The following is a 55,375-nucleotide window of genomic DNA, read 5'->3' on the forward strand; positions in this document are numbered from 1 at the left end:
CAATCACCACCGCGGCCACACCGCACTCGGCGGCCAACCACCCGCCACCCGCGTACCTAACCTCTCAGGTCAGTACAGCTAGCCCTCCAGTTCCTTCTTCAGGTTGGCCAGCACCTCGCCCTGAACCCGCTTCAGCCCCAACGGCGCAAAGGTTTTTTCGAAGAAGCCCTTGACGCCGCCGGCGCCGGTCCAGCTGGTCTTCATGGTGACGCTGGAGCCGGGCCCGGCGGGCGCCACCGTCCAGTTGATGATCATCGACGAGTTCGCGTCCTTCTCGATGACCGAGTGGCCGGCGACGTCCACGTCGACCTGCACGTCACGGACGCGGGACTTGGTGGCCTGCAACTTCCATCTGGCGACGGTGCCCGCCCCCCGGCCCCCCTGCACCACCTGGTACTCGCTGTACTGGGCGGGCAGAATCTTCGGGCGCACGGTCTGATAGTCGGCGACGGCGGCCAGGGCGGCGGCCGGTTCCGCGTTGACCAAAATTGTGTTGGCAGCACTCACCTGTCCCAAGACGAACTCCTGAAGCTATGCCGCCCGCGCGCGGGTGCACGGGCTGTGGTCGAAGACTAGGGTATATGTGGTGCCTGTCCCTGGATCTGCACTCTCGGCGCACAAGTCGGGCGTTGACCGGTTGATGGCGAGCTATCGATCCATCCCCGCGACGTCCGTCGTCCGGCTCGCCAAACCGACGTCAAACCTGTTCCGCGCCCGCACTAAACGCGACGCGCCCGGACTGGACACCACGGGGCTGACCGGTGTGCTCAGCGTCGATCCCGAGGCCAGGACCGCCGACGTGGCCGGAATGTGCACCTACGAGGATCTGGTCGCCGCGACGTTGCCGTACGGCCTTTCGCCACTGGTGGTCCCGCAATTGAAGACCATCACCCTCGGCGGTGCGGTCAGCGGCTTGGGCATCGAATCCGCGTCGTTCCGCAATGGCCTGCCGCACGAATCGGTGCTGGAGATGGACATCCTCACCGGCGCTGGCGATTTGCTCACCACGTCGCGCACCCAACACCCCGACCTTTTCCGTGCTTTCCCCAATTCCTATGGGACACTTGGCTATTCAACCCGGCTGCGGATCGAACTGGAGCCCGTCGCACCGTTTGTGGCGTTGCGGCACGTCCGGTTCCGCTCGTTACCCGCGCTGATCGCGGCGGCCGAACGCATCATCGACACCGGCGGGCAGGGCGGCACCCCGGTCGACTATCTCGACGGGGTGGTGTTCAGCGCCGACGAAAGCTACCTGTGCGTGGGCCGGCGAACCACCACTCCGGGACCGGTCAGCGACTACACCGGCAAGGACATCTACTACCAGTCGATCCGGCACGACTCCCCCGGCGTCGAGCCCACCAAGGACGACCGGCTGACCATCCACGACTACCTGTGGCGCTGGGACACCGACTGGTTCTGGTGCTCACGCGCCTTCGGTGTGCAGAACCCCCACCTGCGGCGCTGGTGGCCGCGCCGCTACCGACGCAGCAGCGTCTACTCGAAGCTCGTCGCCATGGACCAGCGCTTCGGCGTCGCCGACCGGATCGAGAAACGTCACGGCCGTCCCCCGCGCGAGCGGGTGGTCCAGGACGTCGAGGTGCCGGTGGAACGCACCTGCGAGTTCTTGGAGTGGTTTTTGGGCAACGTGCCCATCACCCCGATCTGGCTGTGCCCGCTGCGGCTGCGCGATCACGAGGGCTGGCCGCTGTATCCGATGCGCCCGGACCACACGTATGTCAATGTCGGCTTCTGGTCCTCGGTGCCGGCGGGCCCTGCGGAAGGGGAAACCAACCGGCGGATCGAGGCGAAGGTCAGCGAGCTCGACGGGCACAAGTCGCTCTATTCCGACTCCTACTACGCCCGCGAGGAGTTCGATGAGTTGTACGGCGGCGAGGCCTACAACACGGTCAAGAAAACCTACGATCCCGATTCCCGTCTCCTCGACCTCTACGCAAAGGCGGTACAACGGCGATGACTTCAATTCGGGAGACAAAAGAACCGCACCGCGCGACGGCCGGAAAGCTCAGCATGGCCGAGATCCTGGAAGTCTTCGCCGCGACCGGGCGGCACCCGCTGAAGTTCACCGCGTACGACGGCAGCTGCGCCGGCAGCAGGGACGCCGAACTGGGCCTGGACCTGCGGAACCCGCGCGGCGCCACCTATCTGGCCACCGCCCCCGGCGAACTGGGCCTGGCCCGCGCGTACGTGGCCGGCGACCTCGACCTGTACGGCGTCCACCCCGGTGACCCCTACCGGCTGCTCGCGACGCTGACCGACCGCGTCCAGTTCAAGCGGCCGCCGGCCCGGGTGCTCGCCAACGTGGTGCGGTCGATGGGGCTGGAGCGGCTCGTGCCGGTCGCCCCGCCGCCGCAGGAGACCCCGCCGCGGTGGCGGCGCATCGCCGACGGACTGATGCACACCAAGACGCGCGACGCCGAGGCCATCCACCATCACTACGACGTCTCCAACGCCTTCTATGAACGGGTGCTCGGCCCCTCGATGACCTACACCTGCGCGGTGTATCCGGACGCGGACGCGACGCTGGAAGAGGCGCAGGAGAACAAGTACCGGCTGGTCTTCGAGAAGCTGCGGCTGCAGCAGGGCGACCGGCTGCTCGACGTGGGCTGCGGTTGGGGCGGCATGGCCCGCTACGCGGCGCGCCGCGGCGTGCGGGTGATCGGTGCCACCCTGTCGGCCGAGCAGGCGAAGTGGGCGCAACGCAGGATCGCGGACGAAGGGCTGACCGACCTCGCCGAGGTGAGGCATTCGGACTACCGCGACATCCGCGAGAGTGGGTTCGACGCCGTGTCCTCGATCGGGTTGACCGAGCACATCGGGGTCAAGAACTACCCGGCCTACTTCGGTTTCCTCAAGTCGAGGCTGCGCATCGGCGGGCTGCTGCTCAACCACTGCATCACCCGGCACGACAACAAGTCCACCTCCTTCGCGGGCGGTTTCACCGACCGGTATGTCTTCCCGGACGGGGAGCTGACCGGCTCGGGCCGCATCATCAGCGAGGTCCAGGACGTCGGGTTCGAGGTGCTGCACGAGGAGAACTTCCGGCACCACTACGCGATGACGTTGCGGGACTGGTGTTGCAACCTCGTCACGCATTGGGACGAAGCGGTCGACGAGGTCGGCCTGGCCACGGCCAAGGTGTGGGGCCTCTACATGGCGGCCTCGCGGGTGGCCTTCGAGCAGAACAACCTGCAGCTGCACCACGTGCTGGCGGCCAACGTGGACGCCCGCGGCGCCGACCACCTGCCGTTGCGACCCTGGTGGACGCCCTAACGGTTTAAGCGTTGTCGATCCGGCGCGCCCCAAGCTCGTTCTGCAGCAGCTCGAGCGCGACCTCCTCGGGATCGCGGCGCGGCCCCGACGACTCCGTGCGCCCGGCTTCGGCCAGCATGTGTTCCTCTTCGTCGCGCTGAGCCGCGTCGGGCGCGGGCTCTGACGTTCGCGGCGCCGGCGGTGCGGCCTCGACGGGCGCGGCGGCGCCCACCTCACAGCGCACCCGCCAGTTGACGCCCAGCGCGTCCTTGAGCGCTTCGGCGATCACGTCGGCGTTGCGCTGTTCACACAGCCGCTTGGCCAGCGGCGCCGACGAATGGGTCAGCACCAACGTGTTCTCCTCGAGAGCGCGGACGGTGGCACCCGCCAGCATCACCTCGGTGGTGCGGCTGCGCTGGCGCACCTTGTCGCGCACGGTCGGCCACATGGATCGCACGGCGGCCGCGTTGAGCTCGCCGGTCGCGGCGGCGGCCGGTTCGGGGGCCGGTTCGGGCACCGGCGGCGCCGGGGCCGGTTCGGGGACGGCCTCCGGCTTGGGGACGGGTGGAGCCGACCTCGGCGGGGCGGCCTCCTTCGGCGGGGTTGCCGCCCGGCTGGGCCGCACGGGCGGGGCCGCCGCCGGTCGCGGCGGGGGCCCGGCGGCCGCCTCGGAGGCGGGGATCGACATCTCCAGCCGGGTCTCGATCCGCTCGACGCGCTGCAGCAGCGCCGACTCGGTGTCGCTGGCAGAGGGCAACAGCAGCCGCGCGCAGACGACTTCGAGCAGCAGCCGTGGGGCGGTCGCGCCGCGCATCTCGCCCAGCCCCGCCTGCACCACCTCGGCGTGGCGGGTCAGGGTGGCCGACCCGAGCCGGGCGGCCTGGTCGCGCATCCGGTCGAGCACGTCCTCCGGGGCGTCCACCACGCCGCGGCTGACCGCGTCCGGGACGGCCTGCAGGACGATGAGGTCGCGGAACCGCTCCAGCAGGTCGGTGGCGAAGCGCCGGGGATCGTGGCCGGCGTCGATCACCGACTCCACCGCGCCGAACAGCGCCGCCGCGTCCGCGGCGGCCAGGGCGTCCACCGCGTCGTCGATCAGCGCGACGTCGGTGGCGCCCAGCAGCCCGAGCGCCCGCGGGTAGGTGACGTGGGCGCCTTCGGCGCCCGCCAGCAGCTGGTCGAGCACCGACAGGGTGTCGCGCGGGGAGCCGCCGCCGGCGCGGATCACCAGCGGGAACACCGCGTCGTCGACGACGACGTCCTCCTGCTCGCAGATCCGCCCGATCAGCGCCCGCATGGTCTTCGGCGGCAACAGCCGGAAGGGGTAGTGGTGGGTGCGCGACCGGATCGTCGGCAGCACCTTCTCCGGCTCGGTGGTGGCGAAGATGAAGATGAGGTGCTCGGGTGGCTCCTCGACGATCTTGAGCAGCGCGTTGAACCCCGCGGTGGTCACCATGTGCGCCTCGTCGATGATGAACACCCGGTAGCGCGACTGCGCCGGCGCGTAGAACGCGCGGTCGCGCAGCTCGCGGGTGTCGTCCACGCCGCCGTGGCTGGCGGCGTCCAGCTCCACCACGTCGATGCTGCCCGGGGCGTTCGGGGCCAGCGCCGTGCACGACTCGCAGACCCCGCACGGATTGGCCGTCGGCCCCTGGACGCAGTTCAGCGACCGGGCCAGGATGCGCGCCGACGACGTCTTCCCGCAGCCGCGCGGGCCGGAGAACAGGTAGGCGTGGTTGATCCGGCCGGCCTCCAGGGCGATCGACAGCGGTTCAGTGACGTGCTCCTGCCCCACCACCTCGGCGAAGGTTGCCGGTCGGTACTTGCGGTAGAGGGCCACGGTCAGCAGGCTACCGAGACACGGTGACTGGCGCCCGTGGGGCATCGAGTGTGCATCGGTGGCTTTCGGTGTGCGGCTGGGGCCGACTCGTGCGGCGTGTTGCCGCCGTCAGCTCACACTCGATGCGGCGGAAACCAGCAGCGACTCCGACGCCGCCAGCAGCGCGCAGGTGGCCAGCCCGTCGACGGCGTTGCGCAGGTCCGGCAGCGACGGGAACGTGGGGGCGATCCGGATGTTCTTGTCCTCCGGGTCTTTCCGGTACGGGAACGACGCGCCCGCCTCGGTCACCGCGATGCCGGCGTCCTTGGCCAGGGCCACCGTCCGGCGCGCCGTGCCGGGCAACACGTCCAGGCTGATGAAATAGCCGCCCTGGGGTTCGGTCCACGAGGCGATCTTGGAGTCGCTCAGTCGCTTGTCCAGGATGTCGAGCGCCAGCTCGAATTTCGGCGCCAGGATCTGCTGGTGGCGCAGCATGTGCAGGCGCACCCCGTCGGCGTCGCGGAAGAAGCGCAGGTGCCGCAGCTGGTTGACCTTGTCGGGACCGATCGACTTCTTCCCGGCGTACTGCAGGTACCAGGCGATGTTGCCCAGCGATCCGCCCAGGAAGCTCACGCCGGCGCCGGCGAAGGTGATCTTCGAGGTGGACGCGAACACGTAGGGCCGGTTGGGGTTGCCGGCGGCGGCGGCCAGCCCGAGCACGTCGATCTGGTGCGGGAAGTCATGCGTCAAGGTGTGCACGGCATACGCGTTGTCCCAGAACAGCCGGAAGTCGGGCGCGGCCGTGCGCATCTGGACCAGGCGGCGCACCGTCTCCCACGAGTAGGTGATCCCGGTCGGGTTGCCGAACACCGGCACCGTCCACATGCCCTTGATGGCGGGGTCGACGGCGACCAGCTCCTCGATCAGGTCGACGTCGGGGCCGTCGGCCAGCATCGGGACTCCGATCATCTCGATGCCCATCGTCTCGGTAATGGCGAAGTGCCGGTCGTAGCCGGGCACGGGGCACAGGAACTTGACGGCCGGTTCGTCCTTCCAGGGGCGCTGCGAGTCGACGCCGCCGTAGAGCATCGAGAAGGCGACCAGGTCGTGCATCAGCTCCAGGCTGGAGTTGTTGCCGGCGATCAGGTTTTGCACCGGGATGCCGAGCAGCTCGCCGAAGATGGCCCGCAGCTCGGGCAGGCCGTGCAGGCCGCCGTAGTTGCGGGTGTCGGTGCCCTCGCTGTCGCGGTAGTCCTCGCCGGGCAGGCTCAACAGCTGGTTGGACAGGTCGAGCTGCTCCGGCGCCGGTTTGCCGCGGGTGAGGTCCAAGGCCAGCTTCTTGGCCTGCAGCTCCGCGTAATCCTGCTGGTTGCGCGCGTGTGCGGCGGCAAGCTCATCCGGGCTGAGGGAATCGAAAGACACCATGGTCCCTTTCGCCTTGAACGGTGGAAGACCAGTGGCGATCGCAAGCGCGGCGGAGCCGGGCGAAGCGGGTCGTCACTCGTCTAACGCGGTGGCGATCGCAAGCGCGGCGGAGCCGGGCGAAGCGGGTCGCCACTGATCGGACATAGGGGACCCCGCGCACCCGACAGAGCCCATTGACCCTTGCTGCCTTCCGGCCCTGGGGGAGTTCACAGGATAGACGCCGCGCGGGGTCCACGGCGAGTCTAATACCCGGCCCGCAGTAACCGGCGGCGGCCGTCTCGAGAGCGGAACGGCCTCGGTTACCATGGCCACGGAGGATTCGCCTAGTGGCCTATGGCGCTCGCCTGGAACGCGGGTTGGGTTAACAGCCCTCGCGGGTTCAAATCCCGCATCCTCCGCAATTGGTCCGCCATGCGGACGCGCACGAATTGGTCTCGATTCGGGTTGGCCGCCTTTAGGCTGGCGTGAACTCACCAGCACGAGGAGGGGTATGGGGCGCAAGATCGCCGTGCCGTGGCACCTGCTGTTCTCCTTCGCCGCCGGCGCCCTTTACTTCTTCTTCGTTCTGCCCCGCTGGCCGGAGCTGATGGGTGACACGACGCATACGTTGGGGACGGGGCTGCGGATCGCGACGGGCGCGCTGTTCGGCCTCGCCGCGCTGCCCGTGGTGTTCAACCTGTCGCGGGTGCGCAAGCCGGAGCTGGGAACGCCGCAGCTGGCCCTCAACCTGCGGGTCGCCTCGATCGTGTGCCACGTGCTGACGGGCGTGCTCATCATCGGCACGGCGATCGGCGAGATCTGGCTGAGTTTGGACGCGGCCGGGCCGTATCTGTTCGCCATCTACGGCGCGGCGGCCGCGATCGCGGTGCTCGGGTTCTTCGCGTTCTACCTGTCGTTCGTCGCCGAGTTGCCGCCGCCCCCGCCGAAACCGATCAAGGAGAAGAAGCCGAAGAAGCCTCGGTTGCGCCGCAAGAAGGGCGAGGAGGCCGCCGACGAGTCGGAGGCCGAGGACACCGAGGACACCGAGGCCGAAGACACCGAGGCCGAAGACACCGGGGAAGCCGCCGAGACGGCGGAATCGGAGCAGCCCGAGACCGTCACGGCCGAGGCCCCCGAAGCTACCGAGGAGCGCCCGGCGGAAGAGACCGCGGAGACCGGCGAGGAAACCGAGCGCGCGGAAGCGGCCCAGGCCAGGCTGCGCAACCGTCGCCCGACGGGCAAGGGGTCGCACCGGATGCGGCGCCGGCGCACCAGGGGCGGTGTCGCCGTCGACGAAGCCGTCGACGAGGACTGATCAGTCGCGCCGCCGCAGGCGCTCCACGTAGGCGGCGATGCGCCGCAGTGTCTCGTCCGCGCCCCACATCCGGCGTACCTCGTCGTCGACGGCGCCGCCGTCGCGGATCCGCGCCAGCGTCGGGGCCCGCAGCTGCGTCTTGGTCTGGCGATAGGCGTCGGCGGGAATGCCGTCGAGGTCCGACGCCTCCGCCACGGCGGCCTCGAGGAGATCGTCGGCCACCACCCGGTGGGCGAGCCCGCGGGCCACGGCCTCGGATCCGCGATAGCTGCGCCCGCCCAGCAGCACTTCCTCGGCGTGGTCCCCGCAGGCGTAGCGCATGACCTCCAGGGCGGCGACCGGGAACGGCACCCCGACCCGCACCTCGGCCGCCCCGATCTGCGCCTCGGGGCCGATGAGGCGGCGGTCGCACGCGCAGGCGAGCACGCAGCCCCCGGCGATCGCGGCCCCGTTGACCGCGGCGACGGTCGGGCCCGGATAGGAGAACATCGCCTCGAACGCCGCCGCTAGCGCCGGGACCAGCCGATCGGTGTAGCCAGCGCCGCCCTCGACAACGCGGTTCAGGTCGACCCCGGCGCTGAACGCCCGGCCGGCCCCGGTGACGACGAGCGCGCCGGCGCCCGCACGCCCGAGGTCGCGAACCGCCAGGGTCAGCTCGTCGAGCAGCTCGACGTCCTGGGCGTTGACGGGGCCCGACGACATGGTCAGCACCTGCACGGTTCCCGCGGTCTTGATGTCGATCATGGCCACTTCCTCGGTCAGCGGTTCACGGCCGCGATGACGACCGGGATGTCGGTGTTCTCGTCGGTGTGATAGCTCGCGCACACGCGGTGGTACCCGTCGGCGATCTGCAACGGGACACCGGCCGCGAAGTCGCCGCGCACCAGCAGGATGGGCGACAGCGGTTGGCCCTTCTCGATTTTGGTGAGGTCCGCCGCGACGTGCGGATTGTCGGGCGGCAACAGCCCGAGCCGGGCCGCGCGCAGGATGTCCTTGGCCTTGCGGTGCGTGACGGTGCCGGCCTTCAGCTTCTTGATCACCTTTTTCACGGTCGCCGGGTCCGCGAGCATGGTCAGGTAGTCCGCGGCCGCCGGAAAGTCATGTGCCTCAGGCTGTTCCAGCCACTTCACGCTCAGCATCGCGGGCTCCCTTCGTCAGCGCCGACGCGTCGCAGCCTACCGGCTCGACACCCCGAACCTTGGGATCGGTAGCCAGGCGGGCGGTCTCTACTTGCGCCATGGCGAAGCCACCGGGGCGACGCACGAAGGAAGGAACCGCAAGTGAAACGTCTTCTCGTGGCAGCGATTGGGACACTGGGCGCCGCGTCGGTGCTGGTGGGATGCTCCAGCGGCGGCCACACGGCCGGCCCGGCGTCCAGCACGGCACCCAGCGTCGCCCACGGCGGCGGGGCGCAGGTCAAGGTTGGCGGCGCCGACCTGGCGGGCCTGGACCCGGCCTCGGTGACCTGCGTCAAGACCGGCGGCAAGATCAACATCGGCAGTGGGTCCGCCGGCGGCCGGCAGGCGCTCGCCGTCGTGATGACCGATGAGGCCACCCCGAAGGTCGAGTCGCTGGCCATGGTCGTCGACGGCAACGCCCTGTCCGTCAGCAACAACATGGGCGCGAAAGTCGGGTCGGCCGACGTCGCGGTGGACGGCAAGACCTACACGATCACGGGGCAGGCGCAGGGCGCCGACCTGAAGAACCCGATGGCCGGGATGATCACCAAGGACTTCAACATCAAGGTGACCTGCGGCTGATCGGTTGCGGACGGGCGGCGGACGTGGCTGGATCACGCGTCCGCCGCTCGCCGCTTTCCCCGCCCGCGCGGCACCCCCGGACTTATGATGCAGCCGTGTCGATTCCCGACGAGTTGGATGGTGCGCGCCGCATGGCGTTCGCCGCCGACGAAGCGGGGGCCCGCGATCTATTGCTGTCGTTGATACCGCGCATCGAGCGGGAAGACCGGGACGATCTGATGCTGGAAGTCCTCGCGCAGCTGGGCCAGGTCTACCTTGACCGCGGCGCGAATGACGGCGTGCGCGAATCGATCCGCCGCATCCGGGACTGCGTGGCGGTCTACGCGGGCATGCCCGCCGACGCCGGCACCGCCGCCCTGGTCCGGCGGTACTCGCGCCGCGCCCAGTTTCTGGAAACCGGCCTTGCCGCGGCGATCGGTGACCACGAGGGCGCCGCGGCGGCGCTGGCGTTGTTGGACGACGACGACCGCGACTTCCCGGACCTCGCCGACGAACACGCGCGCCTGCGCATCCACGCGCGGGTCCTGTGCGCGGCCGCGCTGTGCGATGACGACCTGCAGGTCCGGTCGGTCCCGCTGTGGCAGCGAGCGATCCGCGATATCGGTGACTACGGCGCAAGTGGCGAGGCCGCGGACCATCTCCGGGTGGTCACCGGAATCGGGTACGGCAGGTTTTGCGTCCAAACCGGCCGGCTGCCCGAGGCCGACCCGTGGCTGCGGCGCGCGGAAGCCCGGGCCGAGGCTAACGGCTGGGAATTGGCCGCGGCGCAAGCGCAATTGGAGCGGGCGGCGGCGTGCTGGGCGGCGAACGACCACGCCGGCACCGAGCAATTGGTCTCCACCGCCTATCCGGTCATCGCCCGCCACGCGCGGGCGCACGACGTCGCCCGCTGTTGGCTGTACCTGGGGCTCACCCGGCTGGGGGCCGGCGCGCTGGAAGCGGCCGACGAGTGCTGGGAACACGCCGAGCGGCACTGGCGGGAACTGGGGAAGCCGCTGCCCCTGCACCGTATCCTGTTGCAGCGCAGCTGGATAGCGATCTTCTGGGGCCGCTTCGCCGAGGCCGTCGAGCTGATCGCCGAGGCCCGCGAACTGCTCGACTCGTGGCCGCGCAGCAACTGGCTGCAGTACGCGCTGCTCGACAACCATCTCGGCACGGTGTGGCGCGCCGACGCGCTGGCGCACCTCGGTTTCGACAGCTCGGGCGATCCCGACGAGACGCTGCAGGAGACCGAGGCGCGGCAGGCCGGGGGGCTCGGCATCCTGCACGGCGAGGTCGGCACGGCCGAATACCGGCGCGGCATGACCAAACTGCGGCAGGCCGCCGAGCTGAAGGTGCCCGCGGCGCTGGCGGTCGACTCGGTGCGGTATTCGATCGGCGACGCCGGCGCGAGAGCGCGCTGGGCGACCGGCATCTCGGCCCCGGTCCTGGCCGGGGCGTTCGCGGTCGCCTGGGAATGGGAGAACACCGAACTGATCAGCGAGCTGGTCGAATACCACAGCGCGCGAGGGACTTTCGGCGCAGGCGTGCCGCGGCCGGCGACAGGCGAGTGGGCGTCTACGGCCACCGCACCTGTCCCGCTCGACGCCGAGCTCGAGCCGGCCCCGGCGCTGGCCGCGGCCGGCTCGTCCGCTGCCGGTGGCGCCTCGCTGACCCGGCTCGGACCGCTGCCGCCGCTGCGGATGCAGCCGGGCGCCGAGCCGATCCTGAGCCGCTATCGGGCGCTGGCGTCGCAGCGCTACGGCCGTGACGTCACCGCGGCCGAGCCCGCCTGGTCGACCTGGCCATGAGCGACGCCGACCGGACCACCCTGGTGCTGCGGTACGCCGACGTCGGGATCGCCACCTATGCCAGCCTGCGGATCGTCGGTCAGCCGTCGCGAACGGTGACCTGGGTGATCGAAGAGCCGCTGCTGCTCGCCGCCCTGGAGGAGCTGGCGGGCGCCCTGCCCGAGCCGCACGGCTCCGAGGACCGGCGCGACGCCATCGAACGCGCCCTGACCACCGGGCCGTTCGGGTCGCCCGGCGCCGAGCTGACGCTCGCCTACATCCTCGGCGTGTTGCTGATCGGGTCCGCCGGCTGGCAGCTGCTGAGCGAGTGTGTGGCCACGCCGCGGGCGGTGCTGTTCGTCGCACCGAGCGCGCGGCTGGCGCGCGTCCCGTGGGGGCTGCTGGCGGTGCCGAAATCGGGACCCAGCAAGGAGGAACTGGTGCGCGCCCGCCAGGACGCCATCACCGCCGGCGGCCGGGCGGCCGCGCGAATTCCCTGGCAGTTCGCCGACATCGGGCAACACACCGACGGTTACCGGCTGATGGAGTTGGTCGACGTCTTGCTGGCGGTCCCGCCGAACATCGTGCACGCGCCGCGGGTGCCGGCCCGCTGGGAGACCAGGAAGGACGGCGCGCCGCTGCTGATCCTCGACCCCCGGGTGCCCGGGCAGCGCCCGGACTCCGCGCTCGGGTCGGTGCTCGGCAGGCCCGAGCCGGAGACGCCGCTGGCGCGGCACTTCACCGACGTGTTGCGGCGCCGATCCGTGCTGCCCGCCGTCGACGACGCGGTCGAGCTGTTCCGCCGCCGGGACGCCGATCGCACCTGGCTGGCCAAGCTGCTCGCCCAGGCCCCGAGCAGGCTGCTCTATGTGGGGCACGCGAGTTCGGCCGGTGGCCAAGCGGATCGGGCCGCGCTGCACCTCGCCGACACCGCCGAGACCCCCGGCGACGCCGACGCGATCGGTGATCACCGCCCGCTGACCGCGTCGGACCTGATGGCCCTGCGACTGCCGATGCCGCCGCGGGTGGCCCTGCTCGCCTGCGGGTCCGGCGGCGACTACCAATTCGACGAGGCGGCCGGGCTGGTGGCGGCGACGATCCTGGGCGGCGCGCAGTTGGTGACGGCCACCCTGTGGTCGCTGCCCACCGCCGCCGCGTATCGGCAGTTCACCACGGCGGCCGCCGATCCCATGGCGGACGTGGTCGCCGCGGTGGACCGCGCCCATGACGGCGACGCGGACGCCGGGTGCGCGGTGGACCGTTGGCAGCGCGACCGGATGCGCCGCTGGCGCGACGGCGATCTCACGGCCAGCCCACTGTATTGGGGTGCGGTGGTCACCTTCGCGGTGGACGGCACGCGCTAACGCTCACCGCGACGCCACGAACGCCGCGTGCACGGCCAGCACGTCGTCGGGCAGCGAAAGCTCCTCGCGTGCAGCCGGATCGAACGCCACGAGCACGACCAGGCCCGGCCGCAGCGACGACACGTCGAAATCGCCGCCGCCGCGCGCCAACTTGCCGACGAATGTTTCCCCAGAGACGGCGACCACCTCGATGAAGACCTGACGCTCGACCGTGCGCACGGTGCCGACCCCGACGGCGCGGTCCCCGCCGCCCCGCCGCCGGGCGCACCCGAGCCGGTCAACCAGTGCCGACAGCTTGTTCATGCGACCAGGGTGCGGCCGCCAACCGGCTACCGAACCCAACTTTTCGGCTGCCGCGTGTCGCGCGATGCCCCTATTCTGTGCAGATGAGCGCGGATTCACCGCCGGTCGTGGCGGTCGGCCACCCGCGCCGGTCGGTGATCGACGCGGCGTGGCGCGCGATCGGGCCCGGCGTCGAGGTGCTCAGCGGCGACGACGGCGGACCGTTGAGCCGCACCGTCAAACGCATCATCGACCCGCTGGTGCTCCGGTTGCGGTCGAACCCCCAATATTCGGCCCCCGTCGTCGGCCCCGAAACCGCTGCGGCGATGCGAGACCTGATCATCGGCAGTGGCCCCGAATTACGTTCGGCCGCAGCATGGTTCGAGGCCCTCAAGCTGGAGCGCCGCAGGCAGCGCATCCGCACCGGAAACGCCCAGGAACTGTACTTCCCGGTGTGCTTCGAGCTCGCGGTGACGAAAGGCCCTCCGGTGCCGCGGGATCGCGAGACGGCGGCGGCGGTCCTGAGCGACGTCCACCAGGGCCGCGACCGCACCGCGATCGAGGTGCTGCACCGATACGTGGCCGACCCCGAAGCGGTCGCCAAGCTGGCCGATCAGCTCGACCGCAGCTGGGGCGACGTGCGGGCCGGAACCGCCGTCACCCGATCGTTTTTCGCCGAGCTCGCCACGGTGCTCGGGCCGGCCGACAGCCACCGCACCGCGACGGCCCGGCAACGCGTCTGGACGGCGATGATCGCCGACACCACCCCGTACAGCCTGGGCGCCCTGGCCCGGGTCGAGGCGGCGCCGCTGCCGTGGTCGCTCGTCGAGCTGGGCCTGATTTCCGCCGCGCCGCAGCGCCCCCCGCGCGTCGCGGGCGGCTCCGACGGCGACCGCCCGCTGGACCGCAGCGTGGTGGACCGGGTGCGGGCGACCCTGCGCCGCGCCCTGGACCGCGACGCGTTGCCCGACATCCCGCTGCTGTGCGAGGAGGAAGTGGACCGGGCCTGCGCGCCCTGGGGGCTGCTGGGCGAGGACAAGCAGGCCACGCTCGTCGCGGGCATCGAGATCGCGGTGGACCTGGCCCCCCTGGACCCGTCGGTCGCCGGCCGCTACGCGCTGGCCGCGCAGATCCAGGCGCGGCTGCGCAAGGAGGCCTATGTGCTGCACGCCCGGCGCTACCTCGCCGAGGGCGGACCGATTCATCCCCGCCAGCGGCGGGTGGTCGACGACCTCGCCGCCTACGCGCAGCCCTACCTGAGCCGGCTGTGGGCGCGCCTGCACGGGCGCGACGTGTGGCAGGAGTCCTGCGACGACGTCGATGACGTGCGGTCGCTGCTCGAGGGGGTGGCGCGGTCGGTGAGCCTGGACCACCGGCAGCGGATCAAGGCGATGCTGGAATTGCAGGTGGCCGGGTGAGATTGGTTGCCGATTCCGGGCTATGGACCACCGGCCCCGCCAGCGAGGCGACGCCGCTGGCGGCGGTCCTGGAGGTCAGCGGCGCCGTGCTGTCGTGGACCGTCGACGGGCCAGGGGTGCCGGACGAGGCGGCCACCCACATCGCCTTCACCGATCTCGGCCGCGCCGACTGGCTGTGGCGGGTGCTCGGCGAATCCGGACACGTCGCCCTGGCCTCGGCCGTGGGGTCGGCGGACGAGCCGCGCACGGTCGACCTCGCCGGCGTGGACATCCTGCCGGGCTCGCTTCGCCCGCTTCGCCGGCTCGCCGTGGGGCACTGGCTGCGGCGCTGGTGGCCCGCCAGCCGGCGGGACGGCATCGCCGGCCTCGACCGCGCGCTGCTCGACCTCGAGGTGGGGTTGCTGACCGCGGGCGCGCAGGGGTTCTTCGCCGAGGACACCCTGGATTCCGACGTCGCCGGCTTGCTGGCGCCGCACGCGGTGGCCCTGGCCGCGCACGTCGCAGACGGTGACCCGCGCGTGCTCGACCTGGTGCGGGCGGGCGCCGACCTGGCCGACCAAGCGGGTGTCGACGGCCCCGGCTGGCCCGAACTCACTGGCGCCCTTGATGATCGGGGTGCCGCCTGGGCGCCGCCGAGCGGGCGGCGCGACGACTACGCCCTGGCCGCCGGGGCCACCGCGGGCCCGGGCGCCGCGGCTCCGGTCGCGCGCGGCGTCGCGTCGATCAACTGGGGCGGGGTTCCGCCCGGGATGTTCGACGCGGGCGAGGACACCGTCGACTGGGCGGTGGGGGCCGCCGGGACGGCCGTCGTCCGCGCCGCCGTCATCGGGCCGGACGCGCCCACCGGCGTCGCGGTGCGACTGATCTCGGGGACCGTTTCGGGCGCCGGCGCCCTGGACGCCGACGGCCGCGCGACCCTTTCCCTGATCGACGGCCGGCAAGGACCCCTCACGGAATCCGCGGCCTGGAACCACGACTGGTCGACGACGTCGGTGGTCGTCGGGACCGAGACCACGGAATCGCCGGAAACCCGGGCGCGGGTGCGGCGGTGGGCGCGGGCGCGGCTGGACCGGCCGCCCGGCGACGCCTTCCTCGCCGAGATATTGGCGGCCGAATCCGCCTACTAACCGCGACCACCGTTCCCTATGCTGAGCGAGTGCCAAACAACTATCGAGTGGTCCAGTGGAACACCGGCAATGTCGGCAAGAGCTCGCTGAAGTCGATCGTCGCCAACCCCACCTACGAACTGGTCGGCTGCTACGCCTGGTCGGCGGACAAGGTCGGCCGCGACGCCGGCGAACTCGTCGGAATCGCGCCGCTGGGGGTGGCGGCCACCAATGACGTGGACGCGCTGCTCGCGCTGAAACCCGACTGCGTGGTCTACAACCCGATGTGGATCGACGTCGACGAGCTGGCCCGCATCCTGTCCGCGGGCGTCAACGTGGTCACCACGGCGTCGTTCATCACCGGGGGCAACCTCGGCGCCGGCCGCGCGAAGCTGGCGGATGCCTGCGAGAAGGGCGGCGCCACGATCTTCGGGTCCGGGGTGAGCCCGGGTTTCGCCGAGCTGCTGGCGATCGTCTCGGCGATGGTGTGCAACCGGATCGACAAGGTCACGGTCAACGAGGCCGCCGACACCACGTTCTACGACTCACCGGAGACCGAGCGGCCGGTGGGCTTCGGCCAGCCGATCGACCACCCGGAGCTGCAGGCGATGGCGGCCAAGGGGACGGCCATCTTCGGCGAGGCCGTCCGGCTGGTCGGCGACGCGCTCGGCGTCGAGCTCGACGAGGTGCGCTGCGTCGCCGAGTTCGCCCAGACGACGGCGGATCTCGAGATGGCGTCGTGGACCATCCCCGCGGGCTGCGTGGCGGGGGTGTACATCAGCTGGCAGGGCATCGTCGGCGACACCACCCTGATCGACCTGAACGTGCGGTGGCGCAAGGGGCAGACGCTCGAACCGGACTGGAAGATCGAACAGGACGGCTGGGTCATCCAGATCGACGGGCAGCCGACGGTGACCACCAAGGTCGGCTTCCTGCCGCCGCCCTACTTCGCGGCGACGACCATCGAGGAGTTCATGGACCTCGGCCACATCATGACCGCGATGCCCGCGATCAACGCCATCCCCGCCGTCGTCGCCGCCGCGCCGGGCATCGTCACCTACGCCGACCTTCCGCTGACGCTGCCGCGGGGCAACGCCTATGTCAGCATGGAGCGGTGATCGGTAGGCGCATCGTCGCCGGCGTCCTCGCCGCACTGAGTTCGGCGGGCGGGCCGGTGGGCCTCCCTTCCGCCGCCGCGGATCCGTGCCCGGCGGTCGAGGTGGTGTTCGCCCGCGGCACCGGCCAGGCGTCGGGCGTCGGCCAGGTGGGCCAGGCGTTCGTCGACTCGCTCGGCTCACAGCTCGCCGGGCGCCCGATGGGCGTGTACGCCGTCAACTACCCGGCGACAACGGCTTTCGCGACGAGCGCCCAGGCCGGCTCCGACGACACCGTCGCCCACGTGCAGGACATGATCGGCCGGTGCCCCGGCACCCGACTGGTGCTCGGCGGGTTCTCCCAGGGCGCCGGCGTGATGGACCTGGCCACCAAGGCCCTGCCGCCGCAGGCGGCCGACCACGTCGCGGCGATCGCCGTCTTCGGCAATCCGACCAGCCCGCTGGCGAACAGCCTCGCCGGCACGGTGTTCCCGCCGATCGGCCCGCCGTACGCCGCCAAGACAATCGACGAGTGCGCCGACGGCGACCCGGCATGCTCCGGCGGCGGCAACGTGCTGGCGCACGGGTCATACGTGCAGTCGGGCATGACGGCCCAGGCCGCGAACTTCGTCGCCGCCCGGCTATAGGGAGGCCGTGCGCCCGCCGGGCTTGGCATAGCCGGCGCCGAGCTGCGGCACCCGCAGCGGCCCCTGGTCGCGGGCGGCCAAAATGGCGTTGCGCAGCGGACGGGCCAGTCCCGCAAAGGATCCCATGTCGAACAGCAACGGCGTCAGCAGCCGGTTGTGGACGAAACCGAACGAGCCGCCCGCCTCGGGGTCGGCCCAGCCGAGCGTCCCGCCGAGGCCGACGTGACCGAAACCGCGCAGCAGGCCGGGGACCGGCGATTCGTGGTAGCCGAGATGAAAAGGCATGGGCACCATCATGTTCGCGTCGGGCCACTTGCGCCGCGCCTGCCCCGCCAGGCCGCGCGCCAGCTCCCCGGACAGAAACTTCTTGCCGTCGATGCGGCCACCGTTGGCCAGCGCGGCGTACATCTTCGCCAGCCCGCGGCCGGTCACCACGCCGTTGGCCGCCGGGACCTCGCCGTCGAGGAAGGCGGTGTCCCCCTTGATCAGCGAGACGACCCCGGGGAAGTACATCGCGCCCAGCGCGCCGGAGAACGGCAGGCCGGCCACCTTCGGCGCGATGAAGTTGAACACCGGGGCGCGCAGCCTGCCCTGCGGCAGCAGCACCTCGGCGGGCTCGGTCGGCGAGCCCTCCGGCGGCCGGCCGAGGTGCAGCCCGTCGGTGTCGAGCGGCCGCGCGACCTCCTGGCGGATCAGCTCCCGCATGCCCTTGCCCGTGACGGCACGGGCCAGACCGGACAGCAGCCAGCCGTAGGTCAGCGCGTGATACGCCTGCACGCCCCGCAAGTGGTCGACCGGGGCGGCGGCGAGCCGCTCCTCCATCAAGACGTGGTCCATCAGCTGCGCCTTGGTGACGCCGCGCAGGTGGGACAACCCGGAGCGGTGCCGCAGGACGTCGCGAACCGTGATCTCCGCCTTCCCGTTGGCCGCGAACTCGGGCCAGTATTCGGCGACGGGCTCGTCGTAGGACAGCAGCCCGCGGTCGGCGAGGCGATGGATCACGGTCGACGCGACGCCCTTCGTCGCCGAGAACACCATCGCGCCGGTGTCGGCCGTCCAGCGCCGGGTGCCGGCCCGGTCCGACCACCCCGTCCAGACGTCGACGACGGGCACGCCGGCGACGTAGACGCTCAGCGCGCCGCCGCCGAACCTGCGCCCGGGAAACAACTGCGCGAACAGCTTGACGACGTTGGCGAAATGGGGGTCGGCCGCGCCGGAGACACCGCGCGGCAGACCGTCGTCGGTGACCAGCAGGACCGACGGTGTCACGGTGCCGCGCCGCCCCGCCACCACGAGCACGAAGCTATCAGTCGCGCGCCGCCGAAATGGGAGGATTCGGCTAGCGCGGCGGTTCCGGAAGGTCCGGTGGCTCGGGCGGCTGTACGGGCGGCGACTCATTCAGATACCGGCGGAGCCGCAGCAGCTGGTTGAGCACCATGCCGATGCCCAGCAACATCAACCCCACCACTATTGCCACCACGATTGCGGCGCTCACGACCTCCATGATGGCAGGATGGGGGTTTCAATATGTCCCACCGCGGGGTAGCCACACCGGCATGAGCAACGAGGACAAACTGAAGAACAAGATCGAGGATCTGGGTGGCCGGGCCAAGGAGGCCGTCGGCAAGGTCACCGGTGACCACGAGACCAGGGACGAGGGCCGGGCCGACCAGGCGAAGTCCAGCCTCAAGGATGCGGGCGAAAAGGTGAAAGACGCGTTCAAGAAGTGAGCAGTCTCGCCGCGCTGCGCCGGCTGCCGGCGCTCGTCGGGCTGGCGGCGCTGACGGCCGCGGCGCTGGTGGCCAGCGCGCCCAGCCCGTCGGCGTCGGCCGCGCCGTGCCCCGACGTCGAGGTCGTGTTCGCGCGCGGGTCGGGTGAGCCCCCCGGCATCGGCGGCATCGGCGGGTCGTTCGTGGATTCGCTGCGCTCGCAGATCGGCTCCCGCTCGCTGAGTGTATATGCGGTGAATTACCCTGCCAGCACGGACTTTTCGAATCCCAACTTCCCAAGCACGGTCATCGACGGCATCCGCGACGCCAGCTCGCACGTCGAAGCCACGGCCAAGAACTGCCCCAACACCCGCGAGGTCCTCGGCGGGTACTCACAGGGCGCGGCCCTGGCGGGATATGTCACCTCGGCGGCCGTGCCGCCGGGCGTGCCCGCGTCCGCCGTGCCCCCGCCCATGCCGGCGGACGTCGCGAACCACGTCGCCGCGGTGACCCTGTTCGGGACGCCGTCGGGCGACTTCCTGCAGAAGTACCACGCCCCGCCGCTGGCCATCGGCCCCCTCTACCAGCCGAAGACCCTGGAGCTGTGCGCGCAGGGCGACCCGGTGTGCGGCAGCGGTAACGGCAACGATCTCGCCGCGCACACCTCCTACGGGATGAACGGCATGACGAGCCAGGCCGCCAACTTCGCCTCCACTCACCTGTAGGCCGGACGGGTACTGCAAAGATCGCACCATGCGCGTTCTGATCACAGGCGGTACGGGATTCGTCGGCGGCTGGACGGCCAAGGCCATCGCCGACGCGGGGCACTCGATCCGGTTTCTGGTGCGCAATCCCGGCAAGCTCGAGACGTCGGTGGCCCGGCTCGGCGTCGACGTGTCCGACTTCGCCGTCGCCGACATCACGGATCGGATTGCGGTGCGCGAGGCGCTCGACGGATGCGAGGCCGTCGTGCACAGCGCCGCGCTGGTCGCCACCGATCCGCGGCAGCGGACGCAGATGCTCACCACGAACATGCAGGGCGCGCAGAACGTCCTCGGCCAGTCGGTCGAGCTCGGGCTCGACCCGATCGTCCACGTGTCGAGTTTCAGCGCGCTCTTCCACGCCGGGCTGGAGGAGCTGTCGGCGGACCTGCCGGTCGTCGGCGGGGCGGACGGCTACGGGACGTCCAAGGCGCAGGTGGAGATCTACGCCCGCGGCCTGCAGGATGCGGGTGCGCCGGTGAACATCACCTACCCGGGCATGGTCATCGGCCCGCCGGTGGGCGACCAGTTCGGGGAGGCCGGCGAAGGCGTCAAGGCCGCCCTGCAGATGCACGTGATCCCGGGGCGGAGCGGGGCCTGGCTGATCGTCGACGTGCGCGACCTGGCCGCATTGCACGCGGCGCTGCTCGAGCCCGGCCGCGGCCCGCGCCGCTACATGGCGGGCGGCCACCGCGTTCCGGCGGCGGAGCTGGCGAAGATGCTCGGCGAGGTGTCCGGGTCGGCGATGGTGTCGGTTCCGATTCCCGACACCGCCCTGCGCGTCGCGGGGGCGGTGATGGATCAGGCGGGCCGCTTCCTGCCCTTCGACACGCCGTTCACGTGGGCCGGGATGCAGTACTACACGCAGATGCCCGCCTCCGACGACTCGCCCAGCGAACGCGACCTCGGCATCACCTATCGGGACCCGCGAGACACGCTGGCCGACACGTTCGAAGCCCTGCGCGCGGTGGGCTGAGCGCCGGCGCCGTGTAGGAGGATCGACGGATGAAGAGCGTGACATGCACCAACGCGAAGCTCGAAGTCGTCGACGCCCCCACGCCGACCCCCGCCAAGGGGCAGTTGTTGATCGACGTCCTGCGGTGCGGCATCTGCGGATCGGACCTGCACGCGCGGCACCACTGCGACGAGCTCGCCGACGTGATGGCCGAATCCGGGTACGACGCCTTCATGCGCTCGGATCAGCACGTCGTGTTCGGCCACGAATTCTGCGGCGAGGTAATCGATTTCGGTCCCGGCACCCGGAAGGCTCCACGGCCGGGCACCCGGGTCGTCGCCCTGCCGCTGCTGCGGCGCGGCAAGGAGGTGCACGGAATCGGGCTGTCGACGATGGCGCCCGGCGCCTACGCCGAACAGTTGCTCGTCGAGCAGTCGCTGACGTTCGCCGTCCCCAACGGGTTGTCCCCCGAGATCGCCGCGCTGACCGAGCCGATGGCCGTCGGGTGGCACGCCGTGCGGCGCGGCGAGGTGGGCAAGGGCGACGTCGCGATCGTGATCGGCTGCGGGCCCATCGGTCTCGCGGTGATCTGCATGCTCAAGGCGCACGGTGTGCGCACCGTGATCGCGAGTGACTTCTCGCCCGGCCGCCGGGCGCTGGCGACGGCGTGCGGGGCCGACATCGTGGTCGACCCGGCGCACGGCACGCCCTACGAAACGCGGGCGGGCCGCAAACACCTGCACGGCATCCTCGAGGCGTTCGACCTGGCGGTCGGCACGATCGAGAAGCTCCAACGGCTCCGGTTGCCGTGGTGGCACCTCTGGCGGGCCGCCGACGCGGTCGGCGCGGCGACGCCGAAGCACCCGATCGTCTTCGAATGCGTCGGAGTGCCCGGCATCATCGACGACATCATCGCCAACGCACCGCTGTTCTCGCGCGTCGTCGTGGTCGGGGTCTGCATGGGCGCCGACCGGATTCGTCCCGCCATGGCGATCAACAAAGAGATCGACCTGCGATTCGTCCTCGGCTATACGCCGCTGGAGTTCCGCGACACCTTGCATATGCTCGCCGACGGCAAGGTCGATGTAGCGCCGCTGATCACCGGGACGGTCGGGTTGTCCGGCGTCGACGCCGCGTTCGATGCGCTCCGCGATCCCGAGGCGCACGCGAAGATCCTGATCGACCCCAACAGCGACGCTAATCGGCCGGTTTGATCTCCAGGCCGACGTGCACCTTGTCGATGCCACCCCGCACGATCGAGTGCGCGTAGAACCACCAGGCGTGGTACCAATACCGCTTGAGCACGGCGTTGTAGACGCGCCGCGTCTCCGACTTCGGCAGCACGCGGGCGATGCCCTCGACCTCTTCGCTCTTGGGTTTGCCCAGCGCGGCGCTCTTGGCGATCGTCACCCGGGGCGTGTTCTTGATCCGCTTGGTTTTCCATGACCCGTCATCGGTGATGACCAGCAGTTTGTCGCCGTCGGGGACACCCCAGATCGGCGTGGGCTTGGGGCGGCCGTCCTTGGTGAACGTCGTCAGCAGGAGGTACTTGGATCCGATGACGTCGGAGAAAGTGGGAGGCACGGCCTTCCTTCCTTTACGTGTTTACTGCGGACCCAGTTCCCCGATCACGCCCCTTCCTAATCCTGCCGCCCGCCCCGGCTAGACTTTTGGGCGCTCGCCCAAACGCCGGCTCGCCACGGTCCCTCGACAGGAACTCCACGCCATGACCGCTCCCGAACGACCGAAGCCGCGGGATTCCACGACGCGCGACACCCTGATCGACGCGACCGTCCGGGTCATGGTCGACGAGGGCTATGCCGCCGCGACGTCGCGCCGGGTGGCGGCCGAAGCCGGCGTCAAGCCGGCCCTGGTGCACTACTACTTCCCCACCATGGACGACCTCTACCTGAACGTCTTCCGCCGCGGCGCCGCCGCCTACCTGGAGCGCCAACAGCGCGCGCTTGCCTCCGACCGTCCGCTGCATGCGTTGTGGGACACGCTCGTCGAGCCGAAAGACACCCGCCTGCTGCTGGAGTTCATGGGTCTGGCCAACCACCGCAAGGAGATCAGGGCCGAGATCGCCGCCTGGTCGAACCGGTGGCGCGAAATGCAGATCACCGCGCTGAATTTCATTGTCCGCGAACACCACCTGGACGCCGGCGAATTCCCGCCCGCCGGCATCGCGGTCGTCATCGCCGCGGTCGGTCGGATGCTCATCCTGGAGCAGGCGCTGGGCGCCACGACCGGCCACTTGGAGGCCGTCGCGCTGGTGAACCGCATCGTCGACCGCTTCGAGATGCCCGGTTAACCCCTTTCAGGGCAAGATCACTCGCAGCCGCTCCCAGCCCCGCACGGTCGAGGTCGAGGCCAGTTGCGCCGTGTCGTAGTCGATGCCCCATTCGGGCCAGCGGTTGAGAATCTCGTCCAGCGCGACGCGGCCTTCCAAGCGGGCCAGGTTGGCGCCGAGGCAGTAGTGCACGCCCTTACCGAACGTGATGTGCGAGATGTTGTCGCGCCGGACGTTGTAGGTGTCGGGATCGGCGTAGCGGCGGGGATCGCGGTTGGCGGCGCCGAACAGCAGCAGCATGGCGCTGCCCGCCGGGACCGTCGTGCCGTAGCACTCGAAATCCCCTGCCATCCAACGGGCGACGTGCGGGCCGGTCGGCTCGAATCGCAGCGTCTCGTCGACGGTACGGGTCAGCAGCGACCGGTCTTCGAAGACCGCGCGCCGCTGGTCGGGATGCTCGGCGAGCACCTTGGCCAGCCAGCCGATCAGCCGGCCGGTCGTCTCGTTGCCGGCCCCGGCGACCACCTGCGTGTAGTGCAGCACCTCCTTGCGGGTCAGCTTGCGGTGCACCCCGTGCTCGTCGTCGAACTCGACGTTGAGCAGCGTCGTCATCAGGTCGTCGGAGGGGTTCTTGGATCGCCACTGGACGTAGTCGGCGTAGATCCGGCCGTCGGCGATCGAGTCCGCGTCGGCGACCTTCAGTGGTGCGCCCGGCTTGGTGCGCAGGTTCGCGTCGTTGGCGTCGCGCACCGAGACCTGTTCGGACTCGGGGATTCCCAGCAGCATCCCGATCACCCGCATCGGCATCATCGAGGCGAGCTCGGCGATGATGTCGAAGCCCGGGGACCCGACGAGCGGGTCCAGGCACCGCACGCAGTATTGCCGGATCTGATCCTCGAGCTCCGCCATCCGGCGTGGCGTGAACACCCGCGACATCAGGCCGCGCAGCCGCGTGTGTTCGGGCGGGTCCTGGAACATCATCACCCCGCCGGGCATGTCGAATTTCGACTGGATGAGCTCGAGGATGTCGCTGCGCCTGTTGGAGAACGTCTCCCAGTTGGCCAGTGCGCGCTCCACGTCGGAGTGCCTTGACAGCGCCCAGAAGTCGTAGCGCTCGTTGTAGTAGATGGGCGCCTCTTCGCGCAGCCGCGCGTAGGTGGGATAGGGGTCGGCATTGATGTCGACGTCGTAGGGGTCGTAGTAGACGTCCAACCCGCCCATCGCCACCTCCATCCTCAGCGGTTTGGGCGATCGCCCAAATCCTGGCGCACCCATGTCTACAGCGGGGACGGCGGGCAGTCAAGACGCCCGGCGGGGATATCACCGGACGGGGTTTGGTCTGCCCGCTGTCCCGGATCTGTGAAGATTTCGCGCCCCGGTGTGAAGCCTTCGTTAAGAGCGCGGCAAGCCCGCGATCGGAGCGGCACCGTGGGGACATGACGCTCTTGGAGCCGGCCGGCGCCGACGTGCGGGCGCGCGCCGACCACTTGCGGGTCACGGCGGCCTACGCCCTGATGCTGCTCGCGGTCTCCGTCACGCTGACGGCGCTGGGTGGGCACGCCCGGGCCGCGGTCGTCAGCGAGATGAGCACCAACTTGCACAACCTGGCGCACGGCCACCTGGGCGCCCTGGTCGGTAGCGCCTTCGTCAGCGACGGCGGCGACGTCTATCTCTGGCTGCCGGGGTTGGTGTGCCTGCTGGCGCTGGGTGAACTCATCTGGCGCGGCAGGGGCCTGCTGATCACCTTCGCGGTCGGCCATATCGGTGCCACCGTGATCGTCGCCGTGGGGTTGGTCGCCGCGGTGGAGACCGGCCGGTTGCCGTTCTCGGTCGCCCGGGCCACCGACGTCGGCATCAGCTACGGCGCGGTGTGCGTGCTGGGCGCCCTGACCGCGTCGATACCGTTGCGCTGGCGCCCGGCCTGGATCGGTTGGTGGCTCGGCATCGCGGTGGCGGCGACATTCGACGCGGACTTCACCGCGTTCGGCCACGTCCTCGCGCTGCTGCTCGGCATGGCGTTGTCGTTCCGGTTGCCGTCGATCCCGCGCTGGACGGGCGTGCACGCCGCCCTGCTCGTCGTCGGCGCCGCCTTCGCCTACTTCGTGCTCTCGGGGTCGTCGTCGTTGCCGGCTCCCGTCGGCGGGTTGACGGGCGCAGTGATCGCCATGCCGCTCGCCGGTCGGGTCATACGGTCCACCGCCGGCTGATCGGTCATCCCGTCACCGTTTCGATCTGGTAGCGGCTCGCCGTCCACGGTGGGGAGTCGGGCGCCGGCGTGAGGGTGATCGTCAGCTGCGCCTTGTCCGCGGTCGCCGGTGGCGGTAACAGGTAGGTGTCGTCGAGCCAACGGTGAAAATCGTTGCCGCGCGGCTGTAGCCAGGTCCCGACGGGAACGCCGTCGACGGCCACATCCGCCGATTGAAATCCGTCGGCCTGATCCGACGTGCGGCGCACCAGGATGCCGCGGTTGCCCGGGTCGATGTCGACGTGGAAGGTGATCGCCGCGTTGGTGGCGCGCACCGATCCGACCACCGGGCGGATGTCCTCGGCGCCTTCGTACTGGCTGACCAGCAGCTGGTCCGTGGCGTCGGCGTCGGCGTAGCCGTGCAGGAGCCGGCTGACCGGATCGGCGGGGCGGACGTCATCGCCGGGTGCAAGCGTCTCGTTGGGTTGCGTATAGAGGAAAGCCGTTGAGCTGTAGTCGGGTTGGACCAGATTGCGTTTGCCGTGCTCGATGCCGAAGCGGATCGCGGAGTGGTAGTCGATGGCGTCGGCGAGCATCAGCCGATAGACGGCGACGCAGTAGTCCGCGCAGCCCCCGCCCGCCGTCCGCCGATCGGGTTGTCCGGTGAGCGGGTCGCTGAAGCGGGTGCCGTCCTTGAAATACCAGCCGCCCTCGTAAAGGTCCTCGGTGCCGGTGCCGTACCACTGGGGCGACGAGGCGCCGTCGGTGTAGACACGCTCGGCGCCTTCCAGGAAGTAGGGGGCGGCCTCGCTGAACGCGGTCCTGATGCGGGTGCCCCGGATGGTGTGACTGACCCCGACGAACTTGCCGTGGCCCTGTTCGTCGGCGAACAACCAGTCCTGGCCCAGGACCGTCGGCGCGGCGTGCGAGCGAGCGGTGAAGTATCCGGCCCGGCCCTCGGCCAGGGCGGACGCCCACTGGGCATCGGGGGCGATCGTCACGTCGCTGTCGATCCCGGCCACCGGATCGTCGGTGGTGTTGATCAGCGTGATGCGAACCGCGTGGGCGAACGGCATGGGCCACCACGCCGACAACGCCAACGACCCCTGCGGCCCCGGGCTGGCCGCGAACATCAGCGAGCGCACGGTGCCGGCGCCCAACCCGGCGCCGAAGAACTCCCCGAGCGGGGAGTCGACCGTCGTCCGGCCGTCGAACTCCATCTGCAGCCGCAGGCCGCCCAGGAGTTGATCCGTCGGCTCGGGCAGCCGCAGGCGCAGCGCCGAGATGCTGGCCGGGCCGGTCGATTCCGCGACCGTCACACCCGCGCCCGCGGGGAGCTCGACGACCCGGCTCTCGGGAACCGCCGCGGCCTCCGGTTTGGGGTCGGCGGTGCCCGCCGCGCGCAGCGTGGCGAGCACGTCGAGCGCGGGGTCGGCCGCCGAAAAGGTGGTCACGCCGTCGGCGGTCGAGAACTGGCGGTAATCGACGTGGTAGTACTCGAGATTCGCGGTGACGCTGATGCGCATCGACTGCCGGTAGGGCATCGGTACCTTGATGTACACCCCGCCCGGCGACTGCGCCGCGTTCGCCACCAACGGCCATTCGAAGGGCGCACCCAGCGCGCCGTCGACCACCGATTGCAGCGGCGCGTCCAACACCGTCCGCCCATCCAGTTCGATGCGGACGTTTCCCATCTTGGTCACATTGCCGCCGTCGCGGGTGAACCAGATCGAATCCACCTCGCCGGCGCCGCGATCCTCCGCGACCACGCAGCCGGCGCCGCCGGCCGTCAGGCAACCGCCGGTGCCGTTGTGATTTCCGGTGGAGAGGTCGAAGTCACCGCCGCTGCGGTCGAAGCTGGAAAGCTGCAGGGCCTGGGTGTCGGGACGCAGGTAGGGCAACCGGTCCAGCCGGCGGTAGGTGTCCCAGCCGATCAGCCGTTCGGCCGCGCCGTTGCCGCCGGGCTCCGCCGGCGCGTGCGCCGCCATGGTGACGCCGGCCGTGGACAGCACGAAGGCGAACGCGACGCACCACGTACCCATCACGACCCGCATGGCGACAAAGCTTACGTTTCCCGGTCGGGTTGACCCGTTTTTGGAATCCAACGGGGGACCGGCCCCGTGCGGCGCCCGCGTGAAATGTATTCAAGCCGTTGGGGGTTGGGGAGGTATGGACCGGGAGTGTCACGAGCCGATCCGTCGGCGAGGTCGACGGCGGTGGTGCGGGTGCGCCTGAACGAGTTCAAAGGCACGATTGCCCGGGAGCCGGCACATACCGATAGACACTACCGGCCGCCAATTTCCAAACCTAGGGTACGCATCTTCTTTTCCTTGAGTACGTTTGGAATCCATCCGCCGGTTTTCAAAGGCAAGGCGGATAGCGCATTGCCGCCTCGTTTCCAATTCGTCCCCGCGGAGAATTCTGCCGAAATGAATGCAAATCCGTTCCGGCCGCGTCGGATTGAAGCACGGCTCCCGGACCGTTTGATCCACGGCCCGGGCGGTTCAACGGGGGCCCGGCCCCGTTCCAATCTATTGACTCGCAGACGGCCGCAAATTTGGTGAATCCCATAGCATTCCGCATTGCACTCACGTAATATAACTCCCCTCGGGCGAAACATTTCTCCTCTCACGGACGGAGTGGTCATGTCTCGTTTGAAATACAAGGTTGTTCTCGGCCTGGTCCTGGCCTTCACCGCCACCGCAGCTTCCGGTTGCACGGTGCCGTTGACCATCGATTGCGCCACTGCAGCCACCGGAGTGACCTGCACGCCATAGAGCTGCCCGGCCGGCCGTCGGGGGTTGCGCTACTGGCACGCTTTGTTTGATACGGCTCATTTTTGGAGCCATCGAGGGGCAGTTCCAAATTGCCTCGAGCGTGCCAGTCAGCGTACCGACTCGCGGTCGCGTGCCCCGGTCAGGTTGTCTGTCTTGCAGGCGATCTCGCGCATACGGGGCAGTCCGTTCCACCCGCCTTAAGGGCCTAACGTCATCCACACCGTCCTTGCCATGTTCTGGGCTTTCGCGTGCAACGGTGCCCGAAACCCCTTGCTGTCGTCCATGTTTGGGCACCGAGAACGTGACCCGGCCTGGGTCAGCTGGTTCGTCACTGTGACAAATCAACTCAAGGCTGTGTCGCACAACGGAATCAGGTCCAGACGCCGAGTCGGCTTGAATCAATTGGCCGAAATCATCGGAAATATGTTGAAATACACAGCATTCCGCATTGAACTCACGTACTATAACGATCCTCGGGCGTAAACAGTTCTCCTCAGGGGATGGGAGTGGTTCATGTCTCGTTTGAAGTACAAAGTTGTTCTCGGCCTGGTCCTGGCCGCCACCGCATTGTCAAGCGCCGGTTGCACGCTGCCGTCTATCTCGTGCACCAGCTCGTCTACCGGAATCACCTGCACGCCATAGAACTTCGGGCCGTCGGGGTTACGCCACTGGCACGCCTTACCTCGCGTAGGCGTGCCAGTTGGCGCTCCGATTCAGCCGGCGGCATGGCTTGCCGAAAGCACCTGTGCACCAAAGGTGTCGTCTGACCGACGCATCACGTTGAGCTGTGCCGCGCTGTGTCCGCGGGGACGTGCCGGTCAAAGCGGTGTTGTCTTACTTTGACTTGCCGTCCTTCTTCAGGTCGGTATCACGGCTTGGCTGAACACGTTTGGGTTCGCCCGGCATCTTCGGGTAGTTGGGCGGATACGGCATGTCGCCGAGGCCGCGATCCTCGTCGGCGTCGGCCATCTCCAGCAGTCGCGCGATCGATTGTGTCGCGTCTTCCATTGCGGCCCAGGGGTCGTCGCGCGCTCTTACCAGATCGGGAACGGTCGCGATGGTGTAATCGTCGGGTTGCGCGCCGGCCAGCTCGGCCCAGGTAAGCGGTGTCGACACCGTCGCGATCGGGGTGGGCCGCACCGAGTAGGCCGACGCCATGGTGCGGTCGCGGGCGTTCTGGTTGAAGTCGATGAAGATGCGCTCGCCGCGCTCTTCTTTCCACCACGACGTGGTGACCGCCTCGGGGGCGCGCCGCTCCACCTCGCGGGCCAGCGCGATGCCGGCGCGGCGCACCTCGACGAAGTCCCAATCGGTGGCGATCCGCAGGAACACGTGAATCCCGCGCCCGCCGGAGGTCTTGGGGTACCCCACCAGGCCAAGCTCCTCGAGCAACGGCAGCAACACGTCGACGGCCACCGTCCGCGCCTGCTCGAAGCTGACTCCCGGCTGCGGATCCAGGTCGATGCGTAACTCGTCGGGATGGTCGGTGTCCGGGCAGCGCACCTGCCACGGGTGCAACGTGATGGTGCCCATCTGTGCCGCCCACACGATCGCCGAGGGGTGCGTCACCTTCAGCGCGTCCGCGGTGCGTCCCGAGGGGAACGTCACCCGGCAGGTCTGCAGATAGTCGGGGTGGTGCTGCGGAATCCGCTTCTGGTAGATCTCCTCGCCGTCGACGCCATCCGGAAAGCGCTGCACGTGGGTGGGCCGGTCACGGAGCGTGTCGAGCATGGGGCCGCCCGCGACGGCGAGGTAGTACTCCACGAGCCGCCGTTTGGTGCCTTTCGAGCCCAACTCGGGGAAATACACCTTGTCCGGATTGGTCAGGCGCACCGCCACACCGTCGACGTCGAGCTCTTCTGCAGCAGCCATACCGAAGATTCCAGCACAATCGGCCTATGGACTTACCCGTCATGCCGCCGGTGTCGCCCATGCTGGCCAAATCGGTGCGGTCGATCCCGCCGGACGCGTCGTACGAGCCCAAGTGGGACGGATTCAGGTCCATCTGTTTCCGTGACCGCGACGAGGTGGAGCTGGGCAGCCGCAACGAGCGGCCGATGACCCGGTACTTCCCCGAGTTGGTGGCCGCGGTCCGGGCGGAGCTGCCCGAGCGTTGCGTGATCGACGGGGAGATCGTCATCGCGACCGCCCATGGCCTGGACTTCGAGGCCCTTCAACAACGCATTCACCCGGCGGATTCGCGGGTGCGGATGCTCGCCGAGGCGACGCCGGCGGCGTTCATCGCCTTCGACTTGCTCGCCCTGGGCGGCGACGACTACACGCGCCGGCCGTTCAGCGAGCGCCGCGCCGCCCTCGTCGACGCGCTGAGCGACTCCGGCCCGTCGGTCCACGTCACGCCGGCCACCACCGACATCGATGTCGCGCAGCGCTGGTTCGACGAATTCGAGGGCGCCGGTCTCGACGGTGTCGTCGCCAAGCCGCTGACCGTCACCTACCAGCCCGACAAGCGCGTCATGTTCAAGATCAAGCACGAGCGGACCGCCGATTGCGTGGTCGCCGGCTATCGGGTGCACAAGTCCGGCGGTGACGCGATCGGCTCGCTGCTGCTCGGGCTCTACCAGGACGACGGTCAACTCGCGTCCGTCGGCGTGATCGGAGCATTTCCGATGGCCGAACGGCGGCGCATGTTCGCCGAAATGCAGCCGCTGGTGACCGATTTCGACGACCACCCGTGGAACTGGGCGGCCCATGAGGCGGGTGAACGGACCCCGCGCAAGAACGAGTTCTCGCGCTGGAACGCCGGAAAGGATCTTTCGTTCGTGCCGCTGCGACCGGAACGAGTGGTCGAGGTCCGCTACGACCACATGGAAGGCCGGCGATTTCGCCACACCGCACAATTCAACCGGTGGCGCCCGGACCGCGACCCGCGTTCGTGCACATACGAACAACTCGAACAGCCGGTCACCTTCAGCCTCGGTGACATCGTCCCGGGCTTGGGATCCGGCTAGAAGGGTGGCGGCTGGTTGCGTTCGGCGACGCGGGCGGCGTTGAGCGCGCGCTCGGCGGCGATGCGGCCGGCTCGGTCTTGTTGCCGAGTCCGTCGGCGTTTCGGCATCATGACGCCGCGGTCCGCAGGCGGTCGAAATGTCGTTGCTGCAGTGGGTAATTCCCCCGTCGGCACGCACAGCGCGGGGAACAACAGGCGACTGCCCGGCCGGGTGGTGTAGGTCTGTCCGTTCGGAGACGTCCACACCACGGTGCCGTCCGGCCGTTGCTCGTCGCGCCAACCCGTCCAGAAAGTTTTCAGAAGGTGATGTTTCCGGCACAGGCATTTGAGGTTCGACGCGTGGGTGGGACCGAGCGGATACGGCACCGTGTGGTCGATATCGGCGAACTCGGCGGGTCGATCGCAGCCGGGGAATCGGCACGTCATGTCCCGGCATCGGATGAAGCGCTCCAACTCCGCCGACGGGCGATAACCCGGCTCGGGCGCTGCGCCGGCGGGGTGGCGCACCGGCCGAACCTTCGCGCCGCCCCGGATCAGCTCGGCGACCTGCGCCGCCGATACCACCCCGCCTCCGTTGATCAACGCCGGTGGCCGGGCCTCCGGAACGTCCGGCTCCGGATCCGGTGCCAGCGCCTCGGCCAGGGTGGTCTGATCTGTGACGGGCGTGCGGGCCGGTGCACCGGCCGTGTGCGGGTCGGGGGCGGCATCGAGCGCGGAAGCGTCCGCAACGAGGTGGACGACCACGCCGGCCGCCCGCGCGTCCCCGTCGACGCCGGCCAGGCAGTCCGCGTTGCCGCAGCCGCACGCGAGCCGGTCCGCGCCCGCGGCCAGCGCACCCAACGCGTCGGCTCGGCGCTGGGCAACGGTGCGCGGATCGTCTTCGCACACATCGTGAGCCATCTGCAGCAGGCGCCGGTCCAGCATCGCCGCGTCGTGCGCGTAGAGCCGGCCCCACAAGGCCGCCGTTCCCGACTGGTCGGCCGATCGGTCGATCACGACGTCGCGGCTGCGGGCGCTGGCGCGCGTCCTCCTCAAGGCGGCCGGATCGTGGCGGTCCACCACCGCGTCGATGGCCTGCGCGGTCTTATTGGCCGACATCGGCCCGAATCGCGTCGCGTCTTCGGCCAGTGTGGCATCGATCGATTGCAGTGTCTCGGCGTCCTTGACGAGATCGGTGTGCCAGACGATGGTCGCCGCCAGCCGAGCACTGATGATGCCCTCGGCAAAGAGCGCCGCCACCCGCGGGAGCCGGTTGCGCAGCGCGGCGGCCAGGTACATCTGACCGGATGCCATGGCGTGGCTGATGTTTTGCGCCGCGGCGACCTCGGCGGCCATGGCGTCCCAGTTGTCGCACGACCAGTGGGCCGAGATCGTGGGGCCGTCGGCGCGGCGGTGGACGAGCTCGGCGATGGCCGCCAACCGGCGCGCCGCGGCCGCCGCCTCGACCCGCGCGCACGTGGCGATCGCGGCCGCCACCTCCGCGTCGTCGGCGCCCGCCAGCTGCTCCGCGCTGGGCAACGAGCAATCGAACATAGTTTCGATAGTAGTGCCGGCGATCGACCGCGGGCCCGCCAAAGCGCCCGCCTGTGGGCAAAGTCCAGACTGTGGATAACCGCGGCGGGGCGTTTAACGCCCCCGAAGAGCGGGCACGCGACCTGACATGTCAGTGACAGCGTTCCAAGATTTGCCGCTGGCCGACCGCGATCGCAATTGGGACGGTGGTGCGGCCGAGAAGCGGGTCCGCAAGTGGGCCGGCGCCGAGGACGCGCCGAACCAGAAGTACCGCGACGCCCATGTTTGGTACGACAACGACAAGAAGGACAACTTCACGGCGTACAAGCTGCTGATCGCCGATGTCGTCGGCGGCGACCTCAAGGCGGTCCCCCGCGGGGTGATGGCGGCAGGCGCCATCATGGACGGTGCGCGCGGCGGCATCGACCTGCCCAAGGCGGACGTCGACCGGGTGAAGAGCCATCTGGCCAAGTACTACACGAAGATGGGCGAGAGCGCGCCGTGGGACCGCGAAGGCTAGCTGCGAGCGCCCTGGCAGCGCGAAGGCCAGAGCGGAAAAGCTAGACCGCGACCGACAGCTGCGACAATCCCCGCAGCGTGACGTTCGCCTTGTACTGCGGCTCGGTGTCCAATAGCCGGGCGCCGGGGAAGCGCGCCGTGACCCCCGACAGCGCCACCCCGGCTTCCAGCCGCGCCAACGGCGCGCCCAGGCAATAGTGGGCGCCCCGGCCGAATCCGAGATGCCGCAATCCTTTCCGCTCCGGGTCGAAGACGTCCGGCCGGTCGAATTCCGCAGGGTCGCGGTGGGCCGCGGCGAGCAACAGCATCATGACATCGCCCGCCGGCACCTCGACTCCACCAATCACCATGTCGGCCAGAGCGATTCGGCCCACCAGCTGCACGGGCGGGTCGTAACGCAGGGTCTCCTCCACTATCACCGGCGCTCGCCCGGGGTCGGCGCCCAGCGCAGTCCACTGCCCGGGGTTGCGCAGCATCGCCAGCACGGCATTCCCGATCAGGTTCACCGTCGTCTCGTGTCCCGCGATCAAGAGCAGGTTGCAGGTGGAGACGATCTCCTCCTCGGTCAGTTGATCTCCGGACTCCTCCACCGCGATCAGCGCCGACAGCAAGTCGTCGCCGGGATGTGAACGGCGGCGCTCGATCAGAGCATGGAAGTATTCGCGCAGCCACACCGCGGCCTGCTGTCGCTCGCTCGCGACGTCCGAGGGCACGCCGGTGATCGTCGAAAACGGGTCCAGCGCCTGAGCCAGCAACGCCGACGCGCGGCTGAATTGCGGCTCGTCATCGAGCGGCACGCCGAGCAGCCGGCAGATCACCGCCACCGGCAGCGGATAGGCGAAATCGTCGACAACGTCGAAGCGCCCCCGATCGGCGGCCCGATCGAGCAATCCGTCGACCAGCGAACGAATATCGGGCTCGAGCGCGCTCACCACCCGCGGCGCAAACGCTTTGCTGACCAACCGGCGCAGCCGGGTGTGATCGGGCGGATCGAGGAACAGGAAGCCCGGCGGGCCCTGCCGCTGCGGCGCCGTGCCCGCCTCGGCCTGCCGCTTGGCAACCGTCGAGTTGACGTTGTCGCTGCTCGACGAGGGGTGCCGCAACACCTCGTCGCAGTCGGTGTAACTCGAGAAGACCACCAGGTTGGCGTCGGGCAGTCGCAGCGCCCCGCCCTTGCGGAACTGCGCGCAGAGTCGGTACGGGTCGGGGCGGTTGGCTGGGTCGAGCAGTTGCAGCAGCAACCCCTGCGATTCGGCTTGCTCGGGAGGGGCGGTCGTCATGCTGACATTGTGCACACCAGCGGACCGCGCCGGCGGCCGCGCACGTCAGGCACCTTCGCCGAACCCCGCCGGATCCGAATGCGCCATCAATCGGTCCAGAAATGCGAGCTGGCCCTTCAGCAGCTTGACGCTGGCCTGCGCCACCGAAAACCAGCCCACCCGATCGACTTCCGGAAACTCGCGCATCGTGCCCGAGCCCCTCGGCCACTCCAATTCGAAGGTGTTGCTGCGGGCCCCGGAAACGTCGAGGTCGCCGCGGACGGCGAAGGCGGTGACCACCTTGCCACCCGACTGTTTCAGCTGCCCGAGGTCCAGCCGGGGCCCGGCCGGCACCGGAAGCCCGAGTTCCTCGGAGAACTCGCGTTGCGCCGCGGCCCAGGGGTCCTCACCTTCCGTGTACTCCCCTTTGGGAATCGACCACGCGCCGTTGTCCTTTCGCGCCCAGAATGGGCCACCCGGATGCGCGATCAGGACTTCGACGACGCCTCCACGGGCCCGGTACAACAGCACACCCGCGCTGAGTTTCGGCATCCGCTCAGGACCCGACCGCGCGTTCCAGATCCTTGAGCGACGACTCCAGATGCGCAAGCAGGCGCTGCAGGTGCGGCACGCTGCGCCGGCATCCCACCAGGCCGAAGTCCAGGTTGCCGGCGTTGTTGGCCAGGGTGATGTTCAGCGCCTGGCCGTCCAGCGCGATGGACAGCGGGTAATTCCCGTCGAGCCGGGCTCCCCCGTAGTAGATCGGCTGGGTCGGCCCCGGCACGTTCGAGATGATGATGTTGAACGGCGGCGACGTGGACGCGACCCAGCCCGGGACCGCGGCCAGCGCCAGCGCCGACGTATTGACCGCGGACAGCGCCAGCGCCTGGAACCGGGGCAGCTGCGAGAACACCGTCTTGTTACTGCGCATCGAATCGCTGATGGTCTGCAGTCGCTGCGCGGGATCGTCGCTGTCGGTGGCGAGGTTGCACAGGATGGCGCCGACGAGGTTGCCCCCGGCGTCGGCCTCGTCCTCGGTGCGCAGGCTCACCGGGACCATCGCGATCAGCGGCGTGTCCGGCAGCGCGTTCTGCTCGAGCAGGTAATAGCGCAGGGCGCCCGAACACATCGCCAGGACGACATCGTTGACGGTCACGCCGGCGGCCTTCTTGACGCTTTTGATCCGGTCCAACGACCACGACTGCGCCGCGCAGCGGCGCGCGCCGCCGATCTTGACGTTCAGCATGGTGCGCGGCGCGCCGAAGGGCAGCGTCAGCTGCTGCTCGAGCAGCGCGGCGCGGGCCAGCGATACCGCCGATGGGGCAAGCGCCGCAACGGATCCCGCCGCATGCAGTGCGGAACGCAACGGGCTCAGCGGGCTGCTCTTGCGCTTGCTCTTGGGCAGGCTCCACGGCGCGCGGAACTCGGGATCGTCGGGATCGGTCGAAAGCGCGCGCTGCATCAGCTTCTGCGCCGAGACGCCGTCGATCAGTGCGTGGTGGACCTTGGTGTAGATGGCGAACCGGCCATCCTTGAGGCCCTCGATGATGTGCGTCTCCCACAGGGGGCGATGCCGATCCAGCAGGCTGCTGTGCCACCGCGAGGTCAGCTCGAGCAGTTCACGGATCCGTCCGGGCGACGGCACCGCCGAGCGCCGCACGTGGTAGTCGACGTCGACGTCCTTGTCGTAGGACCAACCCAGGTTCGCGATCCCGCCGACGAACGTGGCCGGGTGTTTGCGAAAAGTGGGCTGAAAGTCGTCCTGCTCGACCAACCGGTCGTAGAGTTCCCGGACGAAGCCGCGGCCGGCGCCGTTCGGCAACTCGAACAACTGCAAGCCGCCGACGTGCATGGGATGTTCCCGCGATTCTCCCAGCAAAAAGATCGCGTCGGTGGGCATCATCAGTTCCATCCCCCCATTAGACCCCGATCGACGCCGGGGCGACGGCGCTCTTGGAGAACATCGTCGTCTTTCGGCGGCGGTCATCGGGTGGCAGCATGAATTGGTGACGACAACATCGCTGACCTGGGATGTGGTGGCCGTTGACAAACCGGACGACGTCAACGTGGTCATCGGCCAGGCACATTTCATCAAGACCGTCGAAGACCTGCACGAGGCGCTGGCAGGAGTGAGCCCGTCGCTCCGGTTCGGACTGGCCTTCTGCGAGGCGTCCGGACCGCGGCTGGTCCGCCGCAGCGGCAACGACCCCGATCTGGTCGAACTGGCGACACGCACCGCGGTGGCCATCGCGGCCGGGCACAGCTTCGTGATCTTCTTACGCGAGGGCTTTCCGGTGAATGTCCTCAACCCCGTGAAAGCGGTGCCCGAGGTCTGCGGAATCTACTGTGCCACAGCGAATCCGGTTGACGTCATCGTCGCCGTGTCCCCCCGCGGTCGCGGCATCGTCGGCGTCATCGACGGGCAGACCCCGATCGCCGTGGAAGGCGATCGCGACGTCGCCGAGCGGCACGATCTGCTGCGCACCATCGGTTACAAGCTTTGAGCGGCAGCGCCGTCAGGACTCCGCGAGCGACCATGCCGACGTCGCGATCAGGTCGCCCCGGTCCAGCCCCGCGGCCCGGTGTTCGTGCACCTTCGCGTACTCCGGCGTGCTCACCATGTCGATGAACGCCTGCGGCGTCGGGTATTCGACGACGAGAATCGCATCCCACCAAGGTCTTTCGCCGTCGCCGATCACATAGGTCGGCGCGGTTCCCGCGTAGCGGACGGTGGCGCCCACCCGCTCGAGGTGCGGCGCAACCTCCTGCCCGTAGCGCCGGTAGGACTCCAGGCCGCCCGGGGTCTTGAACTTCAACAGGTTGATCATCACCACCGGCGCGCCGGCGGGCCGGGCGGCCAGCGCGGCGAATTGTTCGGCGGTGGGTTCCAGGGAGCTGCTCATGGTGACGATTAGAGCAGATCGGTGATGGTCTTCAGTCCCGCCTCGTACAGCACGCCGGGCAGCATGCCGCCGTCGTGCTCGATGGTGGTGCCGTTGACGAAGTCCGCCTCCCCGCCGGCGAGGAACACGCAGACCTTGCCCACCTCCGCCGGCTCGCCCGCTCGCCGCAACGGAACCGCGGCGAAATACTTTGCGCCCGTTGGGTCATCCTTGGGCAGCACGAATGACCGAAAGTTCTCGGTCATCGTCGGACCCAGGGCGATGCAGTTGACCCGCACCTTGGGTCCCCACTCCTCGGCCAGTGAGCGGGTCAGGTGGTTGAGACCGCTCTTGGCCGCCCCGTAGGACACCAACGTCGGTGATCCCGCCGGGTGCCCGGCCCCGCTGGAAATGTTGATGATGCAGCCGACGCCGTCCTGGGTCCGCATCTGCCGGTAGGCGCGGATGGCGAACCACAGCGGGCTGATCAGGTTCATCTGCACCGCGAACGCATGGAACAGGGCCGTGCGCTCGTACTCATCGTCGCTACCGGGCGCGCCCTGAATGCGTTGGACCAGTTCGGGGATGCTCTCGGCGTGCGGCGCCGGCACGGTGCCCCCGGCGTTGTTCACCAGGATGTCGACCCGGCCGTGCTCGGCGACGACCTCGGCGACGAAGGAGTCGATCGCGCGGTGGTCCCCCTGGTCGCACACCTTCTGGGATGCCCGGGCCGCCCAGTCGGATTCCAGCCCGGGGATGGTGTCGAGCGGCGAGCGCGAACAGCCGATGACGGTGGCGCCGGCCCGCAGCAGTTCGTGGGCGATCCCGACGCCCACGCCGCGACTGGTCCCGGTGACGATCGCGACTTTGCCGTCCAGCGCGCTCATGCGGGCCCTCCACTCGAAGCCGATGTTGACAGTCACTGTCAGCGGGTCATACTGTGCCAGTCCGGTCGTGGGCGTGTAAAGGCATGCAATTCGGAGGTCACCAGATGAGTAGTCCGTCCAAGCTCCGCGTCATCCAGTGGGCCACGGGAGGAGTCGGCAAGGCGGCCATCGCGTGCGTCCTGAACCATCCGCAGCTGGAGCTGGCCGGCTGCTGGGTGCACAGCGCCGAGAAGAACGGTGTCGACGTCGGCCGGATCCTCGGGACCGGGGACCTCGGTGTCACCGCCACGTGCAGCGCCGAGGAGATCTTGGCCACCGACGCCGACTGCGTCGTGTACAGCCCGCTGGTGCCCAACGACGACGAGGTCATCGCGATCCTGAGATCCGGCAAGAACGTCGTCACCCCGGTCGGCTGGGTGTATCCCGATCCCGGCAACCCGCGGCACCGCGCCGTCGCCGACGCCGCGGTCGAAGCCGGGGTGACCCTGCACGGCTCGGGAATCCATCCCGGCGGCATCACGGAGCGCTTCCCCCTCATGCTGTCCTCGCTGTCGTCGGCCGTCACGCACATCCGTGCCGAGGAGTTCTCCGACATCCGCACCTACAACGCCCCGGACGTCGTCCGCCACATCATGGGCTTCGGCGGCACCCCCGAGGAGGCCGTGCAGGGGCCGATGGCCGGCCTGCTCGAGGCGGGCTTCAAGCAGTCGGTGCGGATGATCGCCGACCACATGGGATTCCGCATCGACCCGAACATCCGGACCATCCAGGACGTCGCGGTGGCGACGGCCGACATCGACTACGCCCCCTTCCCGATCACCACCGGAGCGGTGGCCGCGCGCCGGTTCCGCTGGCAGGCCCTGGTGGACGGCGAACCCGTCATCACGGCGGCGGTCAACTGGCTGATGGGCGAGGAGAACCTGGAGCCGGCCTGGAATTTCGGCGGGCTGGGCGAACGGTTCGAGGTCGAGATCACCGGGAACCCCACCGTGAGCCTCACCTTCAAGGGCCTGCAACCCGAGACGATCGCCGAAGGGCTGGTGAAGAATCCGGGCGTGGTGGCCACCGCCAACCACTGCGTCAACGCCATCCCCGACGTCTGCGCCGCGGCGCCCGGCATCAAGACCTACCTGGACCTGCCCCTGTTCGCCGGCCGCCCGGCCGCCGGCCTCGCGGTGTCATGACCGCGGTACTGGGCGACGTATCCTTCTGTCACCTCGTCGTCGGCGTGACCGACATGGACCGCGCTTTGACGTTCTACCGCGACCTGCTCGGCATGGAGGTGGTCTTCGAAACCCTGATCTCCGGTGAGCCTTTCGACGCGGCCCTGCACGCCACCCGTAAGCAGGAGGGCCGGGTGGTGGGCGGCCTGCTGGGCGGCCTGATGGTCGAGCTGCTGTCGCTGGGCACCAAACCCGCCGAGCAGAAGCCCGCGCGCCGGGGCATCACCGGGATCCACAATGTGTCCCTGTCGGTGCCCGATCTCGCCGAGGCCCACCGCCGGGTGAGCGCGGCCGGCTTCCCGCCGGACCAAGACCCTTTCGAAATCGGCGGGGTACGAATGTTTTTCGTCAAGGATCCGGACGGGACCGCGGTCGAGTTCATCGAACTGCCCGACGGCGCGCGCAGCACCTACGAGATGCACCGCGGGGTCCCGTTGCGGATGGGACCGGCCGGATGACCTACAGCCACCCGTCGTCGATGCGCGGCCACGTCGCGATCGTCACCGGTGCCGCCCAAGGCGTGGGCAAGGGCACCGCCGCGGCGCTGCTCGAACGCGGCGCCGCGGTGCTGCTGGTCGACATCCAGGACGACTTGTTGGGCAAGACGACTGCCGAGCTGTCGCCGCTGGGCCGCGTGGAGAAGCTGACCGCCGACCTGCGTGACCCGGCCAGCGCCCGACGGATCGTGACGGCCGCGGTCGACGCATTCGGCACGGTGCACGGCCTGGTGAACAATGCGATCGCCACCAACGAGCCCAAGGCGTTCGTCGACATCACCGCCGAAGACTTCGCGCTCGGTCACGACGTGGGCCCGCGGGCCACGTTTTTGCTCATGCAGGCGGTGCACCCCGTGATGGTTGCGGCCGGCGGCGGGTCGATCGTCAACCTCGGCTCCGGCACGGGCACCGGCGGGGAACCGAAATGGGGCGGCTACGCCGCCGCCAAGGAGGCCATCCGTGGCATGTCGAAGGTGGCCGCCCTGGAGTGGGGGCGCGACAACATCCGCGTCAACGTCATCTGCCCGTTCGCCGAGTCGGACGGAGTCAAGTTCTGGAAGTCGTTCGCGCCCAAAGAGTACGACAAGGCCGTGAGCCGTGTGCCGATGAAGCGCATCGGGGATGTCCGCACCGACGTGGGGGCGCTGGTGGCCTTCCTGCTGGGCAGCGACGCGACGTTCGTCACCGGGCAGACCATTCACGTCGACGGCGGGATCGGCTGCTTCCGGTGACCTCTCCCGCCCGACCGCAATCGCTGCGCGATCGGCAGCGCGCACAGATCCGGGCCGACATCAGGCGCGCGGCGTTCCGGCTGTTCGTCGAACGCGGATACGACGCCGTGACGACGGAGGAAATCGCCGCTGCCGCGGGCGTTTCCCCGCGCACCTTCTTCCGGCATGTGCCTACGAAAGAAGACCTGCTGCTCGCCCCTGTCCGCCATGGCGGCGCCGCGATCGTCAACCTGCTCGAGCAGCGGCCCGCCAACGAGTCACCCGACGTGGCGTTGATCAACGCCATCATCACGCGGACCCGGTCGTTCGAGCAGGCCGACACCGACGAGTGGCGGGAGGCGCTGCTGGTGGCCCCCGACCTGCTCCGTAAGGTCACGGTCCACACGCCCGCCGACAAGGAGCGGGCCGCCAAGCTGATCGCCGGGCGCATGGGGGTGAACCCCGACGTCGACATCCGTCCCGGCCTCCTGGTCCAACTCGCCTTCGCGGCGGCCGATTTCGGATTCCAGCGATGGGTGCGCCAGTCCGGACGCCCCTGGCCGCTGGATCGCTACGTCACCGAGGCCCTCGAAGCCGTCAGGAGCCCGCACTGGAAGAGAAAGCGCGCCTGATCAGCGCCGCGCCGCCTCGGGATTGGCGATCCGGATCGGGTCGCCGTCCAGCCAGGCGGCCACCGCCTCCACGGTGTCGGAGTAGAAGGCGCCGAGCATTTCGCGGGTGACATACCCCAGGTGCGGCGACAGGGTCACGTTGGGGAGCCGGCGCAGCGGATGATCCGGCGGCAACGGTTCGATGTCGAACGCGTCGAGCCCGGCGCCCGCGATGCGCCCGGCTCGCAGCGCACCGATCATGGCGGTCTCGTCGACGATCGGGCCCCGCGACGTGTTGATCAGGTACGCGTGCGGCTTCATCAGGGCCAGCTCGTCTTCCCCGACCAGGCCGCGTGTGCGTTCCGACAACACGACATGGACGGAGACCACGTCGGACTCCCCGAACAGCGCCGCCTTCTCGACGCGGCGCGCGCCGGCGGCCGCGGCGGCCTCCGCGGTCAGGTTCTGGCTCCATGCGATGACCTCCATGCCAAAGACATTCGCGTATTCGGCCATGCGCTTGCCGACCCGGCCGAGCCCGATCAGCCCGAGCGTCTTACCGGAGAGCGTGACGCCCGTCGTCGACTGCCAGGCGCCCTCACGCATGCGTCGGTGTTCTTCGGCCAGGTTGCGCACCGTGGCGATCAGCAGGCCCCAGGCGAGCTCCGGGGTGGCGTCGTGCACGGAGCGAAACCTCGGATGGGCGAAGTCGGTGTGGGCGACGAGGATGCCCCGCTCGGTGGCCGCGGCCATGTCCAGGCTCGGCAGGCTCCTGCCGACGATGGTGATCAGCTTCAGGTTGGGCAGCCGTTCGAGCAGCGTCCTCGGCAGCGCCATCCGCTCGCGCAGGGTGCAGATCACGTCGAACGGCCGCAGCACCTCCGCCGCTTCGTCCTCGGCGAGATGCCGGTCGAAAACCGATACACGCGAATGCTTTTGCACCGGCGACCAGTCCGCGAGGCGTAGCGCCACACCGGCGTAGTCGTCGAGTATCGCCACCTGCGGCCGGGAGTCACCCACGCCCCCATTCAAGCATCGAACACCGGCCCGGTGACGCGCCGGCTACTCCTGTTTCTGCCCGCGGCGAGTCAACGGGTTGACCGGCGCGACTCAGCCGCCACCGCCACCGCCACCGGCACCTCCACCGCCGCCACCGGCACCACCGGCGGCGCCTCCACCACCCGCGCCGCTCCCGGCGCTGCCGCCGCCACCGTAAATACCACCTGGAGCGGGCGGTGGCGGCGGGGGTGCCGGGTTCGACGATGTGGGCGCGGGCGGCGCCTCGGGCGCGTGACCTGCCAGTGTGTTTTCGCCAGCGCCGCCGCCGAAGGCGAGCGCCAGACCGAGGGTGGTGGCGCCGCCAACGAGCGCCAGAGCTCTTCTCACTTCAAGTTTCATGCTTGGCCGCATACCCGGTCTCGGCATGCGCAATCATCACTAGCAATTGGCGCCGGCTATGCAGCCGCTATCGGGGACGCGGCCCGGATTGCTCGGCGGAGGTGAGGGCGGTGGCGGGGCGGGGCTGGACGTCGTGGGTACGGTCGGCGCCGCTGGTGCACCGCTTGCGGGCGTCTGCGCGCCGCAGCCGGACAGGATCGTCAGCGCGGCGGCACCGCCCAATGTTGCAATTGCTTTTCTCGCTTGCGTTTTCGTCATCGTCGTTCCTCTTCGTGGTTGCCGGGGCATGGCTCAGCCGCCACCGGCGCCGCCCCCACCACCCGCGCCGGAAAGTCCGTTGCCGCGGCAGTAGTAGTAGGCGTCGCATTGTTGGCGCTGGGGAACCACCAACGGTGGTGGTGGCGCCGGCCTGGATGAAGTCGGCGGCGCCGGGGCCGGGGGCGCACCGTTTGCCGAAGCGCTTGTGCCCGTGGTGCAGCCGATTCCCAGACCCAGGGCGGCGGCGCCGCCGAGCACCGCGGCGGCCTTGCTTACACGAGATGTCATGAGACCTCCTTTTCTCATCTCGGCTCGTACTTTGATCGCGTACCCGCAATTCGCGGTCGCATTCACGAGCGAGAAGCCGAGGAGGAGTGGATCTCCATCACGTCATCCCAGCGCGGGCAACACCTCATCGGTGAGCAATTGGACCGATTTCCATGCCTCGTCGACGGGCATGCCCCCGACAAGCGGGTGCAACACCAGCGGCCCGTAATTGTCGGCGTCGCGCACTTCGGCGATCAACTCGTCGGGGGTCAGGAAGCGATACCGGCCCGACGCCCTGACCTCGTCCAGCGTCTGCACTCCCGGCAAATGCATCAGCGACCGTTGATCGGTCGACCACCCGCCGTAAGTGACCGCCTCCCAGAGGATGTGGTCACCGAGTTCCGCCCACGCCCGGTCCGGGTCGTCGTGCAGGAAGATCATTCCGTGGTTAACCGGGCCCGGCATGAGGATGAGCGGCGTCATGCCGGCGTCGGCGCACAGTTCGCGGTAGTAGGCGGCGATGTCGGGCAGGTGGTCGGCCAGGCTGAGCGGCAACCGGAACCGCACCGCGCGGCGCGCCGTGGCGCGCGCTCCGCCGCCGACGTACAGCGGCGGATGTGGCCGGCTCCAGGTGCCGGTGCACACTCCCGCGTCGGCATCGGCACCGGACCACACCGACAGCATGCGCTCCAGCAGGAGGTCCATCGACGCACCGCGGCGGGCGAAATCGGCCCCGAGCGCGTCGTATTCGACGGTGCGGTAGCCGAGACCCACGGTGGTGTGCAGCCTTCCCCGGCTCATGTTGTCGACCAGCGCGATGTCTTCGGCGAGCCGCACCGGATTCCACAGCGGGCCCAGCGCACAGTCCACGCTGGCGATCAGCGTCGAGGTCCGGGCCAGGAACATCGCCGCCGCCATGATCGGATTGCAGCTCCACCCGTGGCCGGTCGCGTGATGCTCGTCGACGCTGATGGAGGTGACGCCGTGCGACTCTCCCCATTGCGCCAGTTCGAGGGCGGCGGACAGCAGCGCGCTCTGGGTGCGGGGTTCACCGTGCGGGGAGGCGAAGTTGAAGCGCAGCACCGACAACAGCACGTCACGCCTCCCCTGGCCCGGCCATCGACTCCAGGAAGGCGGGGAAGTCGGGAAACAGCGAGCGGTCGACGATCTCGATGCGGGCGCCGAAATCATCCGTGTAGTAGGCGAACAGCCCGAGGTCGGAGCCGGGCACGTCCGCGGTCATCTCCAGTGTGAAGCCATTGGCCTCCAGCGCCCGGGCGCTCTCGGACAGGTCGTCGCTGAAATAGCCCAGGTGATGGACGGCGTTGCCGGGAGCGGCGGTCCACGGGCTGCCGGGCACCTCCTGCACGAGTTCGACGTGGGGGCTCTGCAAGGAGTAGACGATCGTCGACGTCAGCTCGCGGACGCCGGTGGGGGTGCGAAACGGCAACGTGTAGCTCATCGGGGCGATCCACCGGTAGCCCGCAAGCGCGCTCAGCCGGCTCATGGCCGCGCCGAGATCCGGCACGATGATGCCGGTGTGATAGAAGTCCTCGGGTCGCAACGCAATTGCCATGTCTTTCCTCGGGTCTCAGACGCAGTCCGACGCGGCGTCCACGACGAACACCGCGCCGCTGGTATAGCTACTCTGCTCGGTGCACAGGAAGGCGATCGTCGGGGCGATCTCCGAGACGGAACCGAAGCGGCGCAGCGGGATATGCGCCAGCTCGGACTCGACCAGCTCTGCCGAGCCCAGCATGGGCGCGGTCATCGGGGTTTCGATCGCGCCCGGCGCCACGGCGTTGACCCTGATGCCCTTATTCGCCCACTTGACGGCGAGGTTCCTGGTGACACAGACGATCCCGGCCTTGGCCGCGCCGTAGCCGGGGACCAAGGGGACCGCCCGCAGCGCGGACATCGACGCCAGATTCACCACGCTGGCACCGCCGGCCGCGGTCGACGCCTTCAACGCGCGGTAGAGGCCGACCGTCAACCGGTACGGTCCGGTGAGGTTCAGCGCGACCGACGCCTCGAACCCGTCCGGCTTCGATTCGTCAAGGCCGCCGGGAAAATTGGCGCCGGCGTTGTTGATCAGTACGTCGAGGCGGGTGAACTTTTCCGCCAGCGCGTCGACCGAGCCGGGGTCGCTGATCTGTAGCTGCTGGTAACCCATGCCGGACAGGTCGGCCGCGTAGGCGTCCGCCTGCGGTTTGGTCCCGGTGACGGTGACGCGCGCCCCCGCGTCGCGGAACAGGAGGGCGGTCGCGTGCCCAATTCCGCTGGTGCCGCCGGTAATCAGGGCCGTGGTCCCGGTGAAGTCGAAGCTCACGCGCGCCGTCATGAATTCCTCGCTATCTGGTTTTTGAGCCAGGCGCATTCCCAGAAGTTGGTGCTGCCGGCCAGGAGTTGTTCGTGGGCGTCGCGCAGCACGGCCCGCGCCCCGGCGTGGCCGGAACCCACCAGCTCGGCCAGATGGATCGCCTGCAGCGGGCGGCCGGCGCCGAGGTGCCCCCGCGCCCGGTCCACCAATGCTTCCGCCCCGGCCAGCTCGACCACGTCGGCGGCGACGGCGTCGAATCCGACCGGATAGAGCTCGGTCGTCGACTCGTGGTGAAACCAGCCGGAGTAGTTCTCCCAGATGGCCCGCACGTCCCAGGCCACCTTGCCATAGCCTTGTCCCACTTCATATTCCGCGGGCAAGGTAACCTCGCGCATCAGGGTGCGCACATCCTTGCCCGCGTTCATCCCCGCCACGGTCTGGTCGTGCACGTAGCGGATCGCGTCGCGCAACCGGGCCAGCTCGGCGTGGATGCGTTCGGCACCCGCTATCGGCTCGAAGTGACCGGTGACCAGGAGGTCGGGCCGCAGGTCGCGCACCCGCTCCACCGACGCGACGGCGGTCAGCGCGTCACGATACCGGTCGCCGCGTATGGTGACCAGGTTGGGGATGTGCCCGAACAGCGGGCCGAAGACGTTGCCGCACAGGCAGATTCGCTCGGCCGGCAGCCACACCACCAGGGAGTCGGTGGTTTCGCCGCCCGGCACGGAGATCAGCTCCATCCGCCGGCCGCCGACCTCCAGGTCCAGGGTGTCTTCGAAGTCGATGTCGACGACGGGGGCGCTCTGGCCGGCCAACCGGGTACTACCCAGGCGCCGCTGGATCGCCTGGATGCCGCTCACCAGAGTGTCCTTGAACGCGAAGGCGCTCCGGCTGGCGCGATAGGGGATGAGGCGCTCGTTGTCGTCGCGCCACAGTGTCCAGTTCGCCTGCGCGACGACGGTGGTGTCCGGGTCCCGGACGCTGTCCAAGCCCCCGACGTGGTCGACGTGGCCCTGGGTGAAGATGATGTAGCGCACCGGCGAGGAGTCGACCGCGTCGAAGTTCGCGCGATGCACCGGGCCCTCGAAACCCATGCCGGTGTTGACGATCACCCGGCCCTCGCCAGTGGTGAGCAGGTACGAATTTGACAGCCCCGGCGAGCACCACAGCCCGGGAGCGATCTCCTCGGCACGGTCGGCGGCAGCGGGCCGCATGGCGTCGGCGCCGGGCCTGCTGCGGTAGACCGGTTCGAAGCTCATGCCGGCGTGTCCTTTCCCCTGGGCCGGCTAGGCCTCCGCATGGACGTCGAACCTGTCGAAGTAGAAGCCGAAAGGCGCGCGCAACTCGTCGGCGGTGATGCCGAAGTGCCGGTGCAGGTCGTAGTGGATGCGGCCGTGTTTGCCGCGCGGATTGCCGTCCAGGTAGTTCTGGAAGCGCGCGCGGGCCTTGGGGGTCAGTTCGACGCCGCCGCACCGGTAAAGCCGCTCGAGCACCGGCATTTCGTTGCCGTTCAGTTCGTGGAAACTGATGTCGATGCTGCGTTCGGCCGGCACCAGGTCGCGGTCGCGCACGCAGGCGTCGAGCAGCCGGTGCACCCGGTCGCTCCAATAGTTCAGCAACCAGTCCGGATCGATGCTCGTTCGGCGCAGCCGATCGGAGTAGGCCATCATCGTGATCGCCGACTGGATCACCGCGACGGGATCGCGGTGCGTGAAAGCCACTGTGGCGTCGGGGAATGTCGCCATCAGCGGGCCGAGCTGCTCACAGTGCTGGGGGCTTTTCAGCACCCAGGTCCGGGGACCGCGCAGGAAGGTCAGCGCCTGCAGCACCTTCTTCAGGTATGCGTAGTGCCGGGTTTGGTCCAGTCCCAGGTAGTAGTCGCGCCAATCCGCGACCCGCGCATGCCATTCCAGGACGTAGGCGGCCAGGTCGAGGTCGAGGAGCTCGACTTCCTCCTCGATCGCCTCGGGGAATCGGTCGTGCATGGCGGCGACCAGCGGAGCGCTCGCCATCAGCGCGTCGTGCTCGGATTTGGCGCGCGCGTATCGCGGGTCGACACCGGAGATGCCCGGGCCATCGCCGCGGGCGGGGATGGGTTCCTGACTCTCCCAGTAGGGCAGGGCACGCCGGCGCGGGTCGGCCGCGACGAGGTTCACCAGGTGGGTCGTGCCCGATCGTGGCATCCCGACGACGATGAACGGGTTCTCGATCGGGATCGCCCCTATTTCGGGATACCGCTTGAGGAGATCGGTCAGGGACAACCGGTTGCGCAGCAATCGCACGACGCGCTGCCGCAGCGACGAGCGCGTGAGCTGGCGCAGTCCCTCGTCGGCTTCGATCGCGGCGACGTGCGCGGCGAGCCGGTCTTCAAAGCCGTCGACGTCGTCGAGATCGTCGACGCCTGCCTGACTCTCCGCCTCCGCGCGCATCCGGTCGAGGTCGAAGTCGACGCGTCTGGCCTCGGTGAATTCCAGGATCTGGCGTTGGACGTCGGTCAGTTCGGGCGCGGTCAGGTCGTCGAAGTCGATGTCATCAACGGCAGAGCCCACCGGATCCTCTTTTCGACGTGTCGTCGCAAGAGACTATGACACAGACGCTGGACGCCAGGGTCCCTACAGGTTCGCCAAGTCGTCCGGCACGTCGACCTTGTGCTCCTGCAGCGCCTCGAGGGGCACCACCTCGAGGGTGCGCTCGTGCGTGGAGGCCAGCACGACCGGCGCGGCGCAGCCGTCCTGGTGCGCACGAAGCCAGTTCAGCGCGGTGACGCACCAGCGGTCGCCGGGCAGCAGGCCGGGGAACCGGTATTCGGGGACCGGGGTCAGCAAGTCGTTGCCGATCGAACGCTGGTGCTCCAGGAACTCGGTCGTCATGACCGCACAGATCGTGTGCCGGCCGAGGTCTTCGGGCCCGGTCGAGCAGCAACCGTCGCGGTAGTAGCCGGTGAGTGGCTCCGTGCCGCACGGTTCCAACGGACCGCCTAACACGTTTCGATCGGGCACGGATTCAGTATCGCGCTCTCGGGGGTGAAGTTTGAAGCACATTTGCCGTCTGCGCCGGGGCGAATTTGCCCGGCCCCGATGCGGGCCGGCTATCCCGCCATGCGGTAGGCGCCCGGCGGGCGGACGCCGCGCACGGCGCCGGATGACGGGCGGGTAACAATTACCACCTCAAGCTGGCGCGACGCGCTGAGCAAATCCCGGGGAATTCGCCGGGAAAATTTATCGTCACATCGTGCACCGAAGAACGGCCCTCAAGCTGCCACTTCTGCTGGCAGCGGGCACCGCGCTCGCGCGGGCACCACGCGCCTCCGCCGAGGAGGCGGGACGGTGGCCCGCCGACCGCGCGAACCGCTGGTACCAGGCGCAAGGTTTCCTCGTCGGATCGAACTACATCACCTCCACCGCCATCAACCAACTCGAGATGTTCCAGCCCGACACCTACGACCCGCGGCGCATCGACACCGAGCTCGGGTGGGCCAGGTTCTACGGGCACAACACCGCCCGGGTGTTCCTGCACGATCAGCTGTGGGCTCAGGACCAGCGGGGCTTCCAGACGCGGCTCGCGCAGTTCGTCGACATCGCCGCGCGCCATCGCATCAAACCGCTGTTCGTCTTCTTCGATTCGTGCTGGGATCCGGCGCCCCGGGCGGGACCGCAACGCGCACCAAGGCCCGGGGTGCACAACTCCGGCTGGGTGCAGAGCCCGGGCGCCGAACGGCTCGGCGACCCGCGTTACGCCGGCGTCATGCACGACTACGTCACCGCCGTATTGACCCAGTTCCGCAACGACGACCGGATTCTGGGTTGGGACTTGTGGAACGAGCCGGACAACCCCGCCCGGCAGTACAAGAATGCCGAACGCAGCGACAAGGATCAGCTGGTCGCCAACCTGCTTCCCCAGGTCTTCCGCTGGGCACGCGCGGTCAACCCCAGCCAGCCCCTCACCAGCGGCGTGTGGCGCGGCGATTGGGGAGAACCCCAGGGCCGCAGCGCGATCAGCGATATTCAGCTCGCCAACGCCGACGTCATCACGTTCCACTCCTACGCCGACCCCGCGGGATTCGAATCGCGGATCGGCGAGCTCGCCCCGCTGGGCCGGCCGATCCTGTGCACCGAGTACATGGCCCGGCCCCGGGGCAGCACCGTGGAGGGAATTCTCCCGGTGGCCAAGCGCCACAACGTCGGTGCCATCAATTGGGGCCTGGTCGCGGGGAAGACCCAGACCTACTTTCCCTGGGAATCGTGGGATCACCCGTACACCACGATCCCGAAGGTCTGGTTCCACGACCTGCTCCGGCCCGATGGCCGTCCCTTCCAGGACACCGAAGCCCTGACGACCCGAAAGCTAGCCGGAAGTCAGGCTTGAGCCGGTGCCCAACCGGTGGCGTGCATCAGCAAGGACTTACGGAGCTGCGAAGTCACCCACCACGGTCATCTTGTTGCCGTCAGTGGCGGTGGCGAAGCCGGCCGCGGTGAAAGCGCAGTTCACGATGATCCCTTGGTGTGGGGGGCTTTGCATCCACGAGTCGAGGGCCTGCATGGGATTCGCCGCTGATCCGGTGCCCCAATAGACAATCTCACCCGTGGCCGGGGGCCTGGTATAGCCGGCTTCTGCGATGCGCGTCCGCGGCGAAGAGCCGTCGGAACCGATGTGGCCGCTCAAGCCGGTGCGCAGCATGTCGTCGGCGTGCCGCTGCGCCGCCGCCCGCAAGCGCGGGTCGTCCGTGAGTGGCCCGCAAGGCTGACGAAGCCCGTTGACGCCGCTGTACAGGACAGCAGCGGAATCGTCTGCGTGCGCAACGAATTCAGCAACGGTGCCCGGAGTCGCAATGAGGACACCACAAAAGCAGAAGATGACGACGAGTTCGAGTTTCTTCGTCATGTGGCCTCTTGCCGCGTGCCTCGCAGTTGTCGGTGGAACAATGCTATCCACCTACGACCGAGCACGACCAGGAACCGGCAGATAGCAGCGGGCGGTCTTCGGCGGTGACGGGCCCTCGCGAGGGGCCTTCCCTGACGGTCACAGCAAATTCGGGAACCGTCGCCGGCCAGGCGGAATTCGGGATTTCGTCGAACAAGTTCGATGTGATCAGAATCACGCCGGCTTTTGCTATGCTCCGGCCATGGCGCTCCAGGGTCAAGAGCGCGACGTTCGTCGCCAGCTTCTTCGTAAGGTCAACGAGAAGTACGCGCAATACGTTCACGAGTACATCTACCAGAGGTTTTTATACCGTTATTTGACCCGTCGGCTGGCGGCGAACGACATCGTATTCCTCAACTACGGCTACGAAGAGGACCCGCCGATGGGCGTGCCGCTCTCGCCCCCCGACGAGCCCAACCGGTTCCCGATCCAGCTCTACCACCGGACGGCGGCTCAGGTCGATCTCCGCGGTAAACACGTGCTGGAGGTCGGTTGCGGCCACGGCGGTGGAGCCTCCTACCTCATGCGCACGTTTCACCCGGCGTCATACACGGGACTGGATTTGAACTCGGACGGCATTGAATTTTGCCGGGAAAGACACAACGTGGCCGGCCTCGAGTTCGTGCAAGGCGACGCCGAGAATCTGCCCTTCCCAGACGAATCCTTCGATGCGGTGATCAATATCGAATCCTCACACCTTTACGCTCGGTTTCCCCGCTTTCTGACAGAGGTCGCGCGTGTGCTGCGCCCGAACGGGCATTTTCTGTACGCCGATTTCCGCCTCACTGAGGGACTTGCCGCGTGGGACGCGCAATTGGCTGATGCGCCGATGCGGATCCTGTCGCAGAGGGTGATCAGCCCCGAAGTCATGCGCGGGATGGAGAAAAACTCGCAGTGGTGGATGACGGTGGTCAACGCCCTCGTACCGTCATTCGCGCGCAGGTTCGCCTTGACCCGCGGCTACCGGTTCGTGTGGAAGACGTACGAGGACCTGCGCGACGGGGGCCTCACGCAATACCGGATGTACTGCTTCGCGAAGGCATGAGCCGGACCCCCGGGGCGGGCTTGCCTCGCCCCGGTGGCGCAGGCAACCCCATGTGCGAGAACGCCTTGGAGGCGTTGGCGGTGGCGGAGGGATTTGAACCCTCGGACGGTGTTAGCCGTCACACGCTTTCGAGGCGTGCTCCTTAGGCCGCTCGGACACGCCACCGCCGAGCAGCTTACCGAACCGACGCCCCCTCACCCCAATCGCTGCCGGGCGAAGAATGCCTCCAGGGGTGCCGCGCACTCCTCGGCGAGCACGCCGCCCCGCACTTCCGGGCGATGGTTGAGCCGCCGGTCGCGGACCACGTCCCACAGCGAGCCGACGGCACCCGTCTTGGGCTCCCACGCGCCGAACACCAGCCGGCCGACGCGGGCCAGGACGAGAGCGCCGGCGCACATGGTGCACGGTTCGACGGTGACCGCCAGCGTGGCGCCCTCCAGCCGCCAACCGTCGCCGAGCACCGCGGCCGCCGCCCGCAGCGCCAGGATCTCGGCGTGCGCGGTGGGATCGCCGAGGGCTTCCCGGGCATTGACGGCGCGGGCCAGTTCGGTTCCGTCCGCGCCGACGACCACCGCGCCGATGGGCACGTCCCGGGGACCCGCCGTCGCGGCGACCGCCAACGCAGAGCGGATCAGGTCTTCGTCAGCGATCACCGACCGATGCGGTCGATCACCGCCGACAACTGGTCCGCGAAACCCATCTCCCGGGCGATGCGGCCGAGCTGCTCGTCGGCGTACAGGTCGGCCTCGTCGAGGATGACGCCCAGCACCGCCTCGGGCAGCCCGATATCGGACAGCAGTCCGAGGTCGCCCTCCTCGAACGGGTCGGAGTCTTCCAGGTCCTCGGGATCGATGTCGGCATCGAGTTTGTCCAGCACCTCGGCGGCGATGTCGTAGTCCAGGGCGGCGGTGGCGTCCGACAGCAGCAGCCGGGTCCCCGACGGCGCCGGGCGCACGATCACGAAGAACTCGTCGTCCACGTCGAGCAGCCCGAACACGGCGCCCGCGCTGCGCAATTCCCGCAGCTCCGTCTCCGCGGCCTTGAGGCTCATCAGTGATTTGCGAGCCATCGGGGCACACCGCCACTGGCCCTCTTCGCGCACGACCGCTACGCCGAAACCGTCCGGTATATCGGCGGACAGGCCTTGGGCTGGGGCCCGTTGTGCTCCCATGGCCGCTTACGGTAGTCCCAGACCACGCCCCATGACCAGATGGAGCGCGAGCGGGGCAACATCTGGCCGTACCGCCGGCGCCGGACTGTGCCAACCTTGATCTGTGGCTAGCCCTGTTTCTCAACCACCGGTGTGTGTGCTCGGGCTGGGGCTGATCGGGGGGTCGATCATGCGGGCCGCCGCCGCGGCGGGCCGCGAAGTGTTCGGTTACAACCGGTCGGTGGAGGGCGCGCAGGGAGCCGTCGCCGACGGTTTCGACGCGACCACCGACCTGACCGCGACGCTGACCCGCGCGCGTGACACCGGCGCACTGATCGTCCTGGCCGTGCCCATGCCGGCGATGGCCGGCATGCTCGCCCACATCGCCGAACTGGCCCCGAACTGCCCGTTGACCGACGTGACCAGCGTCAAACGGGCGGTGCTCGACGAGGTCGTCGCGGCCGGTCTGCAGGAACGTTTCGTCGGCGGTCACCCGATGGCGGGCACAGCTCATTCGGGTTGGGCCGCCGGCCACCCGGGCCTGTTCACCCGGGCGCCGTGGGTGGTCAGCGTCGACGACCACGTCGACCCCGCGGTGTGGTCGATGGTGATGACGCTGGCGCTGGACTGCGGCGCGGTGGTGGTGCCGGCCAAGTCCGACGACCACGACGCCGCGGCCGCCGCCATCTCGCACCTGCCCCACCTGCTGGCCGAGGCGCTGGCCGTCGTCGCCGGCGAAGTCCCGCTGGCGTTCGCGCTGGCCGCCGGATCGTTCCGCGACGGGACGCGGGTGGCGGCCACCGCCCCGGACCTGGTGCGGGCGATGTGCGAGGGCAATTCCGACCAGCTGCTGCCGGCGGCCGACCGGGTCATCGAGCTGCTCAGCCGGGCCCGCGAGTCGCTGGTCGCGAACAACGGGGTCGCCGAACTGGTCGAGGCCGGCCACGCCGCCCGCACGCGTTACGACAGCTTCCCGCGTTCCGACATCTTCCACGTCCTCATCGGCAGCGAGGACTGGCGCGAGGAGCTGGCCGCCGCCGGGAGGGCGGGCGGCGTGATCAGATCCGCTCTGCCAACCCTGGATAGTCGACGATGAATCCCTCTTCGTCGACGCTCACCGTGGTGTCGGCGACCGGCGAGCGCAGCTTGATGCCGTCGAGGCCGCCGGTGCTGGTGTAGCTCACGAGGTCCGCGGTGATGGACATGTCGGGCAGGTGGACGTAGACGACCGGCAGCGTGACCGAGTCCGCCCGCTCGTGGAGGCCGAGCCGCCGGATGGGCAACGCGTTGAAGAACGGGCTGAACACGACGTCGACGTCGAGCGCGCCGTTGTAGGCCGCGCGGTGCTCGCCCTGGTGGTCGGTGACCAACCACATGTTCTCTTCGTCACGGGCGATGGACAGCACGCGTTCGCGTTCGGCGAGCGTGACCGTCATCCCGAGCCGCTTGGTGGCCCCGGTCTCGTCGGTCTGCAGGTCGTAGTACGCGCCGAATGCCGGGTTGGTTGCGGTGGCGGCGGCGACGATGCGGCCGTTCGCCCGGATTCTCTTGCCGGACACCTGGATTCGTACCGATTCCATCCGCGATACGTCCTGTGCACGCCAGGTGAGCATCGCCTGCCACACGCGCCGAGCCGAATCAGAGGAATCTGTGTTCACTCATCTACCGTAAATCGTGCCCGCGAACCGTGAGAGACGTGTCCGGTAAGTGTGGCGCAGTCGCCCCGTGCCAGGGACCGACGCCCACACCGTCAACGCCAACAGCCCGTCCAGCGCGAGCGCCAATGCGGCGACCATCAGGGCGCCGACCAAGGCGAGGTAAAACTCGCGTTCCTTGATTCCGTCGATGAGGTATCTGCCCAGCCCACCGAGGCTGGCGTAGGCGGCGACGGTCGCGGTGGCGACCACTTGCAGCGTCGCGCTGCGCAAACCACCGAGGATCAACGGCATCGCATTCCGCGCCTCCACCCACAGCACCTGGGCCTCCGTCATGCCCATCGCGCGGGCGGCGTCGACGACGGCCGGCTCGACGCTGGCGATTCCGGCATAGGTTCCGGCCAGCAGCGCCGGGACACCCAGCAGCATCAGCGCCACCAGCGGCGGCCCCAGGCCCAGCCCGAACAGCAGCGTCCCGAGCAGCAGCACGCCCAGCGTCGGCAGCGCGCGCAACCCGTTGACCGCGCCGACCACCAGCAGCGTGCCGCGGCCGGTGTGGCCGATGATGAGCCCGGCGGGGACGGCGATCAGGGCCGAGGCCCCCACCGCGACCGCGGTGTACTCGAGATGCTCCAGGACGCGCGCCGCGAGCCCGACCGGCCCGGTCCAGTTGTCGACGGTGAGCAGGTACGAGATGGCGCCCCGCACGAAGTTCATCGCGCGCCACCCACGATCGGGGCCATCACCGACCGGCGGCGGGGCGAGCGCCCGGCGCGTTCCCACGGCGTGCTGAGGCGGCCGGCCGCCACGATCAACGCGTCGATGACGATCGCCAGCGCGAAGAGCGCGACGATGCCGGCCAGGATCTGGTCGCTCTTGTTGGTCTGGTAGCCCTCGGTGAACCAGGTGCCAAGCCCACCGATCCCGATCACCGAGCCGACCGAGACCATCGCGATGTTGGTGACGACCACCACCCGAAGCCCGGCGACCAGAACCGGGATGGACAGCGGCAGTTCGACTTTCAGCATGCGCGCGACCGGCGGGTAGCCGACGGCGGTGGCGGAGTCGCGCACCTGGGCCGGCACCGCGTCCAGCGCCTCGAGCACCGCCCGCACCAGCAGCGCCGCGGTGTAGGCGGTGAGCGCGACCATGACGTTGGCCTCGTCGAGGATGCGGGTGCCGATGATCATCGGCAGCACCACGAACAGCGCCAGCGACGGGATGGTGAACACGACGCTCGCGGTCGCGGTCGTCAGTCGGCGGGCGACCGGCGCGCGCTGGACCGCCGCGCCCAGTGGGACGGCGAGGGCCAACCCGATCAGCACCGGCACCAACGAGAGCCGCAGGTGGACGAGGGTGAGCGCCCAGG

General features: G+C 69.2%; 58 protein-coding genes, 2 tRNA genes, 1 other RNA gene and 1 pseudogene (1 of these 62 cut by a window edge). 28 read left to right on the plus strand and 34 right to left on the minus strand.

What is annotated here, in order from left to right:
- Positions 1-78: 78 nt before the first annotated feature.
- Positions 79-516, minus strand: a complete 438-nt coding sequence (locus tag BST44_RS06445) for an SRPBCC family protein (RefSeq protein ID WP_083175881.1) — start codon at positions 514-516, stop codon at positions 79-81.
- A gap of 67 nt (positions 517-583) precedes the next feature.
- Between BST44_RS06445 and BST44_RS06450 the strand changes: the two genes are divergently transcribed.
- The gene (locus BST44_RS06450) at positions 584-1,975 is read left to right on the plus strand and encodes an FAD-binding oxidoreductase (protein ID WP_083175883.1); all 1,392 of its coding nucleotides are present in this window, start codon (positions 584-586) and stop codon (positions 1,973-1,975) included.
- Between the two features lie 5 nt (positions 1,976-1,980).
- Complete coding sequence (locus BST44_RS06455; protein WP_439330701.1) at positions 1,981-3,291, plus strand: class I SAM-dependent methyltransferase; 1,311 nt, start codon at positions 1,981-1,983, stop codon at positions 3,289-3,291.
- A 4-nt stretch (positions 3,292-3,295) separates the two neighbouring features.
- Here BST44_RS06455 and BST44_RS06460 read toward each other — a convergent pair whose 3' ends face one another.
- A complete protein-coding gene (locus tag BST44_RS06460) occupies positions 3,296-5,110 on the minus strand; it encodes a DNA polymerase III subunits gamma/tau (protein WP_083175885.1) in 1,815 nt (604 codons plus the stop codon).
- Positions 5,111-5,218: 108 nt separating this feature from the next.
- On the minus strand, positions 5,219-6,511 hold the full coding sequence (locus tag BST44_RS06465; protein ID WP_142274380.1) for an aspartate aminotransferase type Ic: 1,293 nt from the start codon (positions 6,509-6,511) through the stop codon (positions 5,219-5,221).
- Between the two features lie 34 nt (positions 6,512-6,545).
- On the opposite strand from BST44_RS06465, the pseudogene BST44_RS30840 reads away from it, so the two are divergent.
- Positions 6,546-6,647 (plus strand): annotated as a pseudogene (locus BST44_RS30840) (2-isopropylmalate synthase); the annotation flags it as partial.
- An 8-nt stretch (positions 6,648-6,655) separates the two neighbouring features.
- On the opposite strand, the gene ffs reads toward BST44_RS30840, so the two are convergent.
- An RNA gene (gene ffs, locus BST44_RS06470) (signal recognition particle sRNA small type) lies at positions 6,656-6,750 on the minus strand.
- A gap of 76 nt (positions 6,751-6,826) precedes the next feature.
- Between ffs and BST44_RS06475 the strand changes: the two genes are divergently transcribed.
- Both BST44_RS06475 and lucA read left to right on the plus strand, forming a co-directional pair.
- Positions 6,827-6,912 (plus strand) — tRNA-Ser (locus tag BST44_RS06475).
- A 92-nt stretch (positions 6,913-7,004) separates the two neighbouring features.
- Entirely contained in the window at positions 7,005-7,808 is an 804-nt protein-coding gene (lucA, locus tag BST44_RS06480) for a lipid uptake coordinator LucA (RefSeq protein WP_083175889.1), read from the plus strand.
- Here lucA and BST44_RS06485 read toward each other — a convergent pair whose 3' ends face one another.
- On the minus strand, positions 7,809-8,552 hold the full coding sequence (locus BST44_RS06485) for an enoyl-CoA hydratase/isomerase family protein (protein WP_083176116.1): 744 nt from the start codon (positions 8,550-8,552) through the stop codon (positions 7,809-7,811).
- 14 nt (positions 8,553-8,566) lie between these two features.
- The gene (locus tag BST44_RS06490; protein WP_083175891.1) at positions 8,567-8,947 is read right to left on the minus strand and encodes a hypothetical protein; all 381 of its coding nucleotides are present in this window, start codon (positions 8,945-8,947) and stop codon (positions 8,567-8,569) included.
- Positions 8,948-9,088: 141 nt separating this feature from the next.
- Between BST44_RS06490 and BST44_RS06495 the strand changes: the two genes are divergently transcribed.
- The 3 genes from BST44_RS06495 (at position 9,089) to BST44_RS06505 (ending at position 12,701) form a co-directional block, all read left to right on the plus strand.
- Positions 9,089-9,568, plus strand: coding sequence for a lipoprotein LpqH (locus BST44_RS06495; protein WP_083175893.1), 480 nt, complete (start codon positions 9,089-9,091; stop codon positions 9,566-9,568).
- Positions 9,569-9,663: 95 nt separating this feature from the next.
- The gene (locus BST44_RS06500; protein ID WP_083175895.1) at positions 9,664-11,358 is read left to right on the plus strand and encodes a hypothetical protein; all 1,695 of its coding nucleotides are present in this window, start codon (positions 9,664-9,666) and stop codon (positions 11,356-11,358) included.
- Positions 11,355-12,701, plus strand: a complete 1,347-nt coding sequence (locus BST44_RS06505) for a CHAT domain-containing protein (RefSeq protein WP_083175897.1) — start codon at positions 11,355-11,357, stop codon at positions 12,699-12,701. The genes BST44_RS06500 and BST44_RS06505 overlap by 4 nt, the downstream gene beginning before the upstream one ends.
- A gap of 3 nt (positions 12,702-12,704) precedes the next feature.
- Here BST44_RS06505 and BST44_RS06510 read toward each other — a convergent pair whose 3' ends face one another.
- A complete protein-coding gene (locus tag BST44_RS06510) occupies positions 12,705-13,043 on the minus strand; it encodes a hypothetical protein (protein WP_083175899.1) in 339 nt (112 codons plus the stop codon).
- 44 nt (positions 13,044-13,087) lie between these two features.
- Between BST44_RS06510 and BST44_RS06515 the strand changes: the two genes are divergently transcribed.
- Genes BST44_RS06515 through BST44_RS06530 form a run of 4 tightly spaced genes read left to right on the plus strand, consistent with a single transcriptional unit; the run spans position 13,088 to position 17,248 of the window.
- Positions 13,088-14,401, plus strand: coding sequence for a hypothetical protein (locus BST44_RS06515; protein WP_083176118.1), 1,314 nt, complete (start codon positions 13,088-13,090; stop codon positions 14,399-14,401).
- A complete protein-coding gene (locus BST44_RS06520; protein ID WP_083175901.1) occupies positions 14,398-15,528 on the plus strand; it encodes a hypothetical protein in 1,131 nt (376 codons plus the stop codon). The genes BST44_RS06515 and BST44_RS06520 overlap by 4 nt, the downstream gene beginning before the upstream one ends.
- Positions 15,529-15,557: 29 nt before the next feature.
- Positions 15,558-16,625: an NAD(P)H-dependent amine dehydrogenase family protein gene (locus tag BST44_RS06525; RefSeq protein ID WP_083175903.1), complete on the plus strand. Its 1,068-nt coding sequence runs from the start codon at positions 15,558-15,560 to the stop codon at positions 16,623-16,625.
- Positions 16,622-17,248, plus strand: coding sequence for a cutinase family protein (locus BST44_RS06530; protein ID WP_083175905.1), 627 nt, complete (start codon positions 16,622-16,624; stop codon positions 17,246-17,248). The genes BST44_RS06525 and BST44_RS06530 overlap by 4 nt, the downstream gene beginning before the upstream one ends.
- Here BST44_RS06530 and lipL read toward each other — a convergent pair.
- Both lipL and BST44_RS30335 read right to left on the minus strand, forming a co-directional pair.
- Positions 17,243-18,517, minus strand: a complete 1,275-nt coding sequence (gene lipL, locus BST44_RS06535) for an esterase/beta-lactamase LipL (RefSeq protein WP_083176120.1) — start codon at positions 18,515-18,517, stop codon at positions 17,243-17,245. The genes BST44_RS06530 and lipL overlap by 6 nt on opposite strands.
- Before the next feature lie 70 nt (positions 18,518-18,587).
- Entirely contained in the window at positions 18,588-18,743 is a 156-nt protein-coding gene (locus BST44_RS30335) for a hypothetical protein (protein WP_167380161.1), read from the minus strand.
- Between the two features lie 61 nt (positions 18,744-18,804).
- On the opposite strand from BST44_RS30335, the gene BST44_RS06540 reads away from it, so the two are divergent.
- From BST44_RS06540 to BST44_RS06555, 4 genes are read left to right on the plus strand one after another with little or no spacing between them, the layout of a single operon-like run.
- Positions 18,805-18,978, plus strand: a complete 174-nt coding sequence (locus tag BST44_RS06540) for a CsbD family protein (RefSeq protein WP_083175907.1) — start codon at positions 18,805-18,807, stop codon at positions 18,976-18,978.
- The gene (locus BST44_RS06545) at positions 18,975-19,682 is read left to right on the plus strand and encodes a cutinase family protein (RefSeq protein ID WP_167380162.1); all 708 of its coding nucleotides are present in this window, start codon (positions 18,975-18,977) and stop codon (positions 19,680-19,682) included. The genes BST44_RS06540 and BST44_RS06545 overlap by 4 nt, the downstream gene beginning before the upstream one ends.
- Before the next feature lie 28 nt (positions 19,683-19,710).
- Positions 19,711-20,694 (plus strand): NAD-dependent epimerase/dehydratase family protein, encoded by a 984-nt coding sequence (locus BST44_RS06550; protein WP_083175909.1) that lies wholly within the window; start codon positions 19,711-19,713, stop codon positions 20,692-20,694.
- A gap of 29 nt (positions 20,695-20,723) precedes the next feature.
- Positions 20,724-21,887, plus strand: coding sequence for a zinc-binding dehydrogenase (locus BST44_RS06555; RefSeq protein WP_083175911.1), 1,164 nt, complete (start codon positions 20,724-20,726; stop codon positions 21,885-21,887).
- On the opposite strand, the gene BST44_RS06560 is transcribed toward BST44_RS06555, so the two are convergent.
- Positions 21,871-22,257: a PPOX class F420-dependent oxidoreductase gene (locus BST44_RS06560; RefSeq protein ID WP_083175913.1), complete on the minus strand. Its 387-nt coding sequence runs from the start codon at positions 22,255-22,257 to the stop codon at positions 21,871-21,873. The two genes, BST44_RS06555 and BST44_RS06560, sit on opposite strands and share 17 nt — an antisense overlap.
- A 142-nt stretch (positions 22,258-22,399) precedes the next feature.
- Between BST44_RS06560 and BST44_RS06565 the strand changes: the two genes are divergently transcribed.
- Positions 22,400-22,984 (plus strand): TetR/AcrR family transcriptional regulator, encoded by a 585-nt coding sequence (locus BST44_RS06565; RefSeq protein WP_083175915.1) that lies wholly within the window; start codon positions 22,400-22,402, stop codon positions 22,982-22,984.
- A 6-nt stretch (positions 22,985-22,990) separates the two neighbouring features.
- On the opposite strand, the gene BST44_RS06570 is transcribed toward BST44_RS06565, so the two are convergent.
- Entirely contained in the window at positions 22,991-24,184 is a 1,194-nt protein-coding gene (locus BST44_RS06570; RefSeq protein ID WP_142274381.1) for a cytochrome P450, read from the minus strand.
- A 215-nt stretch (positions 24,185-24,399) separates the two neighbouring features.
- Between BST44_RS06570 and BST44_RS06575 the strand changes: the two genes are divergently transcribed.
- The gene (locus BST44_RS06575; RefSeq protein ID WP_142274382.1) at positions 24,400-25,170 is read left to right on the plus strand and encodes a rhomboid-like protein; all 771 of its coding nucleotides are present in this window, start codon (positions 24,400-24,402) and stop codon (positions 25,168-25,170) included.
- 4 nt (positions 25,171-25,174) lie between these two features.
- Here the strand turns inward: BST44_RS06575 and BST44_RS06580 are convergent, their stop codons facing one another.
- Together BST44_RS06580 and ligD are read right to left on the minus strand one after the other, a co-directional pair.
- The gene (locus BST44_RS06580; protein WP_142274383.1) at positions 25,175-27,202 is read right to left on the minus strand and encodes a glycoside hydrolase family 172 protein; all 2,028 of its coding nucleotides are present in this window, start codon (positions 27,200-27,202) and stop codon (positions 25,175-25,177) included.
- A gap of 1,557 nt (positions 27,203-28,759) precedes the next feature.
- Positions 28,760-29,797 carry a non-homologous end-joining DNA ligase gene (ligD, locus tag BST44_RS06590; protein WP_083175919.1) on the minus strand — a complete coding sequence of 346 codons (1,038 nt, stop codon included), beginning with the start codon at positions 29,795-29,797 and terminating at the stop codon, positions 28,760-28,762.
- Positions 29,798-29,823: 26 nt separating this feature from the next.
- Here ligD and BST44_RS06595 point away from each other — a divergent pair, with 26 nt between their 5' ends.
- A complete protein-coding gene (locus BST44_RS06595; protein ID WP_083175921.1) occupies positions 29,824-30,894 on the plus strand; it encodes an ATP-dependent DNA ligase in 1,071 nt (356 codons plus the stop codon).
- Here the strand turns inward: BST44_RS06595 and BST44_RS06600 are convergent.
- Complete coding sequence (locus BST44_RS06600) at positions 30,891-32,426, minus strand: HNH endonuclease signature motif containing protein (RefSeq protein ID WP_208619738.1); 1,536 nt, start codon at positions 32,424-32,426, stop codon at positions 30,891-30,893. The genes BST44_RS06595 and BST44_RS06600 overlap by 4 nt on opposite strands.
- A 127-nt stretch (positions 32,427-32,553) precedes the next feature.
- On the opposite strand from BST44_RS06600, the gene BST44_RS06605 reads away from it, so the two are divergent.
- Positions 32,554-32,925 carry a hypothetical protein gene (locus BST44_RS06605; protein WP_083175923.1) on the plus strand — a complete coding sequence of 124 codons (372 nt, stop codon included), beginning with the start codon at positions 32,554-32,556 and terminating at the stop codon, positions 32,923-32,925.
- A gap of 40 nt (positions 32,926-32,965) precedes the next feature.
- Here the strand turns inward: BST44_RS06605 and BST44_RS06610 are convergent, their stop codons facing one another.
- From BST44_RS06610 to BST44_RS06620, 3 genes are read right to left on the minus strand one after another with little or no spacing between them, the layout of a single operon-like run.
- Positions 32,966-34,204 carry a cytochrome P450 gene (locus BST44_RS06610; RefSeq protein ID WP_083175925.1) on the minus strand — a complete coding sequence of 413 codons (1,239 nt, stop codon included), beginning with the start codon at positions 34,202-34,204 and terminating at the stop codon, positions 32,966-32,968.
- A 45-nt stretch (positions 34,205-34,249) separates the two neighbouring features.
- Entirely contained in the window at positions 34,250-34,735 is a 486-nt protein-coding gene (locus BST44_RS06615) for an NUDIX hydrolase (RefSeq protein ID WP_083175927.1), read from the minus strand.
- A gap of 4 nt (positions 34,736-34,739) precedes the next feature.
- Positions 34,740-36,095 carry a WS/DGAT/MGAT family O-acyltransferase gene (locus BST44_RS06620; RefSeq protein WP_083175929.1) on the minus strand — a complete coding sequence of 452 codons (1,356 nt, stop codon included), beginning with the start codon at positions 36,093-36,095 and terminating at the stop codon, positions 34,740-34,742.
- A gap of 94 nt (positions 36,096-36,189) precedes the next feature.
- Here BST44_RS06620 and BST44_RS06625 point away from each other — a divergent pair, with 94 nt between their 5' ends.
- Complete coding sequence (locus tag BST44_RS06625; protein ID WP_083176128.1) at positions 36,190-36,687, plus strand: adenosine-specific kinase; 498 nt, start codon at positions 36,190-36,192, stop codon at positions 36,685-36,687.
- A 12-nt stretch (positions 36,688-36,699) separates the two neighbouring features.
- On the opposite strand, the gene BST44_RS06630 is transcribed toward BST44_RS06625, so the two are convergent.
- Positions 36,700-37,086: a DUF1330 domain-containing protein gene (locus BST44_RS06630; RefSeq protein ID WP_083175931.1), complete on the minus strand. Its 387-nt coding sequence runs from the start codon at positions 37,084-37,086 to the stop codon at positions 36,700-36,702.
- Between the two features lie 8 nt (positions 37,087-37,094).
- Complete coding sequence (locus BST44_RS06635) at positions 37,095-37,952, minus strand: SDR family oxidoreductase (protein WP_083175933.1); 858 nt, start codon at positions 37,950-37,952, stop codon at positions 37,095-37,097.
- A 104-nt stretch (positions 37,953-38,056) separates the two neighbouring features.
- On the opposite strand from BST44_RS06635, the gene BST44_RS06640 reads away from it, so the two are divergent.
- From BST44_RS06640 to BST44_RS06655, 4 genes are read left to right on the plus strand one after another with little or no spacing between them, the layout of a single operon-like run.
- Entirely contained in the window at positions 38,057-39,136 is a 1,080-nt protein-coding gene (locus BST44_RS06640) for an NAD(P)H-dependent amine dehydrogenase family protein (RefSeq protein WP_083176130.1), read from the plus strand.
- A complete protein-coding gene (locus BST44_RS06645) occupies positions 39,133-39,633 on the plus strand; it encodes a VOC family protein (protein WP_083175935.1) in 501 nt (166 codons plus the stop codon). Before BST44_RS06640 ends, BST44_RS06645 begins: the two co-directional genes overlap by 4 nt.
- The gene (locus BST44_RS06650; protein ID WP_083175937.1) at positions 39,630-40,403 is read left to right on the plus strand and encodes an SDR family NAD(P)-dependent oxidoreductase; all 774 of its coding nucleotides are present in this window, start codon (positions 39,630-39,632) and stop codon (positions 40,401-40,403) included. Before BST44_RS06645 ends, BST44_RS06650 begins: the two co-directional genes overlap by 4 nt.
- Positions 40,400-41,014, plus strand: a complete 615-nt coding sequence (locus tag BST44_RS06655; protein WP_083175939.1) for a TetR/AcrR family transcriptional regulator — start codon at positions 40,400-40,402, stop codon at positions 41,012-41,014. Before BST44_RS06650 ends, BST44_RS06655 begins: the two co-directional genes overlap by 4 nt.
- On the opposite strand, the gene BST44_RS06660 is transcribed toward BST44_RS06655, so the two are convergent.
- The 8 genes from BST44_RS06660 to BST44_RS06690 form a co-directional block, all read right to left on the minus strand.
- Entirely contained in the window at positions 41,015-42,013 is a 999-nt protein-coding gene (locus BST44_RS06660; RefSeq protein WP_244184742.1) for a D-2-hydroxyacid dehydrogenase family protein, read from the minus strand.
- 669 nt (positions 42,014-42,682) lie between these two features.
- Positions 42,683-42,937, minus strand: a complete 255-nt coding sequence (locus BST44_RS29445) for a hypothetical protein (protein ID WP_142274384.1) — start codon at positions 42,935-42,937, stop codon at positions 42,683-42,685.
- A gap of 102 nt (positions 42,938-43,039) precedes the next feature.
- Positions 43,040-44,011, minus strand: coding sequence for an LLM class flavin-dependent oxidoreductase (locus tag BST44_RS06665; protein WP_083175941.1), 972 nt, complete (start codon positions 44,009-44,011; stop codon positions 43,040-43,042).
- Position 44,012: 1 nt separating this feature from the next.
- Complete coding sequence (locus BST44_RS06670; RefSeq protein WP_083175943.1) at positions 44,013-44,492, minus strand: VOC family protein; 480 nt, start codon at positions 44,490-44,492, stop codon at positions 44,013-44,015.
- Between the two features lie 15 nt (positions 44,493-44,507).
- Positions 44,508-45,257 carry an SDR family NAD(P)-dependent oxidoreductase gene (locus BST44_RS06675; protein WP_083175945.1) on the minus strand — a complete coding sequence of 250 codons (750 nt, stop codon included), beginning with the start codon at positions 45,255-45,257 and terminating at the stop codon, positions 44,508-44,510.
- Positions 45,254-46,495 carry an MBL fold metallo-hydrolase gene (locus BST44_RS06680; protein WP_083175947.1) on the minus strand — a complete coding sequence of 414 codons (1,242 nt, stop codon included), beginning with the start codon at positions 46,493-46,495 and terminating at the stop codon, positions 45,254-45,256. Before BST44_RS06680 ends, BST44_RS06675 begins: the two co-directional genes overlap by 4 nt.
- Positions 46,496-46,522: 27 nt before the next feature.
- A complete protein-coding gene (locus BST44_RS06685) occupies positions 46,523-47,785 on the minus strand; it encodes a sulfotransferase family protein (RefSeq protein ID WP_083175949.1) in 1,263 nt (420 codons plus the stop codon).
- A 63-nt stretch (positions 47,786-47,848) separates the two neighbouring features.
- Positions 47,849-48,235, minus strand: a complete 387-nt coding sequence (locus BST44_RS06690; protein WP_007166756.1) for a DUF2237 family protein — start codon at positions 48,233-48,235, stop codon at positions 47,849-47,851.
- A 232-nt stretch (positions 48,236-48,467) separates the two neighbouring features.
- Between BST44_RS06690 and BST44_RS06695 the strand changes: the two genes are divergently transcribed.
- Positions 48,468-49,601, plus strand: coding sequence for a glycoside hydrolase 5 family protein (locus BST44_RS06695; RefSeq protein WP_083175951.1), 1,134 nt, complete (start codon positions 48,468-48,470; stop codon positions 49,599-49,601).
- A gap of 36 nt (positions 49,602-49,637) precedes the next feature.
- Here BST44_RS06695 and BST44_RS06700 read toward each other — a convergent pair whose 3' ends face one another.
- Positions 49,638-50,117, minus strand: a complete 480-nt coding sequence (locus BST44_RS06700; RefSeq protein ID WP_208619739.1) for a CAP domain-containing protein — start codon at positions 50,115-50,117, stop codon at positions 49,638-49,640.
- Between the two features lie 241 nt (positions 50,118-50,358).
- Between BST44_RS06700 and mtf2 the strand changes: the two genes are divergently transcribed.
- Positions 50,359-51,201 (plus strand): fatty-acid O-methyltransferase Mtf2, encoded by an 843-nt coding sequence (gene mtf2 / locus BST44_RS06705; protein WP_083175953.1) that lies wholly within the window; start codon positions 50,359-50,361, stop codon positions 51,199-51,201.
- 75 nt (positions 51,202-51,276) lie between these two features.
- Here mtf2 and BST44_RS06710 read toward each other — a convergent pair.
- From BST44_RS06710 to BST44_RS06720, 3 genes are all read right to left on the minus strand, one after another.
- Positions 51,277-51,366 (minus strand) — tRNA-Ser (locus BST44_RS06710).
- Positions 51,367-51,395: 29 nt separating this feature from the next.
- On the minus strand, positions 51,396-51,854 hold the full coding sequence (locus tag BST44_RS06715; RefSeq protein WP_083175955.1) for a nucleoside deaminase: 459 nt from the start codon (positions 51,852-51,854) through the stop codon (positions 51,396-51,398).
- Positions 51,851-52,372: a tRNA adenosine deaminase-associated protein gene (locus BST44_RS06720; protein ID WP_083175957.1), complete on the minus strand. Its 522-nt coding sequence runs from the start codon at positions 52,370-52,372 to the stop codon at positions 51,851-51,853. The genes BST44_RS06715 and BST44_RS06720 overlap by 4 nt, the downstream gene beginning before the upstream one ends.
- A gap of 130 nt (positions 52,373-52,502) precedes the next feature.
- Between BST44_RS06720 and BST44_RS06725 the strand changes: the two genes are divergently transcribed.
- A complete protein-coding gene (locus BST44_RS06725) occupies positions 52,503-53,447 on the plus strand; it encodes a prephenate dehydrogenase (protein ID WP_083175959.1) in 945 nt (314 codons plus the stop codon).
- Here BST44_RS06725 and BST44_RS06730 read toward each other — a convergent pair.
- The 3 genes in view from BST44_RS06730 to BST44_RS06740 are tightly spaced (at most 45 nt apart) and all read right to left on the minus strand, a layout consistent with a single transcriptional unit that may run on beyond the window.
- The gene (locus BST44_RS06730) at positions 53,410-53,964 is read right to left on the minus strand and encodes a putative glycolipid-binding domain-containing protein (protein WP_083176136.1); all 555 of its coding nucleotides are present in this window, start codon (positions 53,962-53,964) and stop codon (positions 53,410-53,412) included. The two genes, BST44_RS06725 and BST44_RS06730, sit on opposite strands and share 38 nt — an antisense overlap.
- Before the next feature lie 45 nt (positions 53,965-54,009).
- Positions 54,010-54,723 (minus strand): ABC transporter permease, encoded by a 714-nt coding sequence (locus BST44_RS06735; protein ID WP_083175961.1) that lies wholly within the window; start codon positions 54,721-54,723, stop codon positions 54,010-54,012.
- A protein-coding gene (locus BST44_RS06740; RefSeq protein ID WP_083175963.1) for an ABC transporter permease crosses the window boundary here: on the minus strand, positions 54,720-55,375 show its 3' portion. Its footprint extends 31 nt past the window's final position; the window shows 656 of its 687 coding nt (coding positions 32-687); its start codon lies off the right edge, out of view; the stop codon is at positions 54,720-54,722. The genes BST44_RS06735 and BST44_RS06740 overlap by 4 nt, the downstream gene beginning before the upstream one ends.

Origin of the sequence: Mycobacterium scrofulaceum (genome assembly GCF_002086735.1) — a bacterium.
Lineage (GTDB): Bacteria > Actinomycetota > Actinomycetes > Mycobacteriales > Mycobacteriaceae > Mycobacterium > Mycobacterium scrofulaceum.

Excerpts from the sequence above, each read along its gene's own strand:
- lucA (WP_083175889.1), top strand. The coding sequence starts at position 7,005 with ATGGGGCGCAAGATCGCCGTGCCGTGGCACCTGCTGTTCTCCTTCGCC.
- BST44_RS06485 (WP_083176116.1), bottom strand. The coding sequence starts at position 8,552 with ATGATCGACATCAAGACCGCGGGAACCGTGCAGGTGCTGACCATGTCG.
- BST44_RS06490 (WP_083175891.1), bottom strand. The coding sequence starts at position 8,947 with ATGCTGAGCGTGAAGTGGCTGGAACAGCCTGAGGCACATGACTTTCCG.
- BST44_RS06505 (WP_083175897.1), top strand. The coding sequence starts at position 11,355 with ATGAGCGACGCCGACCGGACCACCCTGGTGCTGCGGTACGCCGACGTC.
- BST44_RS06515 (WP_083176118.1), top strand. The coding sequence starts at position 13,088 with ATGAGCGCGGATTCACCGCCGGTCGTGGCGGTCGGCCACCCGCGCCGG.
- BST44_RS06540 (WP_083175907.1), top strand. The coding sequence starts at position 18,805 with ATGAGCAACGAGGACAAACTGAAGAACAAGATCGAGGATCTGGGTGGC.
- BST44_RS06550 (WP_083175909.1), top strand. The coding sequence starts at position 19,711 with ATGCGCGTTCTGATCACAGGCGGTACGGGATTCGTCGGCGGCTGGACG.
- BST44_RS06555 (WP_083175911.1), top strand. The coding sequence starts at position 20,724 with ATGAAGAGCGTGACATGCACCAACGCGAAGCTCGAAGTCGTCGACGCC.
- BST44_RS06565 (WP_083175915.1), top strand. The coding sequence starts at position 22,400 with ATGACCGCTCCCGAACGACCGAAGCCGCGGGATTCCACGACGCGCGAC.
- BST44_RS06570 (WP_142274381.1), bottom strand. The coding sequence starts at position 24,184 with ATGGGCGGGTTGGACGTCTACTACGACCCCTACGACGTCGACATCAAT.
- BST44_RS06575 (WP_142274382.1), top strand. The coding sequence starts at position 24,400 with ATGACGCTCTTGGAGCCGGCCGGCGCCGACGTGCGGGCGCGCGCCGAC.
- BST44_RS06580 (WP_142274383.1), bottom strand. The coding sequence starts at position 27,202 with ATGCGGGTCGTGATGGGTACGTGGTGCGTCGCGTTCGCCTTCGTGCTG.
- ligD (WP_083175919.1), bottom strand. The coding sequence starts at position 29,797 with ATGGCTGCTGCAGAAGAGCTCGACGTCGACGGTGTGGCGGTGCGCCTG.
- BST44_RS06595 (WP_083175921.1), top strand. The coding sequence starts at position 29,824 with ATGGACTTACCCGTCATGCCGCCGGTGTCGCCCATGCTGGCCAAATCG.
- BST44_RS06600 (WP_208619738.1), bottom strand. The coding sequence starts at position 32,426 with ATGTTCGATTGCTCGTTGCCCAGCGCGGAGCAGCTGGCGGGCGCCGAC.
- BST44_RS06605 (WP_083175923.1), top strand. The coding sequence starts at position 32,554 with ATGTCAGTGACAGCGTTCCAAGATTTGCCGCTGGCCGACCGCGATCGC.
- BST44_RS06610 (WP_083175925.1), bottom strand. The coding sequence starts at position 34,204 with ATGACGACCGCCCCTCCCGAGCAAGCCGAATCGCAGGGGTTGCTGCTG.
- BST44_RS06615 (WP_083175927.1), bottom strand. The coding sequence starts at position 34,735 with ATGCCGAAACTCAGCGCGGGTGTGCTGTTGTACCGGGCCCGTGGAGGC.
- BST44_RS06620 (WP_083175929.1), bottom strand. The coding sequence starts at position 36,095 with ATGGAACTGATGATGCCCACCGACGCGATCTTTTTGCTGGGAGAATCG.
- BST44_RS06630 (WP_083175931.1), bottom strand. The coding sequence starts at position 37,086 with ATGAGCAGCTCCCTGGAACCCACCGCCGAACAATTCGCCGCGCTGGCC.
- BST44_RS06635 (WP_083175933.1), bottom strand. The coding sequence starts at position 37,952 with ATGAGCGCGCTGGACGGCAAAGTCGCGATCGTCACCGGGACCAGTCGC.
- BST44_RS06640 (WP_083176130.1), top strand. The coding sequence starts at position 38,057 with ATGAGTAGTCCGTCCAAGCTCCGCGTCATCCAGTGGGCCACGGGAGGA.
- BST44_RS06645 (WP_083175935.1), top strand. The coding sequence starts at position 39,133 with ATGACCGCGGTACTGGGCGACGTATCCTTCTGTCACCTCGTCGTCGGC.
- BST44_RS06650 (WP_083175937.1), top strand. The coding sequence starts at position 39,630 with ATGACCTACAGCCACCCGTCGTCGATGCGCGGCCACGTCGCGATCGTC.
- BST44_RS29445 (WP_142274384.1), bottom strand. The coding sequence starts at position 42,937 with ATGACATCTCGTGTAAGCAAGGCCGCCGCGGTGCTCGGCGGCGCCGCC.
- BST44_RS06670 (WP_083175943.1), bottom strand. The coding sequence starts at position 44,492 with ATGGCAATTGCGTTGCGACCCGAGGACTTCTATCACACCGGCATCATC.
- BST44_RS06675 (WP_083175945.1), bottom strand. The coding sequence starts at position 45,257 with ATGACGGCGCGCGTGAGCTTCGACTTCACCGGGACCACGGCCCTGATT.
- BST44_RS06680 (WP_083175947.1), bottom strand. The coding sequence starts at position 46,495 with ATGAGCTTCGAACCGGTCTACCGCAGCAGGCCCGGCGCCGACGCCATG.
- BST44_RS06700 (WP_208619739.1), bottom strand. The coding sequence starts at position 50,117 with ATGACGAAGAAACTCGAACTCGTCGTCATCTTCTGCTTTTGTGGTGTC.
- mtf2 (WP_083175953.1), top strand. The coding sequence starts at position 50,359 with ATGGCGCTCCAGGGTCAAGAGCGCGACGTTCGTCGCCAGCTTCTTCGT.
- BST44_RS06720 (WP_083175957.1), bottom strand. The coding sequence starts at position 52,372 with ATGGGAGCACAACGGGCCCCAGCCCAAGGCCTGTCCGCCGATATACCG.
- BST44_RS06730 (WP_083176136.1), bottom strand. The coding sequence starts at position 53,964 with ATGCTCACCTGGCGTGCACAGGACGTATCGCGGATGGAATCGGTACGA.
- BST44_RS06735 (WP_083175961.1), bottom strand. The coding sequence starts at position 54,723 with ATGAACTTCGTGCGGGGCGCCATCTCGTACCTGCTCACCGTCGACAAC.